We start from the raw sequence: 56,827 nt of genomic DNA on the forward strand, positions 1-56,827 counted from the left end.
CATGAGATAATAGTACACTATCGCGCACTTTGCGCAACACTAGAGTCTAGCTCCTCGACGGTACGGTTCTGGTAGTCGCGCACCCGCACCTGCGGCGCGATGTCGGCCTCGGTCACGCGCAGATCAAGCTCGCTCAGCGACGGCTGCGCGAACCCGACAGGCGCAACCATCAGGGCCGTCATCGGGGCAACCAGCAGTGCAACCATCAGCGCACGGGCAGCGACCGGAGCGATGGCAAGCGGGCGGCAGGACCAGTGTCGGCGCATGGGCGTTCCCGGCAAGCTAAACGAACGAACGACGATGATAGCAGGAACGCCGCGCCCTTTGCCGCCGCCGGCCGGCGATCGCTGCGGACAAACTGGTCGCCGACCGCCTGAACCTCGACAGGACCAACTCAGCTCGACCAACGCAGCTCGATCGACTCAGCCCGACTGGCGCAACGCCGACAACGGCGGGCGCACCAACAGCCCATAGGTGCCTAGGGTGCCGGCGGCACCGACCAGCAGGCCGCTGCCGAGCACGCCACCGAGCCAGAGCCAGGGGCTGAACGAGAAGGGCAGCCCGAACAGCTCCCGCGCCAGCACCCAGCCGGTCAGCTCGGCGAACAGCGAGGCGATCAGCCCTGCCAGGAGCCCGGCGGTGGTCAGCTCCACCGCGAGCGCGACCAGCAATTGCCGCCGTTGCGCACCCAAGGCCCGCAGTACCCCATGCTCGGCACGGCGCACCGCCAGGCTCGCCTGAATCCCGGCGTACATCACCAGCAGCCCGGCCAGCAGCGTGAATAGGAACACGTATTCGACCGCCTGGATGCCCTGGCGGATGATGCCCTGCACCTGTTGCAGCAAGGCGCCGACATCGATCAGGGTGACGCTCGGGAACACCTGCATCAGCTCGGTGACCAGCGCCTCCTCGCCCGGTGGCAGGTAGAAGCTGGTGACATAGGTCGCCGGCTCCGTGGCAAGCAACGCCGGCGGCGCGATGACGAAGAAATTGACGTTGAAGCTATCCCATTGCACCTGGCGCAGACTGGTCACCGGCGCCGAAACCTCGCGCCCGGCGACCCAGAAACGCAGCTCCTCGCCGAGATCGATGCCGAGCGTCTCGGCGATGCCTTCCTCGACCGAGAATTGCCCGGGCGCCTCGGCATCGGCCCACCAGCGCCCGGCGACGATCTCGTTGTCGCTCTGCGGTAGCACGGCGAAGCTGAGATTGAACTCGCGCTCGGCCAGGCGCTGCGCCTGGGGGTCATCATAGGCCTCAGGGTCGACCGGCTCGCCGCCGATGGCGCGCAGCCGACCCCGAATCATCGGATAGAGACCCGAGGAGTCGAGCCCCTTGTCGCGCAGAAAGGCATCGAGTGAATCGACCTCGCTTGGCTGGATATTGATCAGAAAGCGATTCGGCGCGCCTTCCGGCAGGGTCTCCTGCCAGCTGCGCAGTAGATCCAGCCGCACCACGGCCAGCAGCAGCAGCGCGAGGATGCCCAGCCCGAGGCCGACGATGCTCAGGATTGCTGCGGTCGGTCGTCGCGACAGCCCGGCCAGCCCGAGCCGCCAGACGCCGCGCGCGCGATTCGTGGCGAGCCCGGCCAGCCAGACCAGCAGCCCCGCGCTGAGGCCGAGCACGACGACTGTCGCCGCGACCCCGCCGAGCAGCTTCCAGGCCAGGCTGGTGTCGCCCGCCTGCCAGAGGATCAACAAGGCCAGCGCGCCGACGGCGCCAGCGGCGCTGATCGCGACCGAGGCCTTTGGTGGCCCCAGATCGCGCCGCAGCACCCGCAGCGGCGGCACGTCGGCGAGCTGCAGCAACGGCGGCAGGCCGAAGCCGGCCAAGGCCACCAACCCGGTGCCGAGCCCGACCAGCGCCGGCGCGCCGCCCGCCGGCGGCAGCGCGCCATCGAACCAGTCTGCCAGCAGCGCCGCAAGACCGAACTGCGCCAACCAGCCGAGCGCGACCCCGAGCAGCCCGGCGATCAGCCCGAACAACAGCAAGCGCAGCGCGAAGACCCGGGTCAGCAGATGCCGGGGCGCGCCCAGACAACGCATCACCGCCACCGCATCGGTCTGGCGCTCGACCAGGCGCCGGCTCGCCAGCGCCATCGCCGCGCCGGCGACCAGCAAGGTGGTCAAGGCGGCCAGATGCAGGAAGCGACTGGCGCGATCGACTGCGGACTCGAATTCGGGGCGGGCGTTGCGCGCATCGATCAGCTCCGCGTTCGTTGGCAGTCGATTCGCGACCCAATCGCGGTAGTCCGCAACAGCATCGGCATCCCCGGCGATCAGCAGTCGGTGGCGGGCGCGGCTCGCCTCGCCAACGAGGCCGGTCGCCTCGACATCGGCCATCGCCATCATCACCCGGGGTGCAATCTGGAAGATGTTGCCGCCCCGGTCCGGCTCATAGGCGATGATGTGGCGCATCGGCAATGCACTCTCACCCAGGGTCAGGCGGTCGTCGACCTGCTTGGCCAGCACATGCAGCAGGCGCGATTCGACCCAGACCTCGCCAGCCGGCGGGCCGCGCGGCACCTCGGTCTCGGCGCCGCCGAGGCGTTCGCGCAACCTGAGCCGGCCGCGCAATGGATAGCCGGCATCGACCGCCTTCACCTGCACCAGTTGGCTGGTCTCGTCGGCGAAGACGACGCTGCGGAAGGTCAGGGTGCGAGCCAGTTCGAGCCCGCGCTGGGTGGCCTCGTCGGCGAGCGCGGCGGGTATCGGCGTGGAGGCCTCGAGCGCCAGATCGGCGGCGAGCAGCTCACCGCCTTGGCGCTGCATCGCCGCCTCGATGCGATCGGTGAAGAAGCCGACCGCAGTGATCGCGGCCACGGTCAGGATCAACGCGCCGGCCAGCAGATAGAGTTCGCCGCTGCGCCAGTCGCGGCGCAGCAGGCGCGCCGCGAGCCGCCAGGCCGCTCCGGCACCGGGCGTTCCAACACTGGGCGCCTCGGCACCGGACATTCCAACACTGGAAGCCCCAGAAGACGTGCGAGGATTCAGGTCGGAATAACCGCCGCGATCATTCATCTCATGGCCTCCAAGTGGCCGGCGCTCATCCCGAGTCGGCGGTCACAGCGGCTTGCCAAGGCCGGGTCGTGGGTGACCAGCACCAGCGCCGCGCCAGCATCCTCGCGCAGTCCGAACAGCAGATCAATGATGCGCCCACCAGTGGCTTCGTCCAGGTTGCCGGTCGGCTCGTCGGCGAACAGCACCTCGGGGTCGGGCGCGAAGGCGCGGGCGATGGCTACGCGCTGTTGCTCGCCACCGGAAAGCTGGCGTGGATAATGGCCACTGCGCTCGCTCAGGCCGACGCGCTCGAGTGCCGCCTCCGCCGTGCGCCGCGCTGAGCTGGCGCTAGCGGCGCTGGCCAGCTCGAGCGGGAGTAGCACATTCTCGAGTGCGGTCAGGGTCGGGATGAGCTGGAAGCTCTGGAACACGAAGCCGACGCGGCCCGCGCGCAAGGCGGCGCGAGCGTCCTCGTCGAGTGGTTCAAGCGGGCTGCCGCAGAGTTCGACCGAACCGCTGCTGGCGCGATCCAATCCCGCGAGCAGACCGAGCAAGGTCGACTTACCACTGCCGGAGGCGCCGACGATCGCCACCGCCTCGCCGGGCGCGACCTCGAGATCGACGCCGGTGAGGATGTCGAGCGCACCGCTCGGCCCTTGCACCTGCTTGGCCAGTGACCTAGCGCGGCAGATGGGGCGCGCCCTGGTCGTGGCAGCGGGAGCGGCAGCGGCGTTGTCGCCGGGGTCGACGTTGGCGTAGGAATCAGCCGCTTCGGCGTTGCGCGCCTTAGCTTCGGCCTTAACTCCTCTATCTTCGGCGTTGACTCCCTTGGTCTCAGCGCCACCCCCCTTGGCGGTTGCCGCGACCGAGCCCATGCTGTGCTCTCGACCGTCCTGATCCTTTTTCGGAGCCTGATCCCACATGCTGCGCATTCTCCTGTCGTTACTGTTGCTACTGCCCCTCGCCGCTATGACCGAGGTGCCACCGGGGGCGCTGGCGGGTGATCAGGCCATCGATCAGGGCGCTGTCGATCGCATTGCCGAGTCGTCAATCGCCACCGAGGCGCCGGTGCTGCTGGTGCTCGGCGATAGCCTGAGCGCCGCCTACGGCTTGCCATTGGACCAGGGCTGGGTGAGTCTGTTGCAGGCGCGAATCGACGAGCGCGGTTTTCCGCATTTGGTGGTGAATGCCTCGATCTCGGGGGATACGGTCGCCGGCGGTCTGAGCCGGTTGCCGGCCTTGCTTGCCGAGCACGAGCCGGCGATCGTGCTGATCGAGCTTGGCGCCAACGACGGCCTGCGCGGTTTTGCGCCGGCCAAGATCGAAGACGACCTGGTCACGCTGGTCGAGCAAGCGCAAGCGGCCGATGCCGAAGTCGTGCTGATCGGTGTGCGCCTCCCGCCCAACTATGGTTCGGCCTACACCGAGCGCTTTCAACGCCTCTTCGCCACAGTCGCCGACCGGACCGGGGTCGCGCTGGTCCCGAGGCTGCTCGCCGATGTCGCTGAAGACCCGCGCTTGATGCAAGCCGATGGCCTGCATCCGACCGCCGAGGCTCAGCCGCTGATCCTTGAGACGGTTTGGCCAGTGTTAGCTCCGCTGCTTGACACCGACGACTGAGGTCGGGGTTGGCCGATGAAGGTGTCGGGTGGACGGCCAGGCTCAACCCTGATCGCTCGCGGAGCAGGGGCCGCGAAACTGTTCAGGTACGTTGGTGGGACAGGCGCCGCAGTCCTCATTACCAGGTACCGCAAAATCGATCTTGCGCGGATAGGGCAGGTCGAGCCCGTCCATCAGGGCGACGAAGGCGTCTTTCGAGCGACCGTGATTCAGGCGCGGGTTGCGCGCCTTCTCTTGGGCGATGGTCGAGACAAAGCGCTGCTCGTAGTCGTGGGCTGGATAGACCAGGGTCTCGTCCGGCAGCGAGAACAGCTTGTTCTGGATGCTATGGTAGAGCGTGGCCGCATCGCCGGATTGAAAATCGGTGCGGCCGCAAGCCTCGATGAGCAGTGCATCGCCGGTGAACAGCAGCTTCTGCACCGGGGTGTCGATCAGATAGGCGTGATGGTGGTCGGTATGGCCGGGGGTGAACAACGGATGCAGGCTCACCGAGCCGACCGCGAAGGGCTCGCCTTCCTGGACGCCGAGGTCAGCGCAGGGCAGGTCGAGCATCTTTGGATAGGCGGTCTGGCAGCCGGAGCGTTGCTTGAAGCGCCGCGCACCGGTGAGGTGGTCGGCATGCACATGGGTGTCGAGCGTCGCCATCAGCGTCAGCCCGAGGTCCTTGAGCACCTGCAGATCACGTTCGACGGTATCCAGTACCGGGTCGACCAGGATCGCCTGGTTGGTCTGCTCGCAGCCAATCAGATAGGTGTAGGTGGAAGAGTCCGACTCAAAAAGCTGCTTAAAAATCATTCTGAAAACCCTTATGTGTGATGCTTGGATCTGGTCCGGGGATGGGCGGCAGTTTGGTGTATATCATGGCTGCTGTTGCCATCCTGATTTCAGCCAATATCCGTTATGAATCGGTCTCTCTCGATCCTGCTCGTCTTCGCCCTCACCGCCATTCTCGGCGCCTGCACCTCCGGCCCGCGCGTGACCGGGCAAGAGTCCTACGATGGCCAGGCCGCAGTCGGTATTGTGCGCCCGCCCGGCGCTCAGGGCGCCATGATCCAGCGTCGTCTGGTCTCGGGGCTCGACTCTAGTGGCGCCTTCGCTGGTCTGTACCCGCTGCGCTCACCGCATGAGAGCACCGAGGTCGAGATCTTGATCGAGCCTGTGGTGGTCGAGGCGCAGTCGGGCAGCCGCGGTTTCGAGCGCTTGCTGTTACAGATTCGTGCCTACCGTAAGAACGATCGTGGCGATGCTTTCAACAAGCGCTATCGGGGCAAGGCCTCCGGTAACCGTGATGGGCTCGACGATATTCTCGAGCCCCTCGGACATGATCTGAAACGCCGCTTTGGTGCCAAGCCCGTCTATTGATGGACCAAAGACCATCCAGGCGGTCTGAGATTTGACAGGCATCGCCTTAATACAGGAATCGACCGTGATCAACGGAAACGGCGCAGGTACCACCACTCGAACAACCGTTTGAGCCAGTGGAAGACCGGCGAGCTGGGCAGGATGAGGTTGCGCTTGGGCGTGCGCGCGACGAGCATGCCGCGATCATTGGCATCGACGATGCACAGCAGCTCGACCTTGAAGGTCTCGCTCGGCGTCTTGCCCGCCAGCTCGGCGACCAGATTCTTGGCCGCAGCGCCGGCCTGCAGGTCGGCCATGTGCGCCTGCTTCGGCATCCAGTCTGGGCCGGGGAAGCTGCCTGAATCGCCAACCACATAGGTGCGCTCGAAGCCCAGCACCCGGCACTGGGCATCGGCTTGCACAAGACCACCCGGCGAGCGGGGCAGGTCGGTCTCGTCGAACCAGGTGTTGCCGGTCATGCCGGGCATGAAGATGATCAGGTCGGCGGGGAATTCGCCGCCCTCGGTGATGACCTTCTCAGCGGTGAACTGCTTGGGCTTGTGTCCGAGGTGGGTCTCGATGCCGACCCGCTGCATCTCGGCGAGCAGTTTGTCGACCGCCTTGGGGCCGAGTCGGTTGCCGGGCCGCTCGGCCGGGGTGAAGAAGACGATGCGGAAGCGCTCGCGGCGGCCCTCCTTGCGCAGCTGCCGATCGAGTCCGAACAGGAACTCAAAGATCGGCCCACCGCGCATCGACGCGGGCTCCTGCGGGTTGCCGGCGAAGCCCATGGCAATGGTGCCGCCATCGAGTGAGCGCAGCCGGTCGCGGATCGCCTCGGCGGCGGCAATGCCCTCGCAGGGGGTGATCGCATGCTCGATGCCGGGCAGTTTCTTGATGAAACGGCCACCGCTGGCAATGATCAGGCCGTCGTTCTCGACCGTCCCGGCATCGGTGTGCAGCAGCCGGCCGCCGTCGCTCAGACCGGTGGCCGAGGCGGCGAGATGTTCGGCGTCCATCTTGCTGAAGAAAGGGCCGAGATCGAGCCGTAGATCCTCGCCCTTGCGCAGGCCGCTCGGCACCCAGATCAGGCCCGGATAGTAGACGAACTCAGGGCGCGGGCTGACGACGGTGATCTGGCCCTCGAAGCCTTGGTCGCGGAGGGTCTTCAGGGAGGTCAGCGCGCCGAACCCGGCGCCGACGATGGTCACGCGTTGCATACAATTCTCCAAATGCTGGGGGCGGGCTGATGGATGTGAGCGTCCTTCGCGCCGTTTTCCATGGGTTGACCAATCGGTTGACGACATCGCATACTGTTCGGCTACGTCTGCAAACGGCGTTCTCCTTGCTCCATTGCGCGCCCAATGTCCACGCCCGGTGTCCAGCACCCGGTGTCCACGCTCAGCGTCGCGGGGGGCTTCTGTTATCCATGAGGAGCATTATGCGTCATTACGAGATCGTCTTTCTGGTGCATCCGAGCCAGAGCGAACAAGTCCCAGCGATGCTGGACCGCTATCGAACCAACCTCGAAGCACGCGGTGGCCAGATCCATCGGCTTGAGGATTGGGGACGGCGCCAGCTGGCCTATCCGATCAACAAGATTCATAAGGCGCATTATGTGCTGATGAACGTGGAGTGCGATGCCGAGGCGCTGGCCGAACTCGAGAGTGCCTTTCGCTTCAACGATGCCGTGCTGCGCAACATGATCATCAAGCGCGATGCGGCGGTCACCGAGCCGTCACCGCTGCTGAAGAGTGGCGATGAGCGCGAGGGCTCGGACGACGACGGCGGTGAGCGGGGAGAGCGTCGCTCACGGCGCTCGGAGGAGGACGGCGAGGGTCGCTCCGAGTCGCGCGATTTCGACAGCGACTAAACAAGCCGTCGATAGCGACATCCGCATCCCGTTTTCGCATCTGTTTTCATCGAGGCACTCATGTCACGCTATTTCCGCCGCAAACGCTACTGCCGCTTCTCCGCCGAAGGCATCACCGAGATCGACTACAAGGACATCAACCTACTCAAGGCCTTTGTCAGCGAGTCCGGCAAGATCGTCCCCAGCCGCATTACTGGTACCTCGGCGCGCTACCAGCGCCAGCTCGCCACGGCCATCAAGCGCGCGCGCTTCGTCGCGCTCCTGCCCTATACCGACGGCCATTGAGCCCGAGCACAGTCCTACAACGCATTCGACCTGGAGATCCCCGTGGATTTGATCCTGATGAAGAAGGTACGTGGCTTGGGCGAGCTGGGAGACAAGGTCTCGGTGCGCTCCGGCTATGGCCGTAATTTCCTGATTCCATCCGGCTACGCCAAGCCGGCGACGGCAGAGAATCTCAAACTCTTCGATGAGCGTCGTGCCGAACTCGAGCGTGAGGCCGCCGAGGCGCTCGCCGCCGCCGAGGACCGCAAGGCGAAGCTCGAAGGCGTCATTGTTACGGTGCCGCGCAAGGCCGGCGACGAGGGCCGGCTGTTCGGCTCGGTCGGCACCGCCGACATCGCGACCGCGATCACCGAGGGTGGACTCGGCATCGAGCTGCTCAAGAGCGAGGTTCGCCTCCCCAATGGGCCGTTCCGCGCCGTCGGCGATTACGACGTCGAGCTGCATCTGCACTCGGACGTCTCGGTGACCGTGCGCATCGAGGTTATCCCGGCGACTTAAGAAGCTGTCTATCAACTGTTTCCCGACTTGAGCGCCACTGGCTGGCGACAAGCGGGAAGTAGAAAATGGACAAATTCTAAGCGTCCGACCGACGCGGCTCCGCTCCGAAGCCGCGCTCATTCTTGGCCAGATCGCTGGCCCAGAGTGCTAGCCTAGATCCGCAACAATAGGCGGGCTGGGTCTTCCAGCGTGTCCTTGATACTGTGCAGGAATTGCACCGCTTCGCGTCCATCGACGATGCGGTGATCATAAGACAGGGCCAGGTACATCATCGATCGGATCACTACCTCACCATTGACCGCGATCGGGCGCTCCTGCACCTTGTGCAGGCCGAGGATCGCACTCTGCGGCACGTTCAGGATCGGCGTCGAGAGCAGCGAGCCGAAGATGCCGCCATTGGTGATCGAGAAGGTGCCGCCGGTCAGCTCCTCGAAGCTCAGCGAGCCGTCCTTGGCCTTGTGGGCGAAGTCGACGATGCCGCGCTCCACGTCCGCCATGCTCAGCTGGTCGCAGTTGCGCAGGATCGGCACCACCAGGCCGCGCTCCGAACTCACCGCGATGCCGATATCGTAGTAACCGTGGTAGATGATGTCGTCGCCATCGACCGAAGCATTGATGATCGGGAACCGCTGCAACGCCTCGACCGCAGCCTTGACGAAGAACGACATCAGGCCCAGGCGTACGCCATGCGTCTGCTCGAAGCGCTCCTTGTATTGAGTGCGCAGCGCCAGCACCGAGCCCATATCGACCTCATTGAAGGTGGTCAGCATCGCCGCCGTGCGCTGGGCTTCCACGAGGCGTTCCGCGATGCGCGCGCGCAGTCGGGTCATGGGCACTCGCTGCTCGGGTCGGCCCGCCTCGCCGGTGAGTCGCGGCAACGGCGGGTTTCCGGAGACGGGTGCGTCGTCTTCCACCTCCAGCGACTGCGCCTGTTTGGCCAAGGCCGCAGCATCGGGATCGATCGCCGGCTCTTCAGCCTCCTGTTCATCCAGCCAGGCGAGCACGTCCGCCTTGGTGATGCGCCCGGCCTTGCCGGTGCCTGGGATGCGGCTGGCATCCAGGTTCATCTCCTTGACCAGTCGCCGCGCGGCTGGCGCTAGCACGGCGCTGTCGGCACGCGTCGCCGTCGTCTCGGATGCGGCGCGTGATTCCTTGGGTGCTTTGTCGTCAGCTCGGCGCTCTGGCGCGGCGTCCTGTGTGGCTGCTGGGGCGGCCTTGGAAGCGGCTCGGGGCTCGGCTCCGCCCCCGGAGACAGCGCCGGACTTGGCCCCGGACTCAGCCTTGGGCGCCGCGTCGGCCGTGGTCGCTGGCGCCGCTTCGATGCGCGCGAGCAGGCTGTCAGCCGCGACCACGTCGCCCTCGGCGGCATTCACCTCGGCCAGCACGCCAGCGGCGGGCGCTGGCACCTCCAGCACCACTTTGTCGGTCTCCAGGTCGACGAGATTCTCGTCCTGGCGCACGCGTTCACCAGGCTGGAAATGCCACGTCAGGACCGTGGCATCGGCAACGGATTCGGGGAGGGCGGGAACGCGAACTTCAGTGGACATGAGGCTGACAGGCGTCGGGTAAAAAGGGATTCATGGAGCGATGTTCAAGGGCAGCGTATCAATAAGAGGCACATCAGAGCGGCTCATCGTCGTCGGTGCTCAGCCCGTCGTCGAGTGGCACCGGGATGCGACGATTCATGTTGGGGTTGATGCGCCCGGTCAAGGCCTCGTCGATCAACTGTTCTTGCTGTTCGACATGGACCGAACGATGTCCAACCGCTGGCGTCGCCGCCGCTGCGCGGCCAACGTAGAACGCCTGCTTGCCGCTCAAGATCAGCCCGTGGAAGCGATGCTTGATCTGATCCCAGGCGCCCTGGTTCTGCGGCTCCTCTTGGCACCAGATGATCTCGTTGGTGTCCGGATAATCGGCGAGCACGGCGGCGAAGGCCTCTTTTGGGAACGGATACAGCTGTTCGATGCGGATGATGGCCACGTCGTCCAGCCCGCGCGCGCGGCGCGCCTCAAGCAGATCATAATAGACCTTGCCGGAGCAAAAGATCAGCCGCTCCACTGCAGCCGGGTCGAGGCTGTCGACTTCCGGGATCAGCGGCAGGAAGGCGCCGTGCGCGAGTTCGTCCAACGACGAGACCGCGAGGCGATGGCGCAGCAGGCTCTTCGGTGTCATCACCACCAGCGGGCGCCGATAGTCGCGCAACAGTTGCCGGCGCAGCAAATGGAACATCTGCGCCGGCGTGGTCGGCACGCAGACCTGGATGTTGTGCTCGGCACAGAGCTGCAGGAAGCGCTCCAACCGGGCCGAGGAATGCTCGGCGCCCTGGCCCTCGTGCCCATGCGGCAATAGCATCACCAGCCCGCAGTCGAGGCCCCATTTGCTGCCAGCCGAGCTGATGAACTGGTCGATCACCACTTGCGCGCCATTGGCGAAATCGCCGAACTGGGCCTCCCAGATCGTCAGCGCATTGGGCTCGGCGGTGGCGAAGCCGTACTCGAAGCCGAGCACGGCTTCCTCCGAGAGGATCGAGTCGATGGCGATGAACGACGCCTGATGCTCGGCGATGGACTGCAGCGGGGTATAGTCGTTGCCGGTACGCTGACAATGAACCTTGGCGTGACGGTGGACGAAGGTGCCACGGCTCGTATCCTGGCCCGAGAGCCGCACCGGATAGCCGGCGTCGAGCAGCGTGGCATAGGCCAGCGTCTCGGCGAAGCCCCAGTTGCAGAGCTGATCGCCCTGGGCCATCTTGCGCCGCTCCGACCAGATCTTGGCCACCCGCGTATGCAGCTCGAAGCCCTCAGGCAACAGCAGTTGCTGCTCGGCCAGCTCGCACAGCCGCTCGCGCGCCACGCCGGTCTCGGCGGGTAAGCGCCAATCGTGGCCGAAGCGTGATTTCCAGTCGACGCGATAGCGATTCCCCAACCCGCAGAGGACCGGTCGCGCGACCACGATGCCATGCTCGATGTTGGCCCGGTAGTCCTCGATCAAGGCGCCAGCCTCATCGCGGCTCAGCTCGCCGCGGTCGATCAGGCGATCGGCATAGATGGCGCGGGCGGTCGGATGCTGGCGGATGCGCTTGTACATCATCGGCTGGGTCACCGCCGGCTCATCGGCCTCATTGTGGCCCAGGCGGCGATAGCAGATCAGGTCGATGACCACGTCCTTCTTGAACTGGTTGCGATAATCCAGCGCTAGGCGGGTGACGAAGATCACCGCCTCCGGGTCGTCGCCGTTCACATGGAAGACCGGCGCCTGCACCATCTTGGCGACATCGGTGCAATAGAAGGTCGAGCGCGTGTCAAGTGGGTTGCTGGTGGTGAAGCCGATCTGATTGTTGATGACGATATGCACGGTGCCGCCGGTGCCGTAGCTGCGTGTCTGCGAGAGTTGCAAGGTCTCGGTGACCACGCCCTGACCGGCGAAGGCGGCATCGCCGTGGATCAGCACCGGCATCACCTGATCGCCGTTGTCATCGCCGCGCCGGCGCTGGCGCGCGCGCACCGAGCCCTCGATCACCGGGTCGATGATCTCCAGGTGCGAGGGATTGAAGCCGAGCGCGACATGGGTGATGCCGCCCGGGGTGTCGATATCGGTGGAGAAGCCGAGGTGATACTTGACATCGCCGGCGCGCTGGCGCGGGCTCAGGCGCACCTTGCCCTCGAACTCGGCGAAGATCTCCTGCGGCGGTTTGCCGAGGGTGTTGACCAGCACATTGAGCCGGCCACGATGCGCCATGCCGATGACGATCTCGCGCACGCCCTTGCGGCCGGCACGTTGGATCAGCTCGTCGAGCAGCGGGGTCAGCGCCTCGGCGCCCTCGAGTGAGAACCGCTTCTGGCCGACATAGCGGGTGTGTAGGTATTTTTCGAGTCCTTCGGCTGCGGTCAGTAGGGTCAGCAGCCAGCGCCGGTCGGCGGCCTTCAGCTCCGGGCGCGCCTGATAGCCCTCGATGCGTTTCTGCACCCAGCGTTTCTCGCTGGTCGAGGTCATGTGCATGTATTCGGAGCCGACCGGCCCGCAGTAGATGCGCTGCAGCAGATCGATGATGCGCCGCAGCGGCATCCGGTCTGGCGCGTAGAGCGAACCGGTGTGGAAGACCTGATCCAGGTCGGCGTCTTCCAGGCCGTGATAGCTCGGCTGCAGATCGGCCACCTTGGGCGCTTGGCGCAGCTTCAGCGGGTCCAGGGTGGCGATCTGATGGCCGCGATAGCGGTAGCTATTGATCAGCCGTACCACCGCCGTCTGCTTCTCGGCTGCGGCGGGCTCGAGCCGGGTCAGCGAGCGACTCTGGGCGCGATTGCGGCTCTCGTGGGCCAGGCGTTGAAAGTTCTCGCGCACCGGCCCATGCGGCACCTCATTGGCCGCCTCCCGGTGCATGGCCTCGAAGCGCTCGCGCCAGGCCAGATCGATACTGTCCGGGTCCTTGAGGAAACGCTCGTAGAGGTCCTCGATGAAGGCGGCGTTGCCCCCGTAATAGGCGGATGAGTTGCGGAAAAGCTCAAGAAGCGCGCTCATGGTGTCTCGGAAGGAGGCTCGGGTGCCCGGTCGCTGGCCTGACACCCGAGTGTAGCGCACCGCATTGGCTTCACGTGTGCTCGGGTTTTCAATATCAAGTATGGCTTATGGGGGGCATGCGATCACGCCGCATGCTCAGCGGGATGCCTCCAGCGCGGCGATGCGTTGCGCCAACGGCGGATGACTCGCGAACAGGGCCGTGAAGCCCTGCGCGATCTTACCGGAGATACCGAAGGCGGCGAACTCGCCAGCGGGCAGGTCTTGCGGTTCATGCACGCGCTGCAAGGCGCGCAAGGCCGCGATCATCTTCTCGCGCCCGGCCAGGCCGGCGCCGCCGGCATCGGCGCGGTACTCGCGGAAGCGCGAGAACCACATCACGATCATCGAGGCGAGGACAGAGAGCAGGATCTCGGCGACGATGCTGACGACGAAGTAACCGATGCCGTGCCCGTGCTCGGTCTTGAACACCACGCGGTCGATCGTGTGGCCGATGACCCGCGCTAGGAACACCACGAAGGTGTTGACCACACCCTGGATCAGCGCCAGCGTGACCATGTCGCCATTGGCGACATGGCTGATCTCGTGGCCGACCACGGCTTCCACCTCGTCCTTGCTCATGTGTTGCAGCAGGCCAGTGCTGACCGCGACCAGCGCGTCGTTCTTGTTCCAACCGGTGGCGAAGGCGTTCGGGTCCGGCTGGTCGAAGATGCCGACCTCGGGCATCTGGATGCCGGCCTGTTCGGACTGGCGGCGGACCAGATCGATCAGCCAATGCTCGAAGGGCGTCGAGGGTTGCTCGATGATCTGCACGCCCATCGAACGCTTGGCCATCCACTTCGAGATGAACAGCGAGATCAGCGAGCCCGAGAAGCCGATCACCGCCGCGAGCACGAGCAGGGCGCCCAGGTTCAGATCGACATTGTTCGCGGCCAGCAGGCCGTTGATACCCAACAGGTTGAAGACGATACTGATGACGACGAGTACCGCGACATTGGTGCCCAAGAACAGCAGGATACGCATCATGGCGTTTGGACCTCAGCGAGTGAAGAAGACGTCTTGGTGTCGCAGTCGCCTGTGTCAGCGAGGCCTGATCAGGCTCAGCAGACCGATGGTTGCGACCGCACGACCCTGGAAAGCCGCGCTAAACATGCGTGCTCTGTCGGGACTTGACAAGATGTCCGAGGACGCAAGCGATCAGGCTGTTCGCTGATTTCGCTGCGACGTCATTTTTTGCTGGACAAGGCGCCGTGAGGCCACTAATATAACGGGCTCGCTAACGGGGCCATAGCTCAGCTGGGAGAGCGCAACACTGGCAGTGTTGAGGTCGGCGGTTCGATCCCGCCTGGCTCCACCAAATATGAAAGATCCTGATTCATATCAAGCCTCTGTCCCCATCGTCTAGAGGCCTAGGACACCGCCCTTTCACGGCGGCAACCGGGGTTCGAATCCCCGTGGGGACGCCAAACCAGAAACGGGCTCGTCGAGCGATCGGCGAGCCCGTTTTTTTGTGGACCCCTCCACGGCTAGCAAGTATCACGAGATCAAGCCCACCCATCTCGGTCGGTTTCAGTACCGATAGGCCGACTCAATCCGGCCTCGCGTCAACAGGCCATAGAGGTGGTTGATGCCCGGTGCGATGGGGCGGGTGACATAGAGAGCTTCGGCGCCTTCGCGATTGAGAATGTCCAAAGCCTCTTGCAGCGTCGCTTGCAGATGGACCGCAGCTAGCTCGAGCCGGTCCGCCGGGATCTCACGCAGGTCGATCTCCTGCGCATGCTCGTCTTGCGAAAGGTAACTGGCGATCGCGATGCCCGGCATGGCAAAGGCTGGCGTTCCATCGCGCTCGACAATGATCCACTCGAGGCCTTGACTCATCAGCTGCCGTGCCTGCTCACGGCTGAGCATCGGCTCCTGGCGCGTGCAGTGGGTATTCATGACGCTTGCGACGCCACTGCGACGTAGCATGGCGATCACCGGATTGGAGCGATAGTCCAAGCCATTGGCCTTGAGCATGGTCACGAACAGCGACTCCTTCTTGAAGAGTTGCTTGCTGGTGACCGCAGCCAGGATGATGGTGAGCATGCCGGGCATGATGACGCCCGGGCTGTGAGTCAGCTCGACCACCGCCGTCAGCGCCGCCAGCGGAGCCTGAAGGCTGGCGCCCATCATCGCGCCCATGCCGAGCAGGGCGTAGAAGCTGGCATGCTCTGCGTCAACGCCCATCAGGCTGGCCGACATCACGCCCGTGAGGTGGCCAAGGGTCGCGCCCATGAACAGCGCCGGCCCGATGGTGCCGCCCGGGATGCCGAGCCCGACGCTGGTCGAGGTCGCCAACAGCTTGGCGATGAGCAGTACCAAGAGAACGGTCCAAGGGAAGCTCTGGGTGAGCAAGCCATCCAGCGAATCATAGCCAAGCCCCATGACCTCGGGGACGAGCGCGCCAAAGGTGCCTGCGGCGAGCCCGGCGAGACAGACGCGCGTGAACAAGCCGAGCGGCTTGCTGACCTCGGCGATCGACTGCAAGAGTTGGATATAGGCGGCGGAGACCGCACCCGCGAAGAGACCGATCAGCAGAACCGGCAGCAGATTCGAGGCCGAGGTCACCAAAAACGGTGGGATGGCGAAGGCCGGGGCGCTGCCGAACAGCGAGACTGAAAGCGCGTTGGCGCTCACGGCGGCGAGGATGATCGGGATAAAGCCGGTGATGCTGTACTCGAGCGCCAGCACCTCGAGGGCAAAGATGACGCCGGCCAGTGGCGTATTGAAAGAGGCCGAGATCCCAGCCGCAGTGCCGCAGGCGACCAACGTGCGGATGCTGTTGTTGGGCAGGCTCAGCCATTGGCCGATGAGGCTGCCGCTGGCCGCGCCCAGATACACATGTGGTCCCTCGCGCCCAACCGAGTGGCCGCTGACGATGGCGATGGCCGCGCCGAGGAATTGGAGGATGAAGCCACGCAGTGTCATATGACCCTGGTGGTATTCCATGCGCTCCAGCACGCGGGCGACGCCGAGCACATCGATGCCCTTGGCGAAGCGCAGGAACAGCAGTCCGATCAGCAGCGCACCCAGTACCGGCAGCAGGAAGCGCCACAGCGGCGCGACGGCCTCGTAGTTCTCGCCGTGCTCTGGCAGCATAAGCGCCTGCGTGCCTTCCACGGCCAAGCGAAAGGCAATGATCACCAATCCGGTGGCGAGGCCAGTGACGAGTCCAAGGAGGGCATGGGAGAAGAGTGCGTCCGGCCGCGCGAGCTGCAGTCGCAGCCGTTCCAGGTTCGGCCGCCGACCGCGCATGAAGTCTCGTTTGCCCATGAGGGCGATTATACCGATCGCAACTCAGCACACGTTCCTGACAGCGCTTGCACCCCAAGGACACCCGTCGGTTGGTCTTGTTGTCTCATCCCGAACTGGCTGGTTGGATCAGCATCTCCATTCTTAGCTCAGAGCTTCTTAGCTCAGAGCTGATCCGTCTCGACGACGCGGACCTCATCGCCGGCCGCGAGGCCGAGGAAGCCGCGCGTGATGACCTGGGTGCCGGGCTCGAGACCGGCGAGGATCTCGACCTGATCGGTGATGCGCAGGCCGGTCTCGACCGCTTGGCGCGCCGCCTTGCCATCGGCATCGATGATCCAGAGGAAGGGGCCGGCGCGCTCCTGGCGGATGCTGCGGAAGGGGACCATGAGGCGCGCCATGCCGCGACTGCTGAAGCGAAGACGCACGAACTGTCCAGCGCGCGCGTCTTCCGGGATCTGCTCGAAGGTGACCTCGACCTTGGCCTGACGGCCACGCTCGGACAGGGTCGGATGGATACGCAGGATCGTGCCGGGAAACGTGCGTCCTCCCAACGCATCAATGCGGATCTGGACTGCATCGCCGACCGCAAGTTGCGGCAGTACCAACTCGGAGACTAGGACCTCGGCCATCAGCGAGTCGGGATCGGCCACGCTGAGCAGATGGGTGTGCTTGGCGACGAAGTCCCCCGGCTCGGCCAGACGCGCCGTGACGATGCCATCGAAGGGCGCGCTGATCTTGGTGAACGCCAGTCGCGTCTCCAGCACCTGACGCTGTGCCTCGGCAACGGCGACCGCAGTGCGCGCCTGGGCGATCTCGTCGTCGGAGGCGCCGCCGCGCCCAGCCAGGGCCTCGAGCCGCTGCAGATCGAGTCGTTTTTGGGCGCCGGTTGCGCGGGCGGCATCGAACTCAGCCCGCAGCAGATCATCCTCCAGCCGCAGCAGCGTTTGGCCCTGCGCGACCCGATCGCCTTCAAACACCTCAAGCGCGATGATGCGCCCTTCTTCTTGGCTGTGCAGTCGCACCAGCCGGCGCAGCCGCAGACTGCCGGGGCGCTCGTACTGCATCGAGACCGAGGCGCGCTCGGCGGTGATCGCCGTGACTAGGTGTGCCGTCGATGGGGGCGCGGGTTTGGGCGACTCCTCGCTGGCCGTTGTCGAGCCGCTTGGGTCCTCGCCGCAGCCGACCAGCAGGACGACGAGCGGGATGCTGACCAGCAGCGCCCATCCTGGTCCGGTGTTCATGCGCCTTGATGGGTAATATCGACAGCATCGATGGGCGAGGGCGGAGCCGTCGAGGCCGCGCTAGCGTCCCGGTACTCGTAGTGCTTGATCTTGCGGCGCATGTTGCGCTGGATGATCACACCCAGCACCTTCCATTCAAGCCCCGTCAGCTCGATCTCCGGAAAGCGCGCGTTCAGTGCTAGCAGCCATTCACGCCCCTGCTCATCGCGCCGGTACTGACGGAACCAACGCACACCCTCGACCTCGGCGAATACATACATGCCGCTGCGGCATTGTTCGGTCGGCTCGACGATAACCACGCACTTGTCCGGGAACTCGGGCTCCATATCCGGCCCGAGCACCTGCAGTGCATAGGGCTCGTGCATACTGCAGCCGGTGCCTTCCAGCATGGGTTCTGACATCATGAGACCTCATCTGTGTATCCAGCATTGCGCCCGGCGCGGCGAGCGTCCAACGTCCGCGTTCATAAGGTGGGATTGACCGCGCGGAGGTCAACGTCTTGCGCGAGGCCTTTGGCCTTACCGTTATATAGCTCCTCGTCACGCGGTCGCCCGAAAGAAGCCAGAGTCCATGATTCGAATCCATGCTGCCACCGAGCGCGTCCACGCGGACCGGCGCGATCGTCACAATCTGCGCGGTATCTTGCCTTATCTTGCCGAGTTTCGCGGGCGCGCGCTGCTCGCGCTCCTGTGTCTGGTGCTGGCCAAGCTGGCCAACATCGGCGTGCCGCTGGTGCTCAAGGAGATCGTTGACGCCTTCGAGCAGGCGCGCGATGAGCTGTTGGTGCTGCCGATCGGCCTGCTCATGGCCTATGGCGCGCTGAAACTCAGCAGCTCGCTATTCAACGAGCTGCGCGACGTGGTCTTCGCGCGCGTGCGTTTTCGTGCCATGCGCCGACTCTCGACCCGGGTGCTGACGCATCTGCACCGGCTCTCGCTAAGCTATCACCTGGGCCGGCAGAGCGGGGCGGTGAGCCGCGATCTGGAGCGCGGCACGCGCTCGATCGCGACCATCCTCAATTATCTGGTGTTCAGCGTGATCCCGGTGCTGGTGGAGTTCACGCTGGTCGCCTTGGTGCTGCTGACCAAGTACGAGCTGATCTTCACCCTCGTCACCTTTGGCACCGTCGCCGTCTACGTCGGCTTCACCTTCGCCATCACCGAATGGCGCATGGATTATCGCCGGCAGATGAACGTGCTCGATTCGCGCGCCAATACCCACGCGTTCGACAGCCTGCTGAATTACGAGACGGTCAAATACTTCGGTAACGAGCGCCTGGAACTCGACCGCTACGACGAGACCCTGGCGCGCTGGGAGGATCTCGCGGTCAAGAGCCAGTCCTCGATGTCGCTGCTCAACTTCGGCCAGGGCAGCATCATCGCCATCGGCGTCACGGTGATCATGGTCTATGCCGCCCAGGGCGTGGTCAGCGGCGCCATGAGCATCGGCGACCTGGTGCTGGTCAACGCCTTCATGCTGCAACTATTCATCCCGCTCGGTTTCCTCGGCATCGTCTACCGACAGATCAAGTATGCGCTGGCCGATATGGATCTGGTGTTCAAGCTGCTCGAGCGCACCCCCGAGATCACCGACGCGCCCGGCGCACCGGCGCTGCGACTGGACAAGGGCGCGGTGCGCTTCGAGCAGGTCGGCTTCCACTATCACTCCGAGCGCGCGATCCTGCACGCGGTCGATTTCCACATCGACCCCGGCGAGAAGGTCGCAGTGGTCGGCCATAGCGGTGCCGGCAAATCGACCCTGGCGCGGCTGCTGTTCCGCTTCTACGACCCGCAGCAGGGCCGCATCCTGATCGACGGCCAGGATATTCGCGGTGTGCGCCAGGACAATCTGCGCGCCGCGATCGGCGTGGTGCCGCAGGACACCGTGCTGTTCAACGACAGTATCCGCTACAACATTGCCTATGGACGCCCGGACGCGAGCGAGGACGAACTCCGCGAGGCCGCGCGGCTGGCGCATATCGCCGACTTCATCGCCCTGCTGCCGGATGGCTGGGACACCGTCGTCGGCGAGCGTGGTCTCAAGCTCTCCGGCGGTGAGAAACAACGCGTGGCCATTGCACGTGCCATCCTCAAGCGCCCGCGCATCCTGATCTTCGACGAGGCCACCTCGTCGCTCGACAGCCGCACCGAGCAGGCGATCCAGCAGACCCTCGCCGAGGTTGCCGAGGATCACACCACCTTGGTGGTCGCGCACCGGCTCTCGACCGTGGTCGATGCCGATCGCATCCTGGTGATGGATCAGGGGCGCGTGATCGAACAGGGCGCGCATCGGGCGCTGCTGGCGCAAGGCGGCACCTACGCGGCGATGTGGGAGCTGCAGCAGCGCGAGCGCGAGGTCGACGCGCTTCCCCAAGAGGATCAGCCATGAGACCACGGCTCAGTGCGGTTGCGCGCGCCGACGCTGGCCAACGAATCGTGCAGATCCTCGTCTCCGCGCGGCTCGCCGGGCCGCTGGCGACGGTTGCGCTGGCGCTGGTCGCGGCACTGTCGTTGTTGCTGACCACGATCGCGACCCCCGCCCAGCATTGGCCGAAATGGCTCTGCCTGGGATTCTTGTCTGCTGGACTCGGGGCCGTCGTGGTCGCCGCTCTGCGTCTGAAGACGCAGTTGCTCAGCCCCTTGGTCAGCCTCGAGGACACGGTCGCGCGCGTCTGTCAGGGCGAGCCGGGGGCCAGCCGTTCGTTGTCGAACGTGGGCGTGCTCGATGGCATGGCGCGCGATATCGGCGCGTTGAACGCGGAGCTGACCGAACTCTACGAGGACATGGACACCCGTGTCGCGCGCCAGACCATGCGCCTAGCGCAGAAGACCGCCTCGCTCAAGATCCTCTACGATGTCGCCGCCGAGATCGCCCGTGCCGAGAGTCTGGAGGCGCTGCTGCTACACTTCCTGCGTACCCTCAAGGAGATGGTCAACGGCCGCGCCGCCACCGTGCGTCTGGTCGCGCCCGATGGCAGTCCACGCCTGATCGGCTCCATTGGCCTGGATGATGATCTGGTGCGCGAGCAGGACATGGCGCCGGTCGATCTCTGTCTCTGCGGCACCGTGCTCTGTCCGGGCGAGATTGTCTGCGACAACGATCTGCGCTACTGCTCGCGGGTCTATGGGCGGCGCATGTTCGACAGCGACGAGCTGGAAGTGGTCACGGTGCCGCTGAAGCATCACGATGAGCTGCTCGGCGCCTACTCGATCTTCATCGAGCGCTCCGGCATCAGCCGCCGCGAGGATATCCTCGATCTGCTCGCGACCATCGGCCAGCACATTGGCGTGGCGATCGCCAAATACCGCTCCGATCACGAGGCGCAACGCCTCTCGATCCTTGAGGAGCGCAGCTCGCTCGCGCATGAGCTGCACGACTCGCTGGCACAAACGCTGGCTAGCCTGCGCCTGCAGGTGCGGATGTTGGCCGATGCGCTCGCCGGACATGTGATTCCGGACGAGGCGCGCGCCGATCTGTGGCGGATTCGTAACGGCATCGATGAGGCCCACGGCGAGCTGCGCGAGTTGCTGGCCAGCTTTCGCGCGCCGCTCGATCGGCGCGGGCTGGTGCCGACCCTGGAGGAGATCACGCGCCGTTTCGGTCAGCGCACCGGCATCCATGCCGTGTTCCAGATGGGCTGTCGGCCCTTTGATCTCTCCGCCGCCGAGGAACTGCAGATCATGCGGATTGTCCAGGAAACCCTCACCAATGTGCGCAAGCATGCGCAGGCGCGGACGGTACGCGTGCTGCTGACCCGCGAGCAGACCGGTGAATACGTGCTGCTGATCGAGGACGATGGCGTTGGCTTCAGCACCCCAAGGCGCAGTGGTCATCCGGGCGAGCACATCGGCCTGTCGATCCTCGAGGAGCGGGCGCGGCGCATCGACGCGGCGCTCACCATCGAGAGCGAGCCGGGCGAGGGCACCCGCGTCGAGCTGGTGTTCAATCCCAGTGCCCGCAGTCAACCCAACGAGCAGGTCGGCTGATGCGCGTGCTGCTGATCGATGATCACGCCTTGTTTCGCATCGGCCTGCTCGAACTCTTGGAGCGGCGTGGGATCGAGGTGATCGACGCCGTCGGCGAGAGCGATGTCGGCCTGCGCCTGGCGCGCGACTGCGCGCCCGATGTGGTGCTGATGGATCTGCGCATGCCGGGCGAGAACGGCATCGAGCTGGTGCGCAAGATGCAGCGCCAAGGCATCGAGCGCCGCGTGGCCATGCTCACCACCAGCACCGACGAGCGCGATGTGGTGGAGGCGTTGCAGGCCGGCGTCAGCGGGTATCTGCTCAAGGACATGGAGCCGGATGATCTGGTGGCCGCGCTCGAGGGCATCATCGCCGGGCAGACCATCGTCGCGCCCGAATTGACCGGCGCGCTGGCCAGGGCGGTGCGCCAGGAGCCGGCGGCGCCGGCAGCGACGGCGGTGGCCTTCTCGGACCTGACCCCGCGCGAGATGGAGATCCTCTGTCATCTCGCCGGTGGCCAGAGCAACAAGGTGATCGCCAACGAACTCGGCATCTCCGAAGGCACCGTGAAGCTGCATGTGAAGTCGATCCTGCGCAAGCTGAAGATGCGCTCGCGCGTCGAGGCCGCCGTGCTCGCGGTCGAGCAGGGCCTCTGCGACCGGCATTGATCCACTCTCACGAGACCCGAATAGCGATGAAGAATTATCTGCAACTGATCCGCCACTGTCTGACCGATGTCCGCGAGATCCTGCCCTGGGATCTCGCGGAACGGCTCGAGGCCAATCCCGATCTGCTGATCCTCGATGTGCGCGAGCCGGACGAATTCGCCGCCATGCACATCGCTGGCTCGATGAACGTGCCGCGCGGCATCCTCGAGTCGGCCTGCGAATGGGAGTACGAGGAGACCGAACCCGAGCTGGCAAGCGCACGCGAGCGCGAGATCGTGGTCGTGTGCCGTTCCGGTCATCGCAGCATCCTCGCGGCAAACTCACTGCAGGTGCTCGGCTACACCAATGTCGTCTCGCTGCAGACCGGCGTGCGCGGCTGGAAGGACTACGAGCAGCCGTTGGTCGATGGCAAAGGGAACGACATCGACCTTGATGAGGCCGATGTCTATTTCACGCCGACGTTGCGCCCCGACCAACGCCGGCCGAGCACCGAGGAACAGGCGGCCTGAGGGCCTGTCGTCGAGATCCTGGATAGACCTTGGTCAGACATGATCGGCTTAATCCGGGAGACCGCTAACGGGGTGCGGGCTGGGGATGGTGATCGCCGCCACGCCAGCCCGGCTCACTCGCCTTGGTGTCCTTTCCTGGGTGTCAGGGCCTCGCGAGATAGGCCAGATTCGACTGATCGAAGGCACGCCCGGCAATCCCGAGCCGCGCAAGCCCGTCGTCGCTACAGGTATTGCCGGCCAACAGCATGCGCAGCTGATCGCGCGTGACCGGGAACCAACTGAAGCGCCCGAGCACTGCCGCCACCGGCTCGAGCACTAGGGCCGGCGCCGGCAGCATCAGCTTCGACTTGCCACTCGCGCTCGCCAACGCCTTCAGGATCTCCTTCCAGCTCGGGCTGTCCGGGCCGCACAGTGAATAGGTCTGCCCGCTCGCATCCTCGCGTGTGAGGGCCGTCGTGAAGGCGGCGGCAACATCCTCGACATGCACCGGCGCGAGCCGAAACGCCCCGGCATCGAGTGCCGACAGGCCGGAAAAGAACAAGGGGGCCGGCAGCGGGCTATCGATCAGCTCGTCCTTGAGCTGGGTGCAGAACTCCATGCGCCCGCGCGGCGGGCCGAAGATGACCGACGGCCGGAAGATGGTCCACTGCAGGGACGAGGCCTTCAGGCGCTCCTCGGCCGCGAGTTTGGTGGTCTGATAGGGCGTCTCGGCGGCATCGACACCGTTCGCGCTCATCAACAAGAAGCGGCTCAGCCCAAGCTCTTCGGCAATGGCGATGGTGCGTTCGGCGCCGCGCCGCTGCATGGCATCGAAGGTGATGCCCTGTTGCGGCAGCTCGCGCAGGATGCCGATCAGGTAGAGGGCCGCCTCGGTGCCGTCGAGACAATCGCGGATATGCTGCTCATTGGCCACATCGCCCGGCACGGGCGTGCAGTGGGGATCGGCGTTGAGCTTGTGCTCGCTGCCGGGGCGGGTCAGCACGCGCAGCTCGTGGCCGGCCTGCAAGAGCGCATCGATGATGTAACTGCCGACGAATCCGGTTCCACCGACGATTCCAATCTTCATCAGAGTCTCCTCGAGGGATGACTAGGAGTGTGAGGGCGACGCCCGCCGCCGGGATACCGGGCGTGGGTCTATCGATTTCAACACGAGACCTGAGGGGTCTACGCGTGAAACGCAACCCGCAAGCCGCGTGCGCAGACCGGACAGCCCGGGTCGGGCGGGATGCGCAACGTGCGGGTCGCCATCGTCTGCGCATCGAGCAGCAGGAGCTTGGAGAGCAGCGGTGCGCCGTAGCCGGTGAGGATCTTGATCGCTTCGGTGGCTTGGATGCTGCCGATGATGCCAACCAGCGGCGCGAGCACGCCTTCGCGAGCGCAACGCTCGCCTGCTTGGCCATCATCAGGGTACAGGCATTGATAACAGGGATCGCCCGGGCGGCCGGTGAAGACCGCGACCTGACCCTCGGCGCGAATGGCGGCGCCGGAGACGAGCGGGAGGCCGGCGGCGACGCAGGCGGCATTGATGGCGTAGCGGGTCTGGAAGTTGTCGCTGGCGTCGACGATCAGGTCGACCTCGGTGCTGAGGTCGGCAAGCCCAGCGGGGCTCAGGCTGCGCTTGATCGGGACCAGCTCGCAGTGCGGGTTGAGTGCGCCCAGGGTGGCGATTGCCGAGTCGACCTTGGTCCAGCCGATGCGATCGCTGCCGTGCAGGATCTGGCGCTGTAGGTTGGAGAGGTCAACAGCGTCGAAGTCGGCAAGCAGCAGGCGACCGACGCCGGCGGCGGCCAAATACATCGCGACCGGCGAGCCAAGACCGCCGAGCCCGACAATGAGCACGCGCGCGCGCTTCAGCTTTTCCTGGGCCTGCTCGCCGAATCCTGGAAGCTGTATCTGGCGGCTGTAGCGGGTGTGCTCGTCCGCTGTCATGGATGCTCGGTCGCGGTCTGGGCGCGACCGATATCAGTGATATCAACGAAATAGTAGCCACAGGTGGCCGGCGTGAGGTTCTCGCGCGCGGTCCGCGGGTATTTGCGGCAGCTCGGTGGGCGCGCGTGGTAGACGGCGCAGCGACTCAGGCCTTGTGCATCGTAGCGCAGGAACGGACAGGGGTAGGGGAGTTTGCAGCATTCGCCACAGCGGTTACAGTCACCCCGCCGGCCGGTATCGATCGGTAGCAGGGATGTGGTGAAGCGGCGAGCCTTACGGCCTAGTCCGGTGGCGAACTCGAGCAGGGGTTGGCGCCTATGCTGTAGCGTCGTGTGCATCGGGCTGGAGGGCTCCTAACAGAAAGAGCAGGTCATCGGACCGTCATACTCTACGTGTCTCGCACTTATTTGACCATGGGGATGGCCGCCATTGGCGTGCGCATCCCGAAGCCGGTACGATTCGTGTATAGCCGTTCGCCTTGGTTCGCCTACTTCGATAACGCCTTGATGAGAGAGGATTCCCATGACCGCGAAGAACGCCTTCTACGCCCAATCGGGCGGTGTCACCGCCGTGATCAATGCCTCCGCCTGTGGCGTGATCGAGACCGCGCGCCAGCATCCGGACCAGATCGCCAACGTCTATGCCGGGCGCAACGGCATCATCGGTGCGCTCACCGAGGATCTGATCGACACGAGCCAGGAGCCTGATGATGCCATCGCGGCATTGCGCTATACGCCGTCCGGCGCTTTCGGCTCCTGCCGTTATAAGCTCAAGAGCTTGGAGGCGAATAAGCGTGAGTACGAGCGCCTGATCGAGGTGTTCAAGGCGCACGACATCGGCTACTTCTTCTACAACGGCGGCGGCGACTCGGCCGATACCTGCTACAAGATCAGCCAGCTCTCCGAGACCATGGGCTATCCGGTGCAGGCGATCCATGTGCCAAAGACGGTCGACAACGATCTGCCGATCACCGACAACTGCCCCGGCTTCGGCTCGGTGGCCAAGTACATCGCGACCTCGGCGCTCGAGGCGAGCTTCGATGTGCGCTCAATGGCGAAGACCTCGACCAAGGTCTTTGTGCTCGAGGTGATGGGTCGCCACGCCGGTTGGATCGCCGCCGCCGGTGGCCTGATCGAGGATCATGGTATGCCGGTGCTGGTGCTGTTCCCGGAGATCGAGTTCGATCAGGAGCGGTTCTTGGCCCGGGTCAAGGCGATGGTCGATGCACAGGGCTTCTGCACCATTGTGGTCTCCGAAGGGGCCAAATATCCGGATGGGCGCTTCCTCGCGGAGCAGGGTACGCGCGATGCGTTCGGCCACGCGCAGCTCGGCGGCGCCGCGCCCGTGGTCGCCAACCTAATCAAGGAGGCACTGGGCTACAAGTTCCACTGGGCGGTGGCCGATTATCTGCAGCGCGCGGCGCGGCATCTGGCGTCGAAGACCGATGTCGAGCAGGCCTATGCGACCGGGCGCGCGGCCGTCGAGCTGGCACTGGCGGGCGAGAATGCGATCATGCCGACGATCGATCGCGTCAGCGCCGAGCCTTATCAATGGCAGGTCGGCAAGGCGCCGCTGTCCGAAGTGGCGAACGTCGAGAAATTCATGCCGCGTGAGTTCATCACCGAGGACGGCTTTAGCATCACGGCTGCATGTAAGTCATACCTGTTGCCGCTGATCCAGGGCGAGGACTATCCGCCGTTCGAAAATGGTCTACCGCGCTATGTGACCTTGAAGAACGCGCCGGTGGCGAAGAAGCTCGACCTATTCGAACTCTGAGCGCGGTTCCGTCGCCTCTGAAACAGGTCTCTAATGGCTGCCGCGACTTTGCTCGCGGTAGCCGACTTCTTGCTGCGATCGGTCGGGAGCGCGCGCATGAGTGATTACCATCTCTATCTGTCCTTGATCCCGGAGGCGCTGATCGCCTCCATGCTCGAGCCCAAGGAGTTTGGCTCCTACTACGCGGTTGGAAGACGTGGACGTGTGTTCGGGGAAGCTATCTTTTTCGAACTCGATCCGAGCTTCCGCTCCGGGGATTTCGCGTTCTCGCTCGCCGACGAGCGCTGCGTGACCCAGCCGGATGGGGCGCCGAAGTCGTCGGTCTATCTGGGGATCTACAATGTGCTGGCGCGGATTCCAGTCTCGGCCATCGGCAACCTCTATCTGGTGACCGATGATGGCCGCACGCTCGAGCTAGAGCGTGCGCCCTACAGTCCGGACAGCGAGCACCCGTTGCATCTCTACCAGGAGTTCTGCCCGAAGAGCCCAATGGTGGCGAGCCGGCTCGAGCCGCAGGCGTTCTGCCACTCGATCACCGATCCGCAACATCCGGTGAATCTGCCGCGCATCGTCTTCTCGGATCTGAAGCTCGGCGAGCTCGCCTATGATCCGCTCAACGGCAAGACAGACGATCTGCCCTATCGCTACATCTCGCATCTGCGTGATGTGCTTGCGGATTTCGGCACCAATACCAAGGACAGCAAGCTGGTGATCAAGCATGTGCGTGATGGGGTTCTGTATCGCATGGTGCAGACCGGCTTTTATGTCGGCGACCATGAGGACTTCGCCTATTATCCCTTCCCGAGCCGGGAGGCGTTGCAGTCGACCCATTACGATTGGTGGCGCTCGGCGCAGATTGCCCATTTTGATTGAGCACTTTCTTGCCGTGCCACGGTCCGTGCGCGGCGCTTTATTGCTGTAGACGTGGAACCATGAACGAACCCATCTTTTGGCTCGCTCCGCTCGCTTCCCTGTTCGCGCTCTACTTCGCCTGGCGCTTCTTCAAGGAGATGCGCGGCCAGGACGAAGGCACCGAGACCATGCGCGAGATCGGCGCCCATGTACGCAAGGGCGCCATGGCCTATCTGCGCCAGCAGTACAAGATCATGCTGGTGGTCTTCGCCCTGGTGGCCGGCCTCTTTGCCTATCTGGCCTATGGGCTCGGGGTGCAGAATCCTTGGCTTCCGGTCACCTTCATTTTTGGTGGCTTCTTCTCCGCGCTGGCCGGTTATTTCGGCATGCAGACCGCGACCCTGGCCTCGACGCGGACCACGGCCGCAGCGAGAACCTCGCTGGCTGGAGCACTCAACGTCGCCTTTCGCAGCGGCGCGGTGATGGGGCTGGTGGTGGTCGGTCTCGGCTTAGGCAATCTGGCGTTCTGGTTCGTGCTCATCGATCTGTTCACGCCCGGCGATTCGACCCAAGGTGCCTATTTGGTGCTGGTTACCACCACGGTGCTGACCTTCAGCATGGGCGCCTCGCTGCAAGCGCTGTTCGCCCGTGTCGGCGGCGGCATCTACACCAAGGCGGCCGATGTCGGCGCCGACCTGGTGGGTAAGGTCGAGGCTGGCATCCCCGAGGACGATCCGCGCAACCCGGCGGTCATCGCCGATAACGTTGGTGATAACGTCGGCGATGTCGCCGGCATGGGCGCGGACCTGTTCGAGTCCTACTGCGGCTCGATCCTCGCCGCCTCGGCGCTCGGCGCGGCGGCCTTCGTCGCCGATCCGGCGATGCAGATGAAGGCGATCGCCGCGCCGATGGCGATTGCCGGCATCGGCATCATGCTCTCGGTGCTCGGCGTGTTCTTGGTCAAGACGCGCGAAGGCGCCGATCAGAAGGAGTTGCTCGGGGCGCTGTCGAAAGGCATCAATACCAGCGCGGCGTTGATCGTGGTGGCCTCGGCGGTGGTGCTCTGGCTGCTCGGCATCGAGAACCCCTGGGGCATCTGGGGCGCGGTGGTCGCTGGTCTGGTAACGGGGTTGGTCATCGGGCGCTCGACCGAGTATTCGACCTCGCCGTCGTTCAAGCCGACGCGCAGCATCGCTGCGGCGGCCGAGAGCGGCGCGGCGACCACCATCATCGCCGGCATCGGCGTCGGCATGCTCTCGACCGTGATCCCGGTGCTGGCGGTGGCGACCGGCACCATGCTCGCCTACCTGTTCGCCTCGGGCTTCGATCCGGCGCAAATGGGGCAAGGGCTGTACGGCATCGCGATTGCCGCAGTCGGCATGCTCTCGACCCTCGGCATCACGCTGGCGAGCGATGCCTATGGGCCGATCGCCGATAACGCCGGCGGTAATGCCGAGATGAGCGGGCTCGGGCCGGAGGTACGCGAGCGCACCGACGCGCTGGACTCGCTCGGTAATACCACCGCCGCGACGGGTAAGGGCTTTGCGATCGGCTCGGCGGCGCTGACCGCGCTGGCGCTGATCGCCTCCTATATCGAGGTGATCCGCATCGAGATGATCAGCGCCGGGCAGACCGTGCTCGAAGTCGGTCACGGCATCAGCGTGGCGACCGCCGAGGCGACCCTGATCGACTTCATGGCTTACTACCAGGTCACCTTGCTCAATCCGACGGTGCTGATCACCCTGTTCCTTGGCGCCATGGTCGCCTTTACCTTCAGCGGGCTGACGGTGCAGGCTGTGGGTCGGGCAGCGCAGACCATGGTCGAGGAGGTGCGGCGTCAGTTCCGCGAGAATCCGGGCATTCTCAATGGCACCTCGGAGCCCGATTACGAGCGCTGCGTGGCGATCTCAACCGTCGGCGCACAGCGCGAGATGGTGATTCCGTCGCTGATCGCGATCGCGGCGCCCGTGCTGGTTGGCCTGCTGTTCGGCGTCGCCGGTGTCATTGGCCTGCTCGCCGGAGGCTTGTCGACCGGCTTCGTGCTCGCGGTGTTCCTGTCCAATGCCGGCGGCGCCTGGGACAACGCCAAGAAGTACATCGAGGCCGGTCATCATGGCGGCAAGAGTTCGCCGGCACATCGCGCCTCGGTGATCGGCGACACCATTGGCGACCCCTTTAAGGACACCTCGGGGCCGAGTCTGAACATCCTGATCAAGCTGATGAGTATCGTCGCCATCGTGATGACTGGGGTGACGATCTCCTACACTCTGCTCTGATCCAGGGCTCTGATCCGGAGTTGGCCGGGAGACGCTGCCCATGTCGCTGGGTTTGATTTTTGCGCTGTTCTGCGCGCTCGTCGCGCTTGGCCATGGACTCATCCTGGTGCGCTGGGTGCTCTCCCGGCCGCCGGGCAACGACCGCATGCGAGCGGTCGCCAAGGCCATTCGGGCCGGCGCCTCCGCGTATCTCCATCGCCAATACCTCGTGGTGGCGGTGATCGGCGTGCTGATGATGGTCGGTCTGTCGCACTGGTTCGGGCTCGAGACAGGCATCGGTTTTCTCATCGGTGCCCTGTTGTCGGGCGTGGCGGGCTACCTGGGCATGCTGGTCTCGACGCGCGCCAATCTGCGCACGGCCGAGGCCGCGCGCAAGGGCATCGAGCCGGCGTTGCAGGTCGCCTTGCGTGGTGGGGCGATCACCGGCCTGCTGGTGGTCGGGCTCGCGCTGCTCGGCGTGGTCGGTTACTACATGGTGTTGGCGCCGCCTGATCCCGGCGACATGGAAGGGCAGATGCGGGCGCTGCACGCGCTGCTCGGGCTCGCCTTTGGTGGCTCGCTGAGTTCCCTCTTTGCGCGGCTCGGCGGTGGCATCTTCAGTAAGGGCGCGGATGTCGGCGCCGCTATCGTCGACAAGGTCGAGGCCGACCCGTGCGAGGACCACCGGCATCATCCGGTGGCGATTGCCGACATGGTGGGCGATCAGGTCGGCGACGGCGTGGGGATGGCCGCAGATCTGTTCGAGACCTATGTGCTCACCCTGGTGGCCAGCATGTTCCTTGGTGGTCTGCTGCTTGGCGAGGATGCCGCGAACGCCATCGTCTATCCGTTGATGCTCGGCGGCGTTTCGGTGCTCGCCTCGGTGGTGGGGATCTTTTTCGTCAAGCTCGAGCCCAGTGACAGCCGGATCATGACCGCGCTCTATAAGGGGACGACGGCCTCCGGGGTGCTCGCCTTCATCCTCTTCGTGCCGCTGACTTGGCTGTATTTGCCCGCGACCTTCACGCTGCAAGCGATGGATGCCGAACTCAGCCGTTGGGGCGTGCTGGGCGCGGCGGCCGTGGGTCTGTGGCTGACGGGGCTGATGGCGGTGATCAGCGAATACTATACCGGCACCGACTATGCGCCGGTGCGCGGGATCGCCAAGGCCTCGAGTACGGGACACGCGACCAATGTCATCGCCGGCCTGGGGGTTTCGATGCGCTCGACTGCGGCGCCGGCGTTGGTGATTTGCGCCGCGATCTGGGTGGCCCACGAGATGGCTGGGGTCTACGGGCTCGCGATCGCCGCGACCACGATGCTCTCGATGACCGGCATCATTCTAGCCTTGAACAGCTTTGGGCTGATCGCCGATACCGCTGCGGGGATCGCCGAGTTGGCGGAGATGAGTGAGCCGGTGCGCGCCGTCACCGCATCGCTCGATGTCGTGGGTAACAGTACCAAGGCGATGACCAAGGGCTTCGCCATCGGCTCGGCGGCGCTGGTGGCGCTGGTGCTGTTTGCCGATTTCACCTACAGCTTGGCGGCTGAGGGCGGGTGCCTGTCGTTTACCTTGGACGACCCCATCGTGTTGATCGGCCTCTTGATCGGCGGTTTGGTGCCTTATCTATTCAGCGCCATGGCCATGGAAGCGGTCGCTCGAACAGCGGTGGGTCTCGTCGAGGAGGTGCGTCGGCAAGGCCTTGAGGTGCCGGACAACATGGCCCCCCCTGCGTACAGAGCGGACGCTGTGCGCCTGGTGAAGAGGCTGAGCAAGGCCACGATCAAGGAGATGGTGATTCCGTCGTTGCTGCCGGTGGCGGTGCCCTTGGCGATCGGGTTTGGCATGCAATGGTTGGTGGGTGGCGATGCCGGCGCCTTGGCGCTCGGCGGTCTGTTGATTGGCACCATCATCACCGGCCTGTTTGTCGCGATCTCGATGACCGCCGGTGGTGGCGCCTGGGACAATGCCAAGCAATACATCGAGGCCGGTCATCTCGGCGGCAAGGGCGGGGAGGCGCATGCGGCTGCGGTGACCGGTGATAGCGTCGGCGACCCCTACAAGGATACCGCTGGCACGGCGATCAATCCGGTGATCAAGCTCATCACGCTCGTCGCGCTCTTGATGGTGCCGCTGCTGTAACGCGGTGCATGCCGAGCGCACCGCTACCCGTCGCGGCGCGTTCGGGCTATGCTGTGCGGCTTTTATCGGGCGCGGTCTCTGTGCCGCGACCTCATCGAGCCTGAATCCGGAGACTGATTATGGACCTGCAGCGCGTCCCACGCGGAGACAATATCCCGAACGAGATCAACGTGATCATCGAGATCCCGTCGCACTCGGAGCCGGTCAAGTACGAGATGGACAAGGGGACTGGCGCGATGTTCGTCGACCGCTTCATGTCGACCGCGATGCATTATCCCTGCAACTACGGCTATGTACCGCACACCCTGTCGGCCGACGGCGACCCGGTGGATGTGATGGTGGTGACGCCTTACCCGTTGATCTCGGGTTCGGTGATCCAGTGCCGGCCCATCGGGGTGCTGAAGATGACCGATGAGTCCGGCGATGACGCCAAGATCCTGGCGCTACCGATCGATAAGCTGTTCAAAGGCTACCGCAACATCGAGAGCTTCCGCGATATGCCCCCGCATCTGCTCGATCAGATCGCCCACTTCTTCGAGCACTACAAGGATCTGGACGAGGGCAAGTGGGTCCGCGTCGGTGGTTGGGGTGGTCGCGAGGAGGCCCGCGCCGAGATCATGGCCAGCGTTGAGATGTTCGAGTCCGAGCCCGACAAGCCGCATTTCTAAGCGGGATCGGCCTCAGTCATCCCAGATCACGTTCTGCTCGTCGCGCGCGGCGGCTTCGAGGAGGTCGATCAAGGGCAGCGCCCGGTGCTTGAGGCTCACGCTGTGAGCGCGGCCGTCATCGTCGCGCTCCTCGTCGCGCTGTGGATCGAGCGGCGCATCCGGATTCGCGTCCACCGCAGCCTTTAGTTGCTCGAGGGCGGCCGGTATGTCCTCGGCGAGGAGGGCGCCTGGCACCGAGCCGCTATGTCCCATCATCTGGATGAGGGTCTTGGCAATGTCACCGAACATGGTGATGTCGGCATGGGCGGGGGTCTTAAAGGTGATCAGCATCGGGGGCCTCGGGGGATGAAGGTCAGGGGTCTCCATCAACAATAGCCTGATCCGGGGGGTCTTGTAACCTTGGTCGAGCGGTGGATTGGGGCGGTGCGGGCGTGTTGTCTAGGCGCTCTCTGGAGCGGGTGATCGACGAGCTTGGCCCGAAGGCACTGAATCAGGGGCTGGCCTGACCGGTGACTTGCGGAGCTAGCGTTCGCGCGCTATGCTTCGTCGATTAACCTGACAAGAGAGCCGATTCGGAGCAGGCAGGCCATGAAAGAAGGCATCCACCCAGAATATCAGGACGTTAAAGTCCTCTGCAGTTGCGGTAACACGTTCAACACGCGCTCGACGTTGAAAGACGAACTGCATGTCGAGGTCTGTTCCGCGTGCCATCCGTTCTACACCGGTAAACAGAAGATTCTCGACACCGGCGGACGGGTCGATAAGTTCCGTCGTAAGTACGGCCGCTGAGGCGTCGCTAGCTCCATGTCACATCACCAACAACCCGACGCCGATGCTGATCTGAACGCCGCCGCGCTCGTGTATCACGAGACGCCGAGGCCGGGAAAGACCGCGATCGAGATCACCAAGTCAGCGGCCACGCAACGCGACCTCTCGCTCGCCTACACGCCCGGCGTCGCCGAGCCGGTACGGCGCATCCAGGCCAACGCCGAGGATGCCTACCGCTATACCAACCGGGGTAACCTGGTGGCGGTGATCACCGATGGCACTGCGGTGCTCGGGCTCGGCAACGTCGGCGCCCTCGCTGGCAAGCCGGTGATGGAAGGTAAGGCGGTGCTGTTCAAGCGCTTTGCCGATATCGATGTGTTCGATATCGAGGTCGATGCCGAGACGCCGGAGGATTTCATCGAGACGGTGGCGCGAATTGCGCCGACCTTCGGCGGCATCAACCTCGAAGACCTCGCGGCGCCGCATTGCTTCGATGTTGAGCAGGCGCTGATCGAGCGCCTCGATATCCCGGTCTTCCACGACGATCAGCATGGCACCGCGATCATCATTGCCGCTGGCCTGCTCAATGCGCTCGAGATGCAAGGCAAGGCGCTGGCCGATGCGCGCATGGTCGTGCTCGGCGCGGGTGCCGCCGGCATTGCGTCGATCAAGCTACTGATCGAGTTGGGTGCTAACCCAGAGAAGATCCTCACTGTCGATCGCAAGGGCGTGATCCATCGCGGGCGTACCGATCTCAATCGGCACAAGACGGAGATCGCGGTCGAGACCGACCGGCGCACGCTCGCCGATGCCTTCGCGGGTGCTGATGTGTTCATCGGGCTATCGGGGCCAGACTTGGTCAGCGCAGAGATGCTCGCGGCGATGGCGCCGCAGCCGGTGGTCTTCGCGCTCTCGAATCCGGTGCCCGAGATCCGTCCCGAGGTGGCGCTGAAGGTGCGTGACGATCTGATCATGGCCACGGGTCGCTCGGACTATCCGAATCAGGTCAATAATGTGCTCGGCTTCCCGTTCATCTTCCGCGGCGCGCTCGATGTACGCGCCTCGCGCATCAATATGCCGATGTGTATCGCGGCCGTGCATGCGCTCAAGGATTTGACCAAGGAGCCGGTGCCGGCATCGGTGCTCGAGGCCTATGGGCTCGATGCGCTGAACCGCGGACCGGACTACATCATCCCCAAGCCGTTGGATCCGCGCTTGCGCGAGGCCGTCTCATCCGCCGTTGCACAAGCGGCGGTGGCCAGCGGTGTCGCCCGCGTAGCGGCTCCCAGCGCCGACTGAGGTCCAGGCTGAGCGCAGGCTCATCGACGCTTGGCCGTGCATGCTGCCCGGTGCCAAGTGTCGATGCTCTCGCCGCCAGCGCACTCGCTTGCCGGACTCCCGCCTTGGGAGCGGCATCTTGCAGGCTATCTCACTCCCTGTGACTGCTCGGATGGCGGCCGTCGATCTCGCGTAGAATCAGGATCGCTCTTTCCAGAGGCTCTAGGGCCTTTGATCATCAGGCTGAATATCCTCCTTGGCGCTTGCCCGAGAACAGGGTGTTGCGTTTGGGCGTGACTGACAGACGGGAGAGACCTCTATGGCCGATCAGATCATCACCATTACGAACAAGGCGGCCGGTAAAAGCTTCGACTATCCGCTGAAGACGGGTACGCTCGGCCCGGGCGCGCTGGATATTTCCTCGCTGTACCGCGATGCCGGTTTCTTCACCTATGATCCAGGCTTCATGGCCACCGCGAGTTGTCATAGCGCCATTACCTTCATCGATGGCGAGAAGGGCGTGCTGCTCTATCGCGGTTATCCGATCGAGCAGTTGGCGACCAAGGCGAGCTTTCTCGAAGTCGCTTACCTATTGGTTTACGGCGATCTGCCTAGCGAAGAGGAGCTGAATCATTTCGAGCATCTGATTACCAGCCATACGATGCTCAATGAGAACCTGAAACGGTTCCTCAGCGGCTTCCATTACGATGCTCACCCGATGGCGATCCTCTGTGGCGTGGTTGGCTCGCTGTCGGCCTTCTATCACGAATCCATCGACGTCAATGATCCCCGCTATCGCGAAGTCTCGGCGCATCGACTGATCGCGAAGATGCCGACCATCGCCGCCGCCGCCTACAAGCATTTCGTCGGCGAGCCGATCATGTATCCACGTAATGATCTGCGCTATGGCGCGAACTTCCTGCACATGATGTTTGCGACCCCTTGCGATGACTACGAACCCGGCTTGCTCGCCGAGAAGGCGTTGAACCTGCTGTTCATCTTGCACGCCGATCACGAGCAGAACGCCAGTACCTCGACGGTGCGCCTAGCCGGTAGCTCCGGCGCCAATCCCTTCGCTTGCATCGCTGCTGGTATCGCCTCGCTCTGGGGGCCGGCGCACGGCGGCGCCAATGAGGCGGTGCTCGATATGCTCGAGGAGATCGGCCATGTGAAGAACGTCGCCAAGTACGTCGACAAGGCCAAGGATAAGGATGACCCCTTCCGGCTGATGGGCTTCGGGCACCGGGTCTATAAGCATTATGATCCGCGCGCCAAGATCATTCGCGAGGTCTGCCATCAGGTCTTGGAAGAATTTCCGGGGGCCTCGGACAGCCCGCTGCTCGAGCTGGCGGTCAAGCTCGAGGAGATCGCGCTCAACGACGAATACTTTGTCGAGCGCAAGCTCTATCCGAACGTCGACTTCTACTCCGGCATCATCTATCGCGCGCTCGGCATCCCGCGCAACATGTTCACGGTGATGTTCGCCGTCGCGCGCACCGTCGGCTGGGTCTCGCACTGGATGGAGATGATGAGCGATCCCGCCAATCGCATCGGGCGTCCGCGCCAGATCTATCACGGGCCGGGCGTACGCGACTACGTGCCGATCTCGAAACGCTAGAACTCCAGTACTCGCCCAGCGATATCAGCCCAGCGATAGAGTCATTCGCCCTGACTCGTGGATCCGAAGGCCCCATGGTCGCGCGGCTTTATCGTCGACTCTATAAAGCGATCAGGTTGAGCGGCTATATCAGTCCAGTGGTTCGGCTTCGCGCTCGCTGAGCAGGCGCTCGACAGCCTGGGAGTCGAGACCGCGCTCCGGGCGCTCCGAGATCGCGCTCAGTGGCGGGCTGCGGCGGGCCTGATCCGGCAGCACCACCAGTTCGATCGGCACCTCGCCGGCGACGAAGGCGAAGGTCGGATACGTCTGTCGGGTGCCGTCGGCGTAGCGATGCTGGCTATCGCCGGCCTGCCAGGGGATGCCTTTATCGATCAGTCGGAACACGATCGGGCGGGTATCGTCGGCGAACAGGTGCAGGCGCACGCCTTGCTCGAGCGATGCCGTGCCCGAGATTGAAGGCCCGACCAAGCGCGGCTCGAACTCGGCGAAGGTCTGCATGGCCGCCAGCGCCTGCTCGCGCAGGAGCGTGGTGACGCGTCGCTGTGTGTGCGGTTGGAAAAGCCGATATTCGCTCTCCAGGGCCGCTTGAATCTCGGCGTTGTCCGGCCAACAGCGCTTATTGCCGATGCCGAGCCGCTCGACGGCCTTGCGGCGGCCATGATCAAGCTCGACAAGCCCGAGTTCGCGCATGATGCGCGCGGCCTCGTAGGCAAGCTGTCGGCGCTGACTGGCGCAGGCGCCACGGTTCGCCGGTCTTGTGTCGCGGCTGGGGTGGTCTGACGCCGAGCGGGTCGAGCGCGTGCGGCGACCGAGTCGGCTCCCGTTTCGTCTAGGCATGGGGTTTCGTCGTCGTTCGGCCTGGCTGGATGCGCCTGTGGTGCTTTTTGCTATAGTCGGGTGAAGACCTCAACACCTCAACCATGCTAGGAGTTCAGCCGCCGTTCATGGCAACGGCTGGTGTGCGATGTTTGGGTTCGCTCGCAAACAACCTCCATTGCTCGGCATCGATATCGGCTCGGCCGCCGTGAAGCTGCTCGAGCTTGGACCGGCGGTCGGCAAGGGCGCCGGACAGGCGCTGCGCGTTGAGGCGCTGGCGCTCGAGCCACTGCCGCCCGGCGCCGTGGTCGAGAAGAAGATCGCCGATGTGGCCAAGGTTGGCCAGACCATTGCCACGGCGCTGCGGCACTCCAGATCCAAGACCAAGCGTGCTGCGGTTGCGGTGGCCGACTCGGCGGTCATGACCAAGGTGCTCTCGCTCGACGCTGATCTCTCCGATGCCGAGATGGAGGCTCAGATCCAGCTCGAATCGGATCAGTATGTCCCCTATCCCCTGGATGAGGTCAACCTCGACTTTGATGTGATCGGTCCCACGCAAGGCGCGATCGGGAGGGTGGACGTCCTGCTCGCCGCGTCGCGTCGCGAGCATATCGACGATCGGGTCGCTGCGCTCGAGCACGCCGGCCTGAACGCCGCGATCGTTGACATCGAGTCGAATGCGGTCGAGGCCGCCTGTGGTGCCTTGCTCGCGCCCTTGGGGTCATCGGGGCCGGGGCTGGGAACGGAGCCGGGGACCACCCGACTCATCGCGGTTGCCGACATCGGCGCCACCACGACCACGCTCCATGTCCTGCGTGCCGGCCAGACGCTCTATACCCGCGAGCAGAGCTTTGGCGGGCAGCAGTTGATCGATGAGGTGCGGCGGTGCGACGACCTGATGAGGGACCCGAGGGTTGGCCAGGCGGGCGGCCAGGCTGGCGATCAGGCGTTGGCACGGCTTGCGGCAGCACCGCCCACGCGCCAGGCCGAGGTGCTGGCGCCGTTTCAAGACGCCTTGGCGCGGCAGTTGGGGCGCGCGCTGCAGTTCTTCTATTCGACCACCGCGTTCAACAGCGTCGATGAGGTGCTGCTCACTGGCGGTGTGACCCAGGTGCCAGCGCTCGAGCGGCCCATTGCTGAACGCTTGGCCCTCCCGCTGCGGATGCTCGACCCCTTGGCCGAGATGACCTTGGCCGCTGATCTCGATCACGACCTGGTCCGCAACAACTGCGGTGCGATGCTGATCGCGCTGGGGCTGGCGCTGCGACGGTTTCGCTGAGTCATGGCGCGCATCAATCTCCTGCCGTGGCGTGAGGCGGCACGCCGGCGACGCCAGCGCGATCTGGCGATCGCTGCCGCGTCCGCGCTGGGCTTGGTCTTGCTGCTCGGTGTGCTGCTCAAGGTGCAGCTTGAGGCGATGATCGATGCGCAGCAGGCGCGCAATGCCTTCCTAGAGGCACAGGTGGCGGTGCTGAATCGGCGTCTTCGCGAGATCAATGCGCTCGAAAAGAGGCAAGCTGAACTCTGGGCGCGGATGGAGGTGATTCAACGCCTGCAGGCGAGCCGCCCGGAGATTGTGCACATGCTCGATCAACTGGCGGATGCGGTGCCGGTCGGCGTCTTTCTGACCCGGCTCGAGCAGGAGCAGGGGCGCGTGACCATCGAGGGGCGCGCGCAGTCCAATGCGCATGTCTCGCGCTTGATGCGTACGATCGAGGCTTCGGACTGGATCGGCAGCCCGAGTCTGCTACTGATCGAGAACAAGGATGAGACCGGTACCGGTTTCAGTCATTTTCGCCTAGGCTTCGAGCAGCGACGTCCGCGCTCTGATACGAGCGAGAAGGCTGCGGTTGCTGCCGCCGAGGAGGGCTAATGGATATCAACGCACTCGATGTCAACACGATCGGCGACTGGCCCCTGGCTGCCAAGGCCGCGATCATCGCCTTGGGCTGCGGGTTGGTCGGTGTGGGTTGGTATCACCTCGTGACCAGTGATCAGCTCGAGCGCTTGCGCGGCGCGCGGCAACAGGAGCTGGAACTGAGGCAGCGCTTCGAACTCACACAGCCCAAGGCGGCTAACCTGGAGGCGTATCGGCGGCAGCTCGTCGAGATGGAGGCGTCGTTGAGCACGCTGCTGCACCACCTCCCCGATGAGACCGAGGTGGCACAGTTGCTGGTGGATGTCTCGCAGACCGGGCGCGCGGCCGGGCTCGAGTTCGAGCTGTTCCAGCCGGCCGCCGAATCCACCCAGGATTTTTACGCAGAACTGCCGATTCGCATCCGCGTGAGTGGTCGCTATCATGCGTTCGCGACCTTCATCAGTGGCCTGGCCGCGCTGCCGCGCATCGTCACCGTGCACCGGATCACGATCGAGCGCAACAACAGACCGGGCGGGGCCGCAGGACCGATGATCCTGAGCGCGACCGTGCGCACCTATCGTTACCTCGACGAGCCCGAGGCGGGATGAGCAGGCGAGCGCCAGGCAGCGGGCGGCCTGTGCTGGGGTTAGCGATGGCGATCCTGCTCACGGCCTGCGCCGATTCCGGGCTGTCCGCGCTTGAGTCCTATGCCGAGCGTGTCATGGCGCGTCCCCGGGGAGCGCTCGAGCCGACCCCGGAACTCAGGCGGGTGGATCGCTTCCTCTATCGAGCCGGCGATCGACGCGATCCGTTCGTGATGGATGACCAAACCGCTGAACACGCCGCTGAACAGGCGGCTAAAGTGGCTCGGGAGCGTCGCTCCAGTGGCCTCTCGCCGGACCCGAGGCGGCCCAAGGAGCCGTTGGAGGACTATCCACTCGCTGCGTTGCGCATGGTCGGCACCTTGGAGCAGTATGGAACGCGCTGGGCACTGATCACCAGCCCCGACGGGACGCTGCATCGCGTGCGCGTGGGGCAGTATCTTGGGCTGAACCATGGCCGGATCACCCGCATCGAGCTCCATGCGCTGATGCTGACGGAGATGGTTGAAAAACGACCCGGGCAATGGGAGCGGCGGCAGGCATCGGTGGCACTCGCGCAATAGGGGCACTCACACCATAGGCGGCAGCAATCATGACACGCTTGAGAGTCTGGATCAGCGGATTGCTCGCATGCGGCGAGGCGCGGCGATTGCTGCGGCTTATCCTGATCCTGGCGTGTCTAGGGTCGGCCACGGCTTCGGGCACGAGCCTTGATGTCGCTGAATTCGCGGCGCTACCCGGCGATCGCATCGAGATCGATCTTGTCTTCTCCGAGGCGCCACCCGCGCCGCGCGATTTCGCGACCGAGAACCCGGCGCGGATCGCGATCGATTTCCCCGGTGTCTCGAGCCAGCTCGGCCGTAAGCCGATTCCGATCGAACTCGGCGTCGCGCAGAGCCTGCTGGCGATCGAGGCCGGTGACCGCACTCGGATCGTGATCAACCTGGATGCGAGCGTGCCTTACCGGATCGATCGCCAGGGCAAGCGGGTGCGCGTGGCGTTGAACCCGGAGCGGGTCGCGCCGAGGGCTCGGATCCGCGACGCGCCCGAGCCACCAAGCCGGAGCCCGGCGGCTTCTGGTGCCGCGCGGCGCGCAGATTCTGGCGCAAGTGCAGGTGCTAGCGCGGGCGCGCTCGAGGACATCGATTTTCGTCGCGGCGTCGGGGGCGAAGGCAGGGTCATCATCAGTCTGCCCTCCGCCGAGACGCAAGTCGATGTGACCGAGGAGGGGCGCGACGTCGTCGTCGGCATCGGCGAGACCGCGTTGCCACAGCGGCTGTTTCGTCGACTCGATGTCGGCGACTTTGGGACGCCGGTCGCCGCGATCGAGTCCCGCGCTGTTGGTGAGGATGTGCACCTCCGCATCAAGACCAACGCGCCCTTCGATTATCTGGCGTATCAGAGCGGTCAGCGCTTCACGGTTGAATTCAGGTCGCCGACCCAGGCCGACACCGGGCCGGGCGCGCCCGAGAAGGGCGTGTACGCCGGTGATCGCCTGTCGCTCAATTTTCAAGACATCAAGGTGCGAGCGGTGCTCCAGCTGCTCGCCGACTTCACTGGCTTGAATCTCGTGGCGAGTGACAGCGTGAGCGGCAGTATCACACTGCGCCTGCGTGGTGTACCTTGGGATCAGGCGCTGGAGATCATCTTGAAGACCAAGGGGCTGTCGATGCGACAGACAGGGAACGTCATCATGGTGGCGCCCTCCGAGGAGCTGGCGGCGCGTGAGCTGTTGGCGCTCGAGACGCGTCAGCAGCTCCAGGCATTGACGCCGATGCGAACGGAACTCATCCAGATCCATTATGCAAAAGCCGAGGAGATCGTCGAGTTATTGCAGGGGCATCGCGAGGCGGTGGCCGAGATCACGCCGACCGACACGCGCGACAGCGACCCGTTGCTGTCCGCTGAATCCCAGGCGCCGGTCTTGTCGCGGCGCGGCACGGTAAGCTTTGATCAGCGCACCAATGCCCTGATCATTCAGGATACCGCCGAGCGAATCACCGCGATTCGCGCCTTGATCGCAAGGCTCGACATCCCGGTGCGGCAGGTGCTGATCGAGTCTCGCGTGGTGATTGCCAACAATAACTTTGCCCGCGATCTTGGCGTGCGTTTCGGCGCGAGCGGCTCGACGGGCGCCTTGGGTCGCAATGAGTTGCTGGTTGGCGGCGGTCAGGCCAACGATGGCGTTGGGCTGGGGCCCTATGGGTTTTTTGATACGGGTCCATTTGGAGAAGATGGCCAAGGCGAGCGCTTCAATTCGACCTTGACCCGAGGCACGGGGAACCCGATCAGCAACGATGCGGGCGCCCCGAATCTATGGGTCAATCTGCCGGTCCAGAACCCCTCAGGCGCGATCAATTTCCTGCTCGGCAAGGTCGGCTCGCACCTGATCACGCTTGAACTCTCGGCCATGCAGCGCGAAGGGCGCGGCGAGATCATTTCCAGTCCACGGGTGGTCACTGCCGATCAAACCTCCGCGATTATCGAGGTCGGGCAGGATATCCCGGTGGTGACGCCCGCGACGGCCGAGACGCCGGCCACGGTTCGCTACGAGCCGGCGACGCTCAAGCTGAATGTCACGCCGCATATCACGCCCGATGATCGCGTGATCATGGCCTTGGAGGTCAACAAGGACGAGGCCGATTTCACCTTTACGGTCAATGGCAATCCCTTGCGCAACAGGCGCGCCGTGAGCACCTCGGTCTTGGTGGATAACGGGGAGACCATCGTGCTTGGCGGGGTCTTCGAGGGGCAGAAGAGCTTCAATGTCGAGAAGGTGCCCTGGCTGGGGGATCTGCCCGTGTTCGGGCGCCTCTTCAAGACGACCTCGCGGCAGAACTCGAACCAGGAACTCCTGATCTTCGTGACGCCGAAGATCCTGAGTTCGGACCTTGAGATCCGCTGATCCGGCAGGCGCCGTTTGCCCCGTGCGAGGGTACGCATTGCGGTCGGCGGCTTGCTAGCGTCCAGCAAATCTGGCATACCTAGTGACTATGATCAGACCACCTAACATTTTTCTCGTCGGTCCCATGGGGGCAGGCAAGAGCACCGTCGGCCGGCAACTGGCCGAGGCGCTGGGTTACGAGTTCCGCGACAGCGATCAGGAGATCCAGCGCCGCACCGGCGTGGATATCCCGACCATCTTCGAGTTTGAAGGCGAGGAGGGCTTTCGCAAGCGCGAGCGTGGCGTCGTCGAGGAGTTAGCGCAGGAAGACGGCATCGTGCTCGCCACTGGCGGCGGCGTCGTGTTGACGCCCGAGAATCGCCAACAGCTAGCAGCGCGCGGCTTCGTGATCTATCTGCACTGCAGTCCAGAGCAACAGTTCGCGCGCACCGCGCGGGATCGCGGTCGCCCACTCATCGACACCGATGATCCGCAACAGCGGCTGCGCGATCTGATGGCCGAACGCGAGCCAATCTACCGCCAGGTCGCCGATATGGTGGTCTCGACCGAGCGCCGCGGCACCGTGTCGGTGGTCAAGGAGATCCGCCGCCGGCTCGAGAGCGAGGAACTCTAGCATGTCTGCGCTTGGGCCGATCTCGGATGCGGCGGTTGAGCGCCAGCGGCTCGACGTCGAGTTAGGTGAGCGCGGTTATCCGATCTTAATCGGTCGTGATCTGCTGTCCGATCCCGACTGCTATCGCCCGTTTATCGTCGGCAAGCGGGTGATGATCGTCTCCAACGAGACGGTCGCGCCGCTCTATCTGGAGGCGGTGCGCACGGGTTTGGCCGCGTTCGAGATCGATCAGGTGATCCTGCCCGATGGGGAGCGCTACAAGGACTTGGCGACGCTCAACCGCATCTTCGACGCGCTGCTCGAGCGCCGCTGTGGCCGCGATATCACGTTGATCGCGCTCGGCGGTGGGGTGGTCGGCGATATGGCCGGATTTGCCGCCGCCTGCTATCAGCGCGGCGTGGCGTTCATTCAGGTGCCGACGACCTTGCTGGCGCAGGTCGATTCGTCGGTCGGCGGCAAGACCGGCGTCAATCATCCGGCCGGCAAGAACATGATCGGCGCCTTCCATCAGCCCCGCGCGGTGATCGCCGATACCGCCACGCTCGAGACGCTGCCCGAGCGCGAGCTGTCCGCCGGTTTGGCCGAGGTGGTCAAGTACGGCCTGATCGCCGACCGGCCCTTCTTCGACTGGCTCGAGGACCGGGGGCCGGCCTTGCGGGCACTCGAACCGGCGGCCTTGTCGACGGCGATCGCGCGCTCCTGCCAGAATAAGGCCCGGATCGTCGCCGCCGACGAGCGTGAGGCGGGCCAGCGCGCCTTGCTCAACCTCGGCCACAGCTTTGGCCATGCGATCGAGGCCGGGACTGGCTACGGCACCTGGCTGCACGGCGAGGCCGTCGGCGCGGGGTTGGTGATGGCGGCACAACTCTCCGAGCGCCTGGGCTGGATCGACACGGTCGCTGTGGCTCGCATCCAGGCTCTGGTCGAGTCTTGCGGTTTGCCGACCCAGCCGCCGACGAGCATGAGCAGCGAGCGCTGGCTCGAGCTGATGGCCGTCGATAAGAAGGTGCAAGCAGGACGATTGCGCTTGGTCTTGTTGAAAGGCATCGGTGAGTCGATCCTGACCGCCGATGTCGATCCCGAGTTGCTCCGAGCCAGCATCGCGTCGGCACAGGCCGGCACGGCATGACCTGAATGCGACGGCAGGGCGCCATCCGACGTCCTCGCGCTTTGCAAGCTCGTGGCATAGCGGCCGCATCCACAGTATGATTCGCGGTTCGCTATCTGTTGCGCCTAATGTTGCGCATGGCCAGAGCCCCGGCCCATGCGCCGAATCACCATCTAATCCAAACCGGAACTTCCCCGACGGTAAAAGGCACTGAGGGGACGTCATTTTCGACCGCTATGTACCCGGTTTAGGGAGGTCCGCTGATGAACCTTCGCGCCTATCCAGCCGCCCAGGGCCTGTACGACCCCGCTCACGAGCGTGACTCATGCGGTGTCGGCTTTGTGTGCCACATCAAGAACCAGAAGAGCCATCGCATCGTCGAGCAGGGCCTCGAGATCCTCGAGCGCCTGACCCATCGCGGCGCGGTCGGCGCCGACCCCAAGGCTGGTGACGGCGCCGGCATCTTGGTGCAGATGCCGGACAGCTTCTTCCGCGCCGTCCTCGATTTCGAGCTGCCGGCACTCGGCCACTATGGCGTTGGTATGGTCTTCCTGCCGAAGGACGAAGCCGCGCGCGCCGAGATGCAATCGACCGTCGAGCGGCATCTCACCGAAGGCGGTCAAGGTCTGCTCGGCTGGCGCGATGTGCCGGTCGATAACCGCGAACTCGGCGAGAGCGTGCTGCCGACCGAGCCGGTGGTGCGCCAGGTCTTCGTCGCCTGTGGCGATAACTGCCCCGACCAGGACGCCTTCGAGCGCAAGCTGTTCGTGGTGCGCAAGCGCATGGACAACGAGATCCGAGCGCATGGCTACGACAAGACCGCCTATTACGTCGCCTCGATGTCGTCGCGCACCATCAACTACAAGGGCATGCTCCTTGCCGGACAGGTCGGCAACTACTACCTCGATCTGCGCGATGAGCGCTTCGAGTCGGCGCTGGCGCTGGTGCATCAGCGCTTTTCGACCAATACCTTCCCGACCTGGGATCTGGCGCAGCCATTTCGGATGATCTGCCACAACGGCGAGATCAACACCATGCGCGGCAACGTCAACTGGATGGCCGCGCGGCGCCACACCATGCGCTCCGAGGTGCTCGGTGACGACCTCGACACCATCTGGCCGCTGATCCCCGAGGGCCAGTCTGATTCGGCCTGTTTCGACAACGCGCTCGAGCTGCTGGTGATGGGCGGTTATTCGCTGGCGCAGGCGATGATGCTGCTGATCCCGGAGGCCTGGTCGGGCAATCACCTGATGGACGAGCAGCGCCGCGCCTTCTACGAGTACCACGCCGCGCTGATGGAGCCCTGGGACGGCCCCGCCGCGATCGCCTTCACCGACGGTCGCCAGATCGGCGCCACGCTCGACCGCAACGGCCTGCGCCCGGCGCGCTACCTGGTCACCAACGATGATCTCGTGGTCATGGGCTCGGAGATGGGCGTGCTCGATATTGCCGATGAGCGCATCGTCAAGAAATGGCGCCTGCAGCCGGGCCGGATGTTCCTCATCGATCTCGAGCAGGGCCGCATCATCGACGATGCCGAGGTCAAGGCCGAGCTAGCCGGGTCCAAGCCGTATCAGGAATGGCTCGATCGTACCCAGATCCACCTCGATTCGCTGCCGACCGATGTCGCCCCGATGGCGCCGGAGGCGAGCGTGCTGCTCGATGCCCAGCAGGGGTTTGGCTACACCCAGGAAGACATCAAGTTTCTGCTTACGCCGATGATCGCGACCGGCCAGGAGGCGGTCGGTTCGATGGGCGCCGACAACCCGCCCTCGGTGCTCTCGTCGCGCTCCAAGCATCTGTCGACCTACTTCAAACAGAACTTCGCCCAGGTCACCAACCCGGCCATCGACCCGATCCGCGAGGAGTTGGTGATGTCGCTGGTGTCGCTGATCGGCCCACGCCCGAACCTGCTCGGGCTCAACGAGGCCGGCCAGCATTGGCGCTTGGAGGTCGATCAGCCGGTGCTGACCAATGAGGATCTGGAGCGCATCCGCCACATCCAGGACAACTCCGCCGGCGCCTTCCGCACCAAGAATCTGCACATGGTCTACCCGGCCGGCGAGGGCGCGGACGGCATGGCGCCAGCGCTGGAGCGCCTGTGCCAGGAGGCCGAGGCGGCGGTGCATGAAGGCCACAATATCCTCATCCTCTCGGATCGCAACACCAACGCCGATTTCATCCCGATCCCGGCGCTGCTGGCGACCTCGGCGGTGCATCATCACCTGATCCGCCAAGGGCTGCGCACCAGTTCCGGACTGGTGGTCGAGACCGGCGGCGCGCTCGAGGTGCATCATTTCGCGACCTTGGCCGGCTATGGCGCCGAGGCGATCAACCCCTATCTGGCCTTCGATACCATCCAATCGCTGCTGCCGCGATTGCGCACCGAGGGCGCTGGCGAGCTGAGCTTTGAAGAGGCCCAAGGCCGCTACATCAAGGCGGTTGGCAAGGGGCTGAAGAAGGTGATGTCGAAGATGGGCATCAGCACCTTCCAGAGTTACTGCGGTGCACAGATCTTCGACGCCGTCGGTCTGAATCGGGCGTTCATCGCCAAGTACTTCACCGGCACCGCAAGCATGGTCGAGGGCGTCGGCCTGGCCGAGGTCGCGCGCGAGGCGGTGCTCTGGCACTCGCGCGGCTATGGCAACGAGCAGATCCTGCGCAAGCACCTGGATGCCGGTGGCGACTATGCCTTCCGGCTGCGCGGCGAGGATCATGTCTGGACGCCGGACACCATCGCCAAGCTGCAGCACGCGACCCGCGCCAACGATGCCGGCACCTACGCCGAGTATTCGCGCCTGATCAACGAGCAGAACGAGCGCCTGTTGACGTTTCGCGGCCTGATGGCGCTGAAATGGGCCGAGGAGCCGATCCCGATCGACGAGGTCGAACCGGCCAAGGAGATCGTCAAGCGCTTCGCCACCGGCGCCATGTCGTTCGGGGCGATCAGCCAGGAGGCGCATGCGACTCTGGCCGAAGCGATGAACGCGATCGGCGGCAAGTCCAACACCGGCGAGGGCGGCGAGGAGCCGGAACGCTTCCTGCCGCTGGCCGATGGCTCGATGAACCCGGCACGTTCGGCGATCAAGCAGGTCGCCTCGGGGCGCTTCGGCGTCACCACCGAGTACCTGGTCAATGCTGATGATATCCAGATCAAGATCGCCCAGGGCGCCAAGCCTGGCGAGGGCGGCCAGCTGCCAGGGCACAAGGTCAACGCGCAGATCGCGCGGGTGCGCCATTCGACCCCCGGCGTGGGCCTGATCTCGCCGCCGCCGCACCACGATATCTACTCGATCGAGGATCTGGCGCAGCTGATCCACGACCTCAAGAACGTGAATCCCAAGGCGCGCATCTCGGTCAAGCTGGTCTCGGAGATCGGCGTCGGCACCGTTGCCGCCGGCGTCTCCAAGGCGCATGCGGATCACGTCACCATCGCCGGCTACGACGGCGGCACCGGCGCGAGCCCGCTGACCTCGATCAAGCATGCCGGCTCGCCGTGGGAGATCGGCCTCGCCGAGACCCATCAAACGCTGGTGCTGAACCGGCTGCGCGGGCGCATCGCGGTGCAGGTCGATGGCGGCATGCGTACCGGTCGCGATGTGGTCATCGGCGCATTGCTCGGTGCTGATGAGTTCGGCTTCGCCACCGCGCCGCTGATCGTCGAGGGCTGCATCATGATGCGCAAGTGCCATCTGAACACCTGCCCGGTCGGGGTGGCGTCGCAAGATCCGGAGCTGCGCAAGAAGTTCACCGGCAAGCCGGAGCACGTGGTCAACTTCTTCTTCTTCATCGCCGAGGAGATGCGTCAGTACATGGCCAAGCTCGGCTTCCGAACGGTGAACGAGATGGTCGGGCAGATGGATCGGCTCGAAATGCGCAAGGCCATCGAGCACTGGAAGGCCAAGGGGCTCGACTTCTCGCGCATCCTGACCAAGCCGGCGGTCGGCCCCGAGGTCGCGCTCTACAACCGCGAGGAGCAGGATCATGGCCTCGATAAAGCGCTCGACCACAAGCTGATCGAGCAGGCACAACCAGCGCTCGAGCGGGGCGAGCCGGTGCGCATCGAGACCGAGGTGAAGAACTTTAATCGCACCGTCGGTGCGCTGCTCTCCGGTCGCGTCGCCGAGCGTTACGGTCATGCCGGGCTGCCCGAGGACAGCATCTATATCAAGGCGCACGGCATCGGTGGTCAGTCGTTCGGCGCCTGGCTGGCGAAGGGCGTCACCATCGAGCTGGCCGGCGAGGCCAATGACTATGTTGGCAAGGGCCTCTCCGGTGGGCGCATCATCATCTACCCGCCGGAGCATGCGAGCATCGAGCACGCCGAGGACAACATCATCGTCGGCAATACGGTGCTCTATGGCGCGATCAGTGGCGAGGTCTACTTCCGCGGCGTGGCCGGCGAGCGCTTCTGTGTCAGAAATTCCGGCGCGACCGCCGTCGTCGAGGGTGTCGGCGATCATGGCTGCGAGTATATGACCGGCGGCATCATGGTCTGCCTGGGGCCGACTGGCCGCAATTTCGCGGCGGGCATGTCTGGCGGTGTCGCCTATGTGTTGGATGAGCAAGGCCTCTTCGCCGAGCATTGCAATCAGGCGATGGTCGAGCTGGAGCCGATCGCGGCCGAGGATGCGGCGCTCGAGGCGCTAGAGCACCAGGGCGGTGATCTCGAGACGCACGGCTTCGTCGATGTCAGCCACGACATGACACGCTTTGATGCGCTGCGCCTGCGCCAGCTCATCGAGCGCCATCTGCATTACACCAATTCAGCCGTCGCACGGCGCGTCCTCGATGATTGGCCCGAGATGCTCGGTCGCTTCGTCAAGGTGATGCCGGTCGACTACAAACGGGCGCTCGAGCAGATGCAATCGAGCCAGAGCCGGCCACCGAGTGCGTCGCTGCCGCACCCGTCCAAGCTCAGAGAGGTTGTTGAGAATGGGTAAGCCAACCGGATTCATGGAGTACGAGCGCGCCGAGCTGGCCTATCAGCCGGCCTCGGACCGCGTCGTCCATTACAACGAGTTCGTGCAGCCGATGAGCGATGCCGAGATCGGCATCCAGGGCGCGCGTTGCATGGATTGTGGCATCCCCTATTGCCATCAGGGCTGCCCGGTCAACAACATCATTCCGGACTGGAATGACCTGGTCTATCAGCAGGACTGGGAGGCGGCGATCGAGGTCTTGCACTCGACCAACAACTTCCCCGAGTTCACCGGGCGCATCTGCCCGGCCCCCTGCGAGGCGAGCTGTACGCTCAACATCGACGACCAACCGGTCGCGATCAAGGCGATCGAGCGTGCGATTGCCGACAAGGCCTGGGAGCAGGGCTGGGTCAAGCCGCAGGTGCCAGTTCATCGCACCGGCAAGCGCATTGCGGTAGTCGGTTCGGGGCCGGCCGGATTGGCCTGCGCCCAACAGCTCGCCCGCGCCGGTCACACCATCTCGCTGTTCGAGAAAGAGGACCGCATCGGTGGCCTGCTGCGCTACGGCATCCCGGACTTCAAGCTGGCCAAAACCATGATCGATCGGCGCATGAGCCAGATGCGCGCCGAGGGCGTCGAGTTCCATACTAACTGCCACATCGGTGTCGATCTGCCGGTCGCGACCTTGATGGATGATTATGATGCCGTGGTGCTGAGCGGTGGCTCCGAGAAGCCGCGCGATCTGGATGTGCCGGGGCGCAGCTACAACGGTATCCATTTCGCGATGGACTTCCTGCGCGCCAACTCCAAGCGCGTGCAGGGCGTGTATGTGCCGGACGAGGACTTCATCAGCGCGCACGACAAGCACGTGGTCGTCATCGGCGGTGGTGACACTGGCTCCGATTGCATCGGCACCTCGAATCGTCACGGCGCCAAGGCGGTCACCCAGATCGAGATCCTGGATAAGCCTCCGGAGAAGGAGGACAAGGGACTGACCTGGCCCGATTGGCCGAATAAGCTGCGCACCTCGACCTCGCAGGAAGAAGGCTGCGAGCGCCACTGGAATGTACTGACCAAGTCGTTCGAGGCCGATGTCGATGGCAACGTGACGGCGCTGAATTACGTGCTGGTGCGCTGGGACAAGGACGAGAGTGGCCGCTGGCAAATGTCCGAGGTCGAGGGCTCGGAGGATCGGATCAAGGCCGATCTGGTGCTGTTGGCGATGGGGTTCGTGCATCCGGTCCACGAGGGCATGCTCGAGGAGTTGCGGGACGCGAACGGACTGGAATTCGATGCGCGCGGCAACGTCAAGGGTTCGACCGAAGGCGCCCAAGCCTACTTCACCACGGTCGACGGTGTCTTTGCCGCTGGTGACATGCGCCGCGGCCAATCGCTGGTCGTCTGGGCGATTCGCGAAGGACGCCAATGCGCGCGCGCGGTCGATGAGTGGCTGATGGGACGCTCGGACCTCCCACGCTAGAACAGGAGGACTGATGCAGGACTTCCACGGAACCACCATTCTCTCCGTGCGTCGCGGGCGCAACGTTGTCATCGGCGGCGACGGTCAGGTCTCGCTCGGCAACACCGTCGTCAAAGGCAATGCGCGCAAGGTGCGGCGGCTCTACAAGGAGCGGGTGCTCGCCGGTTTCGCCGGCGCCACCGCCGATGCCTTCACCCTGTTCGAACGTTTCGAGGCTAAGCTCGAGAAACACCAGGGCCATCTGACCCGCTCGGCGGTCGAACTCGCCAAGGACTGGCGCACCGATCGCATGTTGCGTCGGCTCGAGGCGATGCTCTGCGTGGCCGATCAGGAGGCCTCGTTGATCATCTCCGGCACCGGCGATGTGCTCGAGCCCGAGTACAACCTGATGGCGATCGGCTCCGGGGGCTCGTTCGCCGCATCGGCGGCACGCGCGTTGTTGGAGAATACCGATCTCGGTGCGCGTGAGATCGTCGAGCGGGCGCTCGGCATCGCCGCCGATATCTGCATTTACACGAATCGCAACCTCGTCATCGAGGAGCTTGCGGAGCACTAATGTCCGATACCACCACCCCGAGACAGATCGTTGCCGAGCTGGATAAGCATATCGTTGGTCAGCACGAGGCTAAGCGCGCGGTTGCGATCGCGCTACGCAACCGCTGGCGTCGCTCCCAGATCCCGGAGCCGATGCGCTCGGAGATCACGCCGAAGAACATCCTGATGATCGGGCCGACCGGTGTCGGTAAAACCGAGATCGCGCGCCGGCTGGCGCGCCTGGCCCATGCCCCCTTCCTCAAGGTCGAGGCGACCAAGTTCACCGAGGTCGGCTATGTCGGCCGCGATGTCGAATCGATCATCCGCGATCTGGCCGACATCGCCATCAAGATGGAGCGCGAGCAGCAAATGCTGCAGAACCATGGCCGAGCCGAGAGCGCGACCGAGGAGCGCATCCTCGACGCGCTGCTGCCGCCCCCGTCCGATTTCGATGAGGATAGCCGTGGCCGCAATGCTACCTCCGGCACACGCGAGAAGTTTCGCCAGAAGCTGCGCGCCGGCGAACTCGATGAGCGCGAGATCGAGATCGAGGTCAGCATGGCGCAGATGGGCGTCGAGATCATGGCGCCACCGGGCATGGAGGAGATGACCAATCAGCTGCAAGGGCTGTTCAAGAATCTCGGCTCGAATCGCTCCAAACGGCGCAAGTTACAGATCGGTGAGGCGCGTAAGATCCTCCTCGACGAGGAGGCCGCCAAGCTCGTCAATGAGGAGGAGATGAAGCTCGCGGCGATGACCAACGTCGAGCAGAACGGCATCGTCTTCCTCGACGAGATCGACAAGGTGACGCGCCGCGCCGAGCAGAGTGGCGGCGCCGATGTCTCGCGCGAGGGCGTGCAACGCGATCTGCTGCCGTTGGTCGAGGGCAGCACCGTCTCAACCAAGCATGGCATGGTCAAGACCGATCACATCCTGTTCATCGCCTCTGGTGCCTTTCATCTGGCCAAGCCTTCGGATCTGGTGCCGGAGCTACAAGGCCGACTGCCGATCCGGGTCGAATTGCAGGCGCTGACCTCGGATGACTTCATTCGCATCCTGACCGAGCCCGATGAATCGCTCACCGATCAGTATTCAGCCCTGCTTGCGACCGAAGGCGTGACCATCGAGTTCAGGGAGGATGGCATCCGTCGGATCGCCGAGATCGCCTACCAGGTCAATGAGCGCACCGAGAACATCGGCGCTCGCCGTCTGCACACGGTGATGGAGCGACTGCTCGAGGACGTCTCGTTCAACGCTACCGAGATGGACCGCGTGACCGTCACCATCGACGCCAACTATGTCGACAAGAGTCTCGGCGAACTGGCCGCAGACGAGGATCTGTCGCAGTACATCCTCTAAGAGCGGATCTTTCGAGATGGGCGGCGGCGACTCCTTCGATATTGGCCTGTGCAACCCCACGTTTAGCGCAACCCACCCAGAGCGATCTGGTTCACAGCAAGGAGTCCTCATGCCAACCCCAACCGAATTCAATCTACATCGTAGCTCGCGCGTCCTGGAGATCAGCTTCGACGACGGCCGGCACTTCACCATGCCGGTGGAGTTCCTGCGCGTCTATTCGCCTTCGGCCGAGGTGCAAGGGCACGGGCCGGGGCAACGTGTGCTCCAAATGGGTAAGGAAGATGTGAACATCGATCGGATCGAGCCGGTCGGCAACTATGCCGTCTGTCTCTTCTTCGATGATGAACACAACACCGGCATCTATTCCTGGGAATACCTCTACAAGCTCGGCGAGAACCAAGAGGAACTCTGGCAGACCTATCTCGAGGAACTCGAGAAGGCCGGCCAGAAGCGCAATGTCCGGCCCTCATGAACGTGGCGCAGTGTTCAGTATATCCCGCAGGTGCCTGCGGTCACTAAAGTGACACTCAGCTCTGCTAAGGTAGCAAAATGTCGTTCCCGTGATGGACCACCCTCATTTGAGCCTACCCGACGACACCACCAATACGCGGCTGGGCCATGCGCTTTGCGATGATCCAAGCACGGGCGATTATATCGATGATGCCTCCGTTCGGGATCTGGATCAGGTCTTAGCGCGGCAATCGCTGACGCCCGCCTTCGCGCCAATTGCCGAATTGCGTCTGCGCGACCCGCATGGCTACCGAGGCCAGGTCAGTGGACCCACCGACAGCCAGCTCCGTTTACCCTTGACGCTGTTTGGCGTGGCCGAGCACTGTGGGCGCTCGGCGGAGCTGACGCTGGCGGCCCTCAGCAGCCTTGCCAAACAATTCCAGGCGCAAGGACTCGGCGGTAAGCTGTTCTATCGGGTCAGGCGGGAGGCGCTCTACGACCCCGGCTTTTCCGCTGATCGGCTGCATAAAACCTTGACGCACGCTGGGTTGGAGCCGGACAAGCTCGTGCTGGGGCTCTCCGAGTACCGCGCCCATTCAAGCCTGAAGGCATTGAGTCGACTGTTTGCCGATCTGCGCGCGCTGGGCATCCAGTTTACGCTGTGCGGATTCGGCGACAGTCATGGCGCGCTACTCGCCGTGCAGGCACTGCGTCCGGACTATATCGAACTGGGGCGCGGCCAGATCGAAGTGCTGCATACGCCAGTGCACAGCCATGATTTCGCCCGCGCCACCCTGGATATCGCTCGGCGTTTCAATGCGCTGGTCGTCGCGAAAGGGATCGACACCGAGAAGGATCTGCGCGTCGCCGAGGCGCTCGGTATCCCGCTCCTCCAGGGCGCCTATATCGGCGCGCTCGATCCAGAGCCGAAGAGGCGGCTGCGCAAAAAGCTGTTTTGCGGCGGCGCCGAATCCGATGTCGGCCTGGGCGAAGCGCATACGGCGACGGTCGCCGGACTGGCGACCGAGATCCCGCCCGTGTGCTCGGACTATAGCGTTGAGGAGGTCGGGGAAGTCTTTCATGCCACCCGCCAACTGCAGACCCTGCCGGTGGTGGAAAAGGGCAAGCCCCTCGGACTTGTGCGGCGAATGGACTTTATGAATCTATTCCTCAGCCGCTACGGGCGCGATCTACACGGCCGAAAACCGATCCGATTATTCATGGATACCAGGCCGGTGATGGTCGAACACGACACACCCATCAGTGAGGTCAGTCAGAAGCTCACTGATTACAACCAGAGCAATGCCCAGACGGACTTCCTCGTCACGCGCAACGGCCGCTATCTAGGGGTTGGCTATATGGTCGATCTGCTGCGCGAGATCACCGCCTTGCAACTGCAGACGGCGCGGCATGCCAATCCGTTGAGCGGCCTGCCGGGCAACGTCCCGATCAATCAACGGATCAACGATATGCTGCTGAAGCGGCGTGCGTTCGTGGTGGTCTACGTGGATCTGGACAACTTCAAGCCGTTCAACGACGCCTATGGTTACAGCAAGGGCGACGAGGTGATCGTCGCGGTGGCGACGCTGTTACTGAGCGAATGTGGCACGCTCGGCGATTTCGTCGGCCACGTCGGTGGCGATGATTTCGTGGTCCTGTTCGAGGATGACGACTGGGAGGCGCGTTGCCGGCGCATCCTCTCAACCTTCGAGGCGCAGGCGCCGGGCTTCTACAACGCAACAGACCGCGAGAACGGCGGCCTCTGGGGCGAGGATCGCCAGGGCACCCGGGTGTTCTTTCCCTTTCTCAGCCTCTCGCTGGGAGCGGTGCGGCCCGATCCAAACTGCTGTGAATCCTTCCACGATGTCGCGACCATGGCTGCGGATGCGAAACACATGGCCAAGCAGCAAGCGGGCAACAGTCTGTTCGTCGAACGCCGCTGCGGGCCGCATCGGGTCGCTTGATCCTTGATCGCGAGGAGGATCGCGCGGCGCGACTAGCGCTCCTTCGAGCCGAGCAGCTGGCGCCAGAGGATGGCCAGACTGGTTGCTAGCATCAGGATCGCGGCGCCGGGGGCGAGCATCGGGAGCGGGGCGCTAGGTAGGGGAACCAGAATCAGCGCCGTCGCCAGCCCGGCGAGGGCGAGTGCGCTCAGCGTCGCGGTGGTGCGCGCGTGGTTGGTCTTGACCTGGGTGGTCAGCGCCGTCAGGCCGCGACTGCCGCCTTCGGGATAGAGCGCGGCCTGATGCTCGAGCTGGTCGATGATGCGGTTCACCGCCACCGGGATATCCGGTAGGCGCTCGGCGAGCGCCGGCCAGTTGTGCGCGAAGCGCCGTGCCAGCATGCGCGGGCCGATCTGCTCGCGCATCCAGCGCTCCATGAACGGCTTGGCCGTGGTCCAGAGGTCGAGCTGCGGGTAGAGCTGACGACCCAACCCCTCGATATTGAGCAGCGTCTTCTCCAGCAGCACTAACTGCGGTTGAATCTCCATCTCGAAGCGGCGCGCGGTCTGGAACAGGTTGACCAGGAAGCCGCCGAACGAGATTTCCGACAAGGGCTTCTCGAAGATCGGCTCGCAGACGGTGCGGATGGCCGACTCGAACTCCTCCACCCGGGTACCGCGTGGCACCCAGCCGGACTCGACATGCAGCTCAGCGACGCGGCGGTAATCGCGGCGGAAGAAGGCGAGCAGGTTCTCGGCCAGGTAGCGTTGGTCTTCCTTGGTCAGGCTGCCGACGATGCCGAAGTCCACCGAGATGTAGCGCCCGGACTCCTCGACGAAGATGTTGCCGGGATGCATGTCGGCGTGGAAGAAGTTATCGCGAAACACCTGGGTGAAGAAGATCTCAACGCCGCGGGTGCCGAGCAGGCGCATGCTGATGCCCTGCTGTTTGAGCCGCTCCACCTGCGATACCGGCGTGCCGTAGATGCGCTCCATCACCATCACGTTGGGCCGGGTCCAGTCCCAGAATACCTCGGGGATGTAGAGCAATTGGCTATGCTTGAAGTTGCGCCGCAACTGCGAGGCATTAGCGGCCTCGCGCTGCAGGTTGAGTTCATCGAAGATGGTCTTCTCGTATTCGCGCACCACCTCGACCGGGCGCAGTCGACGCCCGTCGGGCCAATAGCGCTGCGCCAGGTGCGCGAAGGTGAGCATCAGATCGACATCGCGGCGGATGATGCGCTCGATGTCCGGTCGCAGCACCTTGACGATGACCGCTTCGCCAGTCTTCAGGCGTCCCGTGTGGACTTGCGCGATTGAGGCACTGGCGAGCGGCACTTCTTGGAACTCGTCGAGCACGGTTTCGACCGGCTGCCCCCATGCCTTCTCGATCAGGCGGCGGGCCTCGGGGCCAGGAAAAGGGGGGACACGGTCCTGCAGCCGTGCCAGCTCGACCGCCAACTCCTCCGGCAGCAGATCGACCCGCGTCGACAGCAGTTGGCCGAATTTGATGAAGATCGGCCCAAGTTCCTCGAGCGCGAGGCGCACACGCACGGGATAGGCGGGCAGTTCACGTCGGTACCAGTGCCAGGGCGCGAGATAGAGGAAAAAGCGCAGCGGTCGGAACAGCTTGGTCGCGACGATGACCTCGTCGAGACCATGCCGGAGGAGCACCACATTGATATGGAGCAGCCGCAGCGACTGCGAGAGACGAAACATGACAGGCTTGGCGGCTGGATCCTGTTAGGCAGGGTATTGGACGGAGAAGATTAGGCTGGATCTGGGGCTGAATCTGGACCAGGCGTCTGGTCAAGGCGGCGCGTGAGCCGCTCAACGCGTGCCTCGAGTCGTTCCACATCATCCCGCAGTCGGTCGACACCACCCAGAAAGCCCTGCATTTCGGTCTCGCTTGGCAACAAGCGGCCTTCCTCGATGAGGTATTCGCGCAGATCGGAGTCGAGCGTCTGACTATGACGCTCGGCCCAGCGCCCGCTAGCGCGCGCCTGCTGGCCGATGCGATGCGCGAGGCTGTCACCGACCAGGGTCGCGAGTTGCGCTTCCCAGTCGATATCCAGGCCCTTGATCACATCGCCGATGGTCTGGGCCAGTCCATTATCGCCCTCGATCTGGACCGCGCCGCTGAAGA

48 protein-coding genes and 2 tRNA genes (1 of these 50 cut by a window edge) are annotated in these 56,827 nt (G+C 64.4%); 32 read left to right on the forward strand and 18 right to left on the reverse strand.

Going from position 1 to position 56,827, the window contains the following annotated elements:
- Positions 1-17: 17 nt before the first annotated feature.
- From AC54T3_RS05100 to AC54T3_RS05110, 3 genes are all read right to left on the reverse strand, one after another.
- Positions 18-170 (reverse strand): hypothetical protein, encoded by a 153-nt coding sequence (locus AC54T3_RS05100; RefSeq protein ID WP_496622888.1) that lies wholly within the window; start codon positions 168-170, stop codon positions 18-20.
- A gap of 252 nt (positions 171-422) precedes the next feature.
- Positions 423-2,954 carry an ABC transporter permease gene (locus AC54T3_RS05105; protein ID WP_496623044.1) on the reverse strand — a complete coding sequence of 844 codons (2,532 nt, stop codon included), beginning with the start codon at positions 2,952-2,954 and terminating at the stop codon, positions 423-425.
- A gap of 62 nt (positions 2,955-3,016) precedes the next feature.
- Positions 3,017-3,673, reverse strand: a complete 657-nt coding sequence (locus AC54T3_RS05110; RefSeq protein ID WP_496623046.1) for an ABC transporter ATP-binding protein — start codon at positions 3,671-3,673, stop codon at positions 3,017-3,019.
- Between the two features lie 247 nt (positions 3,674-3,920).
- On the opposite strand from AC54T3_RS05110, the gene AC54T3_RS05115 reads away from it, so the two are divergent.
- A complete protein-coding gene (locus tag AC54T3_RS05115; RefSeq protein ID WP_496622890.1) occupies positions 3,921-4,619 on the forward strand; it encodes an arylesterase in 699 nt (232 codons plus the stop codon).
- A 42-nt stretch (positions 4,620-4,661) separates the two neighbouring features.
- On the opposite strand, the gene AC54T3_RS05120 is transcribed toward AC54T3_RS05115, so the two are convergent.
- Positions 4,662-5,414: an MBL fold metallo-hydrolase gene (locus AC54T3_RS05120; protein WP_496622892.1), complete on the reverse strand. Its 753-nt coding sequence runs from the start codon at positions 5,412-5,414 to the stop codon at positions 4,662-4,664.
- Between the two features lie 105 nt (positions 5,415-5,519).
- Here AC54T3_RS05120 and AC54T3_RS05125 point away from each other — a divergent pair, with 105 nt between their 5' ends.
- The gene (locus tag AC54T3_RS05125; RefSeq protein WP_496622894.1) at positions 5,520-5,981 is read left to right on the forward strand and encodes a hypothetical protein; all 462 of its coding nucleotides are present in this window, start codon (positions 5,520-5,522) and stop codon (positions 5,979-5,981) included.
- 68 nt (positions 5,982-6,049) lie between these two features.
- Here the strand turns inward: AC54T3_RS05125 and AC54T3_RS05130 are convergent, their stop codons facing one another.
- Positions 6,050-7,177 carry an NAD(P)/FAD-dependent oxidoreductase gene (locus tag AC54T3_RS05130; protein WP_496622896.1) on the reverse strand — a complete coding sequence of 376 codons (1,128 nt, stop codon included), beginning with the start codon at positions 7,175-7,177 and terminating at the stop codon, positions 6,050-6,052.
- 221 nt (positions 7,178-7,398) lie between these two features.
- On the opposite strand from AC54T3_RS05130, the gene rpsF reads away from it, so the two are divergent.
- From rpsF to rplI, 3 genes are read left to right on the forward strand one after another with little or no spacing between them, the layout of a single operon-like run.
- Positions 7,399-7,830 (forward strand): 30S ribosomal protein S6, encoded by a 432-nt coding sequence (rpsF, locus tag AC54T3_RS05135; RefSeq protein WP_496622898.1) that lies wholly within the window; start codon positions 7,399-7,401, stop codon positions 7,828-7,830.
- Positions 7,831-7,890: 60 nt separating this feature from the next.
- The gene (gene rpsR, locus AC54T3_RS05140; RefSeq protein WP_496622900.1) at positions 7,891-8,115 is read left to right on the forward strand and encodes a 30S ribosomal protein S18; all 225 of its coding nucleotides are present in this window, start codon (positions 7,891-7,893) and stop codon (positions 8,113-8,115) included.
- Between the two features lie 42 nt (positions 8,116-8,157).
- Positions 8,158-8,613, forward strand: a complete 456-nt coding sequence (gene rplI, locus AC54T3_RS05145) for a 50S ribosomal protein L9 (RefSeq protein WP_496622901.1) — start codon at positions 8,158-8,160, stop codon at positions 8,611-8,613.
- 152 nt (positions 8,614-8,765) lie between these two features.
- Here the strand turns inward: rplI and odhB are convergent, their stop codons facing one another.
- The 3 genes from odhB to htpX form a co-directional block, all read right to left on the reverse strand.
- On the reverse strand, positions 8,766-10,160 hold the full coding sequence (gene odhB, locus AC54T3_RS05150; protein ID WP_496622902.1) for a 2-oxoglutarate dehydrogenase complex dihydrolipoyllysine-residue succinyltransferase: 1,395 nt from the start codon (positions 10,158-10,160) through the stop codon (positions 8,766-8,768).
- Between the two features lie 73 nt (positions 10,161-10,233).
- Positions 10,234-13,131 (reverse strand): 2-oxoglutarate dehydrogenase E1 component, encoded by a 2,898-nt coding sequence (locus tag AC54T3_RS05155; protein ID WP_496622904.1) that lies wholly within the window; start codon positions 13,129-13,131, stop codon positions 10,234-10,236.
- A 135-nt stretch (positions 13,132-13,266) separates the two neighbouring features.
- Positions 13,267-14,154 (reverse strand): protease HtpX, encoded by an 888-nt coding sequence (htpX, locus tag AC54T3_RS05160; RefSeq protein ID WP_496622905.1) that lies wholly within the window; start codon positions 14,152-14,154, stop codon positions 13,267-13,269.
- Between the two features lie 255 nt (positions 14,155-14,409).
- Here htpX and AC54T3_RS05165 point away from each other — a divergent pair.
- Positions 14,410-14,485: transfer RNA gene (locus AC54T3_RS05165), tRNA-Ala, on the forward strand.
- 33 nt (positions 14,486-14,518) lie between these two features.
- Positions 14,519-14,594, forward strand: a tRNA-Glu gene (locus AC54T3_RS05170).
- A gap of 103 nt (positions 14,595-14,697) precedes the next feature.
- On the opposite strand, the gene AC54T3_RS05175 is transcribed toward AC54T3_RS05170, so the two are convergent.
- From AC54T3_RS05175 to AC54T3_RS05185, 3 genes are all read right to left on the reverse strand, one after another.
- Positions 14,698-16,440 carry a chloride channel protein gene (locus AC54T3_RS05175; RefSeq protein ID WP_496622906.1) on the reverse strand — a complete coding sequence of 581 codons (1,743 nt, stop codon included), beginning with the start codon at positions 16,438-16,440 and terminating at the stop codon, positions 14,698-14,700.
- 143 nt (positions 16,441-16,583) lie between these two features.
- Positions 16,584-17,663 carry an efflux RND transporter periplasmic adaptor subunit gene (locus tag AC54T3_RS05180; protein WP_496622908.1) on the reverse strand — a complete coding sequence of 360 codons (1,080 nt, stop codon included), beginning with the start codon at positions 17,661-17,663 and terminating at the stop codon, positions 16,584-16,586.
- On the reverse strand, positions 17,660-18,064 hold the full coding sequence (locus AC54T3_RS05185) for a S24 family peptidase (RefSeq protein WP_496623048.1): 405 nt from the start codon (positions 18,062-18,064) through the stop codon (positions 17,660-17,662). Before AC54T3_RS05185 ends, AC54T3_RS05180 begins: the two co-directional genes overlap by 4 nt.
- 169 nt (positions 18,065-18,233) lie before the next feature.
- Between AC54T3_RS05185 and AC54T3_RS05190 the strand changes: the two genes are divergently transcribed.
- Genes AC54T3_RS05190 through AC54T3_RS05205 form a run of 4 tightly spaced genes read left to right on the forward strand, consistent with a single transcriptional unit; the run spans position 18,234 to position 22,805 of the window.
- Positions 18,234-20,051 carry an ABCB family ABC transporter ATP-binding protein/permease gene (locus AC54T3_RS05190; protein WP_496622910.1) on the forward strand — a complete coding sequence of 606 codons (1,818 nt, stop codon included), beginning with the start codon at positions 18,234-18,236 and terminating at the stop codon, positions 20,049-20,051.
- Positions 20,048-21,649, forward strand: a complete 1,602-nt coding sequence (locus AC54T3_RS05195; protein WP_496622912.1) for a GAF domain-containing sensor histidine kinase — start codon at positions 20,048-20,050, stop codon at positions 21,647-21,649. The genes AC54T3_RS05190 and AC54T3_RS05195 overlap by 4 nt, the downstream gene beginning before the upstream one ends.
- The gene (locus AC54T3_RS05200) at positions 21,649-22,296 is read left to right on the forward strand and encodes a response regulator (protein WP_496622914.1); all 648 of its coding nucleotides are present in this window, start codon (positions 21,649-21,651) and stop codon (positions 22,294-22,296) included. Before AC54T3_RS05195 ends, AC54T3_RS05200 begins: the two co-directional genes overlap by 1 nt.
- Before the next feature lie 26 nt (positions 22,297-22,322).
- A complete protein-coding gene (locus AC54T3_RS05205; protein ID WP_496622916.1) occupies positions 22,323-22,805 on the forward strand; it encodes a rhodanese-like domain-containing protein in 483 nt (160 codons plus the stop codon).
- Positions 22,806-22,947: 142 nt separating this feature from the next.
- Here the strand turns inward: AC54T3_RS05205 and AC54T3_RS05210 are convergent, their stop codons facing one another.
- The 3 genes from AC54T3_RS05210 to AC54T3_RS05220 form a co-directional block, all read right to left on the reverse strand.
- Entirely contained in the window at positions 22,948-23,871 is a 924-nt protein-coding gene (locus tag AC54T3_RS05210; protein WP_496622918.1) for an NAD(P)H-binding protein, read from the reverse strand.
- Between the two features lie 98 nt (positions 23,872-23,969).
- The gene (locus AC54T3_RS05215) at positions 23,970-24,734 is read right to left on the reverse strand and encodes a HesA/MoeB/ThiF family protein (protein WP_496622920.1); all 765 of its coding nucleotides are present in this window, start codon (positions 24,732-24,734) and stop codon (positions 23,970-23,972) included.
- Entirely contained in the window at positions 24,731-25,072 is a 342-nt protein-coding gene (locus AC54T3_RS05220; protein WP_496622922.1) for a hypothetical protein, read from the reverse strand. Before AC54T3_RS05220 ends, AC54T3_RS05215 begins: the two co-directional genes overlap by 4 nt.
- A gap of 184 nt (positions 25,073-25,256) precedes the next feature.
- On the opposite strand from AC54T3_RS05220, the gene AC54T3_RS05225 reads away from it, so the two are divergent.
- The 5 genes from AC54T3_RS05225 (at position 25,257) to ppa (ending at position 32,428) form a co-directional block, all read left to right on the forward strand.
- Positions 25,257-26,510, forward strand: coding sequence for a 6-phosphofructokinase (locus AC54T3_RS05225; RefSeq protein WP_496622924.1), 1,254 nt, complete (start codon positions 25,257-25,259; stop codon positions 26,508-26,510).
- A 96-nt stretch (positions 26,511-26,606) separates the two neighbouring features.
- Positions 26,607-27,383: a hypothetical protein gene (locus tag AC54T3_RS05230; RefSeq protein WP_496622926.1), complete on the forward strand. Its 777-nt coding sequence runs from the start codon at positions 26,607-26,609 to the stop codon at positions 27,381-27,383.
- A gap of 59 nt (positions 27,384-27,442) precedes the next feature.
- Positions 27,443-29,638 carry a sodium-translocating pyrophosphatase gene (locus AC54T3_RS05235; RefSeq protein ID WP_496622928.1) on the forward strand — a complete coding sequence of 732 codons (2,196 nt, stop codon included), beginning with the start codon at positions 27,443-27,445 and terminating at the stop codon, positions 29,636-29,638.
- 40 nt (positions 29,639-29,678) lie between these two features.
- Positions 29,679-31,760 (forward strand): sodium-translocating pyrophosphatase, encoded by a 2,082-nt coding sequence (locus AC54T3_RS05240; protein WP_496622930.1) that lies wholly within the window; start codon positions 29,679-29,681, stop codon positions 31,758-31,760.
- Between the two features lie 119 nt (positions 31,761-31,879).
- Positions 31,880-32,428, forward strand: coding sequence for an inorganic diphosphatase (ppa, locus tag AC54T3_RS05245; protein ID WP_496622932.1), 549 nt, complete (start codon positions 31,880-31,882; stop codon positions 32,426-32,428).
- Positions 32,429-32,440: 12 nt separating this feature from the next.
- On the opposite strand, the gene AC54T3_RS05250 is transcribed toward ppa, so the two are convergent.
- A complete protein-coding gene (locus tag AC54T3_RS05250; RefSeq protein WP_496622934.1) occupies positions 32,441-32,758 on the reverse strand; it encodes a DUF1840 domain-containing protein in 318 nt (105 codons plus the stop codon).
- A 258-nt stretch (positions 32,759-33,016) separates the two neighbouring features.
- Here AC54T3_RS05250 and rpmE point away from each other — a divergent pair, with 258 nt between their 5' ends.
- The 3 genes from rpmE to AC54T3_RS05265 all read left to right on the forward strand — a co-directional run bounded on the left by rpmE (position 33,017) and on the right by AC54T3_RS05265 (position 36,092).
- On the forward strand, positions 33,017-33,217 hold the full coding sequence (gene rpmE / locus AC54T3_RS05255; protein ID WP_201246582.1) for a 50S ribosomal protein L31: 201 nt from the start codon (positions 33,017-33,019) through the stop codon (positions 33,215-33,217).
- 15 nt (positions 33,218-33,232) lie between these two features.
- Entirely contained in the window at positions 33,233-34,495 is a 1,263-nt protein-coding gene (locus tag AC54T3_RS05260) for a malic enzyme-like NAD(P)-binding protein (RefSeq protein WP_496622937.1), read from the forward strand.
- Positions 34,496-34,793: 298 nt separating this feature from the next.
- Positions 34,794-36,092 (forward strand): citrate synthase, encoded by a 1,299-nt coding sequence (locus AC54T3_RS05265; protein WP_496622939.1) that lies wholly within the window; start codon positions 34,794-34,796, stop codon positions 36,090-36,092.
- A 129-nt stretch (positions 36,093-36,221) separates the two neighbouring features.
- On the opposite strand, the gene AC54T3_RS05270 is transcribed toward AC54T3_RS05265, so the two are convergent.
- Positions 36,222-36,929 (reverse strand): hypothetical protein, encoded by a 708-nt coding sequence (locus AC54T3_RS05270; RefSeq protein ID WP_496622941.1) that lies wholly within the window; start codon positions 36,927-36,929, stop codon positions 36,222-36,224.
- A gap of 127 nt (positions 36,930-37,056) precedes the next feature.
- Between AC54T3_RS05270 and pilM the strand changes: the two genes are divergently transcribed.
- The 13 genes from pilM to AC54T3_RS05335 all read left to right on the forward strand — a co-directional run bounded on the left by pilM (position 37,057) and on the right by AC54T3_RS05335 (position 54,703).
- A complete protein-coding gene (gene pilM / locus AC54T3_RS05275; protein ID WP_496622942.1) occupies positions 37,057-38,187 on the forward strand; it encodes a type IV pilus assembly protein PilM in 1,131 nt (376 codons plus the stop codon).
- A 3-nt stretch (positions 38,188-38,190) separates the two neighbouring features.
- Entirely contained in the window at positions 38,191-38,781 is a 591-nt protein-coding gene (locus tag AC54T3_RS05280; RefSeq protein ID WP_496622944.1) for a PilN domain-containing protein, read from the forward strand.
- Entirely contained in the window at positions 38,781-39,374 is a 594-nt protein-coding gene (locus AC54T3_RS05285) for a type IV pilus inner membrane component PilO (RefSeq protein WP_496622946.1), read from the forward strand. Before AC54T3_RS05280 ends, AC54T3_RS05285 begins: the two co-directional genes overlap by 1 nt.
- Before the next feature lie 44 nt (positions 39,375-39,418).
- Complete coding sequence (locus tag AC54T3_RS05290; protein ID WP_496622948.1) at positions 39,419-39,931, forward strand: pilus assembly protein PilP; 513 nt, start codon at positions 39,419-39,421, stop codon at positions 39,929-39,931.
- A gap of 29 nt (positions 39,932-39,960) precedes the next feature.
- A complete protein-coding gene (locus tag AC54T3_RS05295; protein WP_496622950.1) occupies positions 39,961-42,273 on the forward strand; it encodes a type IV pilus secretin PilQ in 2,313 nt (770 codons plus the stop codon).
- 88 nt (positions 42,274-42,361) lie between these two features.
- A complete protein-coding gene (aroK, locus tag AC54T3_RS05300) occupies positions 42,362-42,886 on the forward strand; it encodes a shikimate kinase AroK (protein ID WP_201246590.1) in 525 nt (174 codons plus the stop codon).
- A gap of 1 nt (position 42,887) precedes the next feature.
- The gene (gene aroB, locus AC54T3_RS05305; protein ID WP_496622952.1) at positions 42,888-44,015 is read left to right on the forward strand and encodes a 3-dehydroquinate synthase; all 1,128 of its coding nucleotides are present in this window, start codon (positions 42,888-42,890) and stop codon (positions 44,013-44,015) included.
- Between the two features lie 242 nt (positions 44,016-44,257).
- Complete coding sequence (gene gltB / locus AC54T3_RS05310) at positions 44,258-48,937, forward strand: glutamate synthase large subunit (protein WP_496622954.1); 4,680 nt, start codon at positions 44,258-44,260, stop codon at positions 48,935-48,937.
- A complete protein-coding gene (locus tag AC54T3_RS05315; RefSeq protein WP_496622956.1) occupies positions 48,930-50,396 on the forward strand; it encodes a glutamate synthase subunit beta in 1,467 nt (488 codons plus the stop codon). Before gltB ends, AC54T3_RS05315 begins: the two co-directional genes overlap by 8 nt.
- Before the next feature lie 13 nt (positions 50,397-50,409).
- The gene (hslV, locus tag AC54T3_RS05320) at positions 50,410-50,952 is read left to right on the forward strand and encodes an ATP-dependent protease subunit HslV (RefSeq protein WP_496622958.1); all 543 of its coding nucleotides are present in this window, start codon (positions 50,410-50,412) and stop codon (positions 50,950-50,952) included.
- Entirely contained in the window at positions 50,952-52,289 is a 1,338-nt protein-coding gene (hslU, locus tag AC54T3_RS05325; RefSeq protein ID WP_496622960.1) for an ATP-dependent protease ATPase subunit HslU, read from the forward strand. The genes hslV and hslU overlap by 1 nt, the downstream gene beginning before the upstream one ends.
- Before the next feature lie 109 nt (positions 52,290-52,398).
- Positions 52,399-52,761 (forward strand): gamma-butyrobetaine hydroxylase family protein, encoded by a 363-nt coding sequence (locus AC54T3_RS05330; RefSeq protein WP_496622962.1) that lies wholly within the window; start codon positions 52,399-52,401, stop codon positions 52,759-52,761.
- A 106-nt stretch (positions 52,762-52,867) separates the two neighbouring features.
- Complete coding sequence (locus tag AC54T3_RS05335; RefSeq protein ID WP_496622963.1) at positions 52,868-54,703, forward strand: EAL domain-containing protein; 1,836 nt, start codon at positions 52,868-52,870, stop codon at positions 54,701-54,703.
- Positions 54,704-54,735: 32 nt separating this feature from the next.
- Here the strand turns inward: AC54T3_RS05335 and ubiB are convergent, their stop codons facing one another.
- Together ubiB and AC54T3_RS05345 are read right to left on the reverse strand one after the other, a co-directional pair.
- A complete protein-coding gene (ubiB, locus tag AC54T3_RS05340; RefSeq protein ID WP_496622965.1) occupies positions 54,736-56,400 on the reverse strand; it encodes a ubiquinone biosynthesis regulatory protein kinase UbiB in 1,665 nt (554 codons plus the stop codon).
- Positions 56,401-56,450: 50 nt separating this feature from the next.
- A protein-coding gene (locus AC54T3_RS05345) for a ubiquinone biosynthesis accessory factor UbiJ (protein ID WP_496622967.1) crosses the window boundary here: on the reverse strand, positions 56,451-56,827 show its 3' portion. 304 nt of this gene lie beyond the right edge of the window; the window shows 377 of its 681 coding nt (coding positions 305-681); its start codon lies off the right edge, out of view — the gene reads right to left on this strand; its stop codon occupies positions 56,451-56,453.

The organism is Halochromatium sp. NSM3 (genome assembly GCF_059621085.1).

Bases quoted from the DNA above. Each gene is read 5' to 3' on its own strand.
- AC54T3_RS05100 (WP_496622888.1), bottom strand. From the start codon at position 170: ATGGTTGCGCCTGTCGGGTTCGCGCAGCCGTCGCTGAGCGAGCTTGAT.
- AC54T3_RS05105 (WP_496623044.1), bottom strand. From the start codon at position 2,954: ATGTCCGGTGCCGAGGCGCCCAGTGTTGGAACGCCCGGTGCCGGAGCG.
- AC54T3_RS05115 (WP_496622890.1), top strand. From the start codon at position 3,921: ATGCTGCGCATTCTCCTGTCGTTACTGTTGCTACTGCCCCTCGCCGCT.
- AC54T3_RS05120 (WP_496622892.1), bottom strand. From the start codon at position 5,414: ATGATTTTTAAGCAGCTTTTTGAGTCGGACTCTTCCACCTACACCTAT.
- AC54T3_RS05125 (WP_496622894.1), top strand. From the start codon at position 5,520: ATGAATCGGTCTCTCTCGATCCTGCTCGTCTTCGCCCTCACCGCCATT.
- AC54T3_RS05130 (WP_496622896.1), bottom strand. From the start codon at position 7,177: ATGCAACGCGTGACCATCGTCGGCGCCGGGTTCGGCGCGCTGACCTCC.
- rpsF (WP_496622898.1), top strand. From the start codon at position 7,399: ATGCGTCATTACGAGATCGTCTTTCTGGTGCATCCGAGCCAGAGCGAA.
- rpsR (WP_496622900.1), top strand. From the start codon at position 7,891: ATGTCACGCTATTTCCGCCGCAAACGCTACTGCCGCTTCTCCGCCGAA.
- odhB (WP_496622902.1), bottom strand. From the start codon at position 10,160: ATGTCCACTGAAGTTCGCGTTCCCGCCCTCCCCGAATCCGTTGCCGAT.
- AC54T3_RS05155 (WP_496622904.1), bottom strand. From the start codon at position 13,131: ATGAGCGCGCTTCTTGAGCTTTTCCGCAACTCATCCGCCTATTACGGG.
- htpX (WP_496622905.1), bottom strand. From the start codon at position 14,154: ATGATGCGTATCCTGCTGTTCTTGGGCACCAATGTCGCGGTACTCGTC.
- AC54T3_RS05175 (WP_496622906.1), bottom strand. From the start codon at position 16,440: ATGGGCAAACGAGACTTCATGCGCGGTCGGCGGCCGAACCTGGAACGG.
- AC54T3_RS05180 (WP_496622908.1), bottom strand. From the start codon at position 17,663: ATGAACACCGGACCAGGATGGGCGCTGCTGGTCAGCATCCCGCTCGTC.
- AC54T3_RS05185 (WP_496623048.1), bottom strand. From the start codon at position 18,064: ATGTCAGAACCCATGCTGGAAGGCACCGGCTGCAGTATGCACGAGCCC.
- AC54T3_RS05190 (WP_496622910.1), top strand. From the start codon at position 18,234: ATGATTCGAATCCATGCTGCCACCGAGCGCGTCCACGCGGACCGGCGC.
- AC54T3_RS05195 (WP_496622912.1), top strand. From the start codon at position 20,048: ATGAGACCACGGCTCAGTGCGGTTGCGCGCGCCGACGCTGGCCAACGA.
- AC54T3_RS05200 (WP_496622914.1), top strand. From the start codon at position 21,649: ATGCGCGTGCTGCTGATCGATGATCACGCCTTGTTTCGCATCGGCCTG.
- AC54T3_RS05205 (WP_496622916.1), top strand. From the start codon at position 22,323: ATGAAGAATTATCTGCAACTGATCCGCCACTGTCTGACCGATGTCCGC.
- AC54T3_RS05210 (WP_496622918.1), bottom strand. From the start codon at position 23,871: ATGAAGATTGGAATCGTCGGTGGAACCGGATTCGTCGGCAGTTACATC.
- AC54T3_RS05215 (WP_496622920.1), bottom strand. From the start codon at position 24,734: ATGACAGCGGACGAGCACACCCGCTACAGCCGCCAGATACAGCTTCCA.
- AC54T3_RS05220 (WP_496622922.1), bottom strand. From the start codon at position 25,072: ATGCACACGACGCTACAGCATAGGCGCCAACCCCTGCTCGAGTTCGCC.
- AC54T3_RS05225 (WP_496622924.1), top strand. From the start codon at position 25,257: ATGACCGCGAAGAACGCCTTCTACGCCCAATCGGGCGGTGTCACCGCC.
- AC54T3_RS05230 (WP_496622926.1), top strand. From the start codon at position 26,607: ATGAGTGATTACCATCTCTATCTGTCCTTGATCCCGGAGGCGCTGATC.
- AC54T3_RS05235 (WP_496622928.1), top strand. From the start codon at position 27,443: ATGAACGAACCCATCTTTTGGCTCGCTCCGCTCGCTTCCCTGTTCGCG.
- AC54T3_RS05240 (WP_496622930.1), top strand. From the start codon at position 29,679: ATGTCGCTGGGTTTGATTTTTGCGCTGTTCTGCGCGCTCGTCGCGCTT.
- ppa (WP_496622932.1), top strand. From the start codon at position 31,880: ATGGACCTGCAGCGCGTCCCACGCGGAGACAATATCCCGAACGAGATC.
- AC54T3_RS05250 (WP_496622934.1), bottom strand. From the start codon at position 32,758: ATGCTGATCACCTTTAAGACCCCCGCCCATGCCGACATCACCATGTTC.
- rpmE (WP_201246582.1), top strand. From the start codon at position 33,017: ATGAAAGAAGGCATCCACCCAGAATATCAGGACGTTAAAGTCCTCTGC.
- AC54T3_RS05260 (WP_496622937.1), top strand. From the start codon at position 33,233: ATGTCACATCACCAACAACCCGACGCCGATGCTGATCTGAACGCCGCC.
- AC54T3_RS05265 (WP_496622939.1), top strand. From the start codon at position 34,794: ATGGCCGATCAGATCATCACCATTACGAACAAGGCGGCCGGTAAAAGC.
- AC54T3_RS05270 (WP_496622941.1), bottom strand. From the start codon at position 36,929: ATGCCTAGACGAAACGGGAGCCGACTCGGTCGCCGCACGCGCTCGACC.
- pilM (WP_496622942.1), top strand. From the start codon at position 37,057: ATGTTTGGGTTCGCTCGCAAACAACCTCCATTGCTCGGCATCGATATC.
- AC54T3_RS05280 (WP_496622944.1), top strand. From the start codon at position 38,191: ATGGCGCGCATCAATCTCCTGCCGTGGCGTGAGGCGGCACGCCGGCGA.
- AC54T3_RS05285 (WP_496622946.1), top strand. From the start codon at position 38,781: ATGGATATCAACGCACTCGATGTCAACACGATCGGCGACTGGCCCCTG.
- AC54T3_RS05290 (WP_496622948.1), top strand. From the start codon at position 39,419: ATGGCGATCCTGCTCACGGCCTGCGCCGATTCCGGGCTGTCCGCGCTT.
- AC54T3_RS05295 (WP_496622950.1), top strand. From the start codon at position 39,961: ATGACACGCTTGAGAGTCTGGATCAGCGGATTGCTCGCATGCGGCGAG.
- aroK (WP_201246590.1), top strand. From the start codon at position 42,362: ATGATCAGACCACCTAACATTTTTCTCGTCGGTCCCATGGGGGCAGGC.
- aroB (WP_496622952.1), top strand. From the start codon at position 42,888: ATGTCTGCGCTTGGGCCGATCTCGGATGCGGCGGTTGAGCGCCAGCGG.
- gltB (WP_496622954.1), top strand. From the start codon at position 44,258: ATGAACCTTCGCGCCTATCCAGCCGCCCAGGGCCTGTACGACCCCGCT.
- AC54T3_RS05315 (WP_496622956.1), top strand. From the start codon at position 48,930: ATGGGTAAGCCAACCGGATTCATGGAGTACGAGCGCGCCGAGCTGGCC.
- hslV (WP_496622958.1), top strand. From the start codon at position 50,410: ATGCAGGACTTCCACGGAACCACCATTCTCTCCGTGCGTCGCGGGCGC.
- hslU (WP_496622960.1), top strand. From the start codon at position 50,952: ATGTCCGATACCACCACCCCGAGACAGATCGTTGCCGAGCTGGATAAG.
- AC54T3_RS05330 (WP_496622962.1), top strand. From the start codon at position 52,399: ATGCCAACCCCAACCGAATTCAATCTACATCGTAGCTCGCGCGTCCTG.
- ubiB (WP_496622965.1), bottom strand. From the start codon at position 56,400: ATGTTTCGTCTCTCGCAGTCGCTGCGGCTGCTCCATATCAATGTGGTG.